Annotated in this window: 42 protein-coding genes (1 of these 42 running past the window's edge); 17 read left to right on the top strand and 25 right to left on the bottom strand. The window is 42.3% G+C overall.

The features are described 5' to 3' along the window. The 3 genes from A4S05_RS18515 to A4S05_RS41750 all read left to right on the top strand — a co-directional run. A protein-coding gene (locus A4S05_RS18515; protein WP_069071269.1) for an inorganic phosphate transporter crosses the window boundary here: on the top strand, positions 1 to 1,149 show its 3' portion. The gene continues 144 nt to the left of window position 1, outside the view; the window shows 1,149 of its 1,293 coding nt (coding positions 145-1,293); its start codon lies off the left edge, out of view; the stop codon is at positions 1,147 to 1,149. A 685-nt stretch (positions 1,150 to 1,834) separates the two neighbouring features. Then, positions 1,835 to 4,153 (top strand): EamA family transporter, encoded by a 2,319-nt coding sequence (locus tag A4S05_RS18510; RefSeq protein ID WP_069071268.1) that lies wholly within the window; start codon positions 1,835 to 1,837, stop codon positions 4,151 to 4,153. Next, positions 4,154 to 4,306, top strand: a complete 153-nt coding sequence (locus tag A4S05_RS41750; protein ID WP_176727041.1) for a hypothetical protein — start codon at positions 4,154 to 4,156, stop codon at positions 4,304 to 4,306. Between the two features lie 1,684 nt (positions 4,307 to 5,990). On the opposite strand, the gene A4S05_RS18505 is transcribed toward A4S05_RS41750, so the two are convergent. Beyond that, positions 5,991 to 6,269, bottom strand: coding sequence for a hypothetical protein (locus A4S05_RS18505; protein WP_069071267.1), 279 nt, complete (start codon positions 6,267 to 6,269; stop codon positions 5,991 to 5,993). 77 nt (positions 6,270 to 6,346) lie between these two features. On the opposite strand from A4S05_RS18505, the gene hetR reads away from it, so the two are divergent. Together hetR and A4S05_RS18495 are read left to right on the top strand one after the other, a co-directional pair. Further along, positions 6,347 to 7,246: a heterocyst differentiation master regulator HetR gene (gene hetR, locus A4S05_RS18500; RefSeq protein ID WP_069071266.1), complete on the top strand. Its 900-nt coding sequence runs from the start codon at positions 6,347 to 6,349 to the stop codon at positions 7,244 to 7,246. 722 nt (positions 7,247 to 7,968) lie between these two features. Continuing rightward, positions 7,969 to 9,066, top strand: coding sequence for a TIGR03032 family protein (locus A4S05_RS18495; RefSeq protein WP_069071265.1), 1,098 nt, complete (start codon positions 7,969 to 7,971; stop codon positions 9,064 to 9,066). A 392-nt stretch (positions 9,067 to 9,458) separates the two neighbouring features. Here A4S05_RS18495 and A4S05_RS18490 read toward each other — a convergent pair whose 3' ends face one another. Beyond that, complete coding sequence (locus A4S05_RS18490) at positions 9,459 to 10,097, bottom strand: hypothetical protein (protein WP_370684465.1); 639 nt, start codon at positions 10,095 to 10,097, stop codon at positions 9,459 to 9,461. A 464-nt stretch (positions 10,098 to 10,561) separates the two neighbouring features. On the opposite strand from A4S05_RS18490, the gene rpsD reads away from it, so the two are divergent. Then, the gene (gene rpsD / locus A4S05_RS18485; protein WP_069071263.1) at positions 10,562 to 11,170 is read left to right on the top strand and encodes a 30S ribosomal protein S4; all 609 of its coding nucleotides are present in this window, start codon (positions 10,562 to 10,564) and stop codon (positions 11,168 to 11,170) included. A gap of 119 nt (positions 11,171 to 11,289) precedes the next feature. On the opposite strand, the gene moaA is transcribed toward rpsD, so the two are convergent. Further along, the gene (gene moaA / locus A4S05_RS18480; RefSeq protein ID WP_069071262.1) at positions 11,290 to 12,276 is read right to left on the bottom strand and encodes a GTP 3',8-cyclase MoaA; all 987 of its coding nucleotides are present in this window, start codon (positions 12,274 to 12,276) and stop codon (positions 11,290 to 11,292) included. Between the two features lie 162 nt (positions 12,277 to 12,438). On the opposite strand from moaA, the gene A4S05_RS18475 reads away from it, so the two are divergent. Continuing rightward, complete coding sequence (locus A4S05_RS18475; RefSeq protein ID WP_069071261.1) at positions 12,439 to 13,470, top strand: hypothetical protein; 1,032 nt, start codon at positions 12,439 to 12,441, stop codon at positions 13,468 to 13,470. Between the two features lie 602 nt (positions 13,471 to 14,072). Here the strand turns inward: A4S05_RS18475 and A4S05_RS18470 are convergent. From A4S05_RS18470 to A4S05_RS18460, 3 genes are all read right to left on the bottom strand, one after another. Continuing rightward, the gene (locus A4S05_RS18470; protein WP_069071260.1) at positions 14,073 to 16,544 is read right to left on the bottom strand and encodes a two-partner secretion domain-containing protein; all 2,472 of its coding nucleotides are present in this window, start codon (positions 16,542 to 16,544) and stop codon (positions 14,073 to 14,075) included. A gap of 411 nt (positions 16,545 to 16,955) precedes the next feature. Next, complete coding sequence (locus A4S05_RS18465) at positions 16,956 to 17,291, bottom strand: hypothetical protein (protein ID WP_069071259.1); 336 nt, start codon at positions 17,289 to 17,291, stop codon at positions 16,956 to 16,958. Positions 17,292 to 17,798: 507 nt separating this feature from the next. Further along, the gene (locus A4S05_RS18460; RefSeq protein WP_069071258.1) at positions 17,799 to 19,568 is read right to left on the bottom strand and encodes a hypothetical protein; all 1,770 of its coding nucleotides are present in this window, start codon (positions 19,566 to 19,568) and stop codon (positions 17,799 to 17,801) included. Positions 19,569 to 20,218: 650 nt separating this feature from the next. Here A4S05_RS18460 and A4S05_RS18455 point away from each other — a divergent pair. After that, entirely contained in the window at positions 20,219 to 21,445 is a 1,227-nt protein-coding gene (locus A4S05_RS18455; RefSeq protein ID WP_069071257.1) for a succinate--CoA ligase subunit beta, read from the top strand. A gap of 437 nt (positions 21,446 to 21,882) precedes the next feature. Then, positions 21,883 to 22,764 carry a succinate--CoA ligase subunit alpha gene (locus tag A4S05_RS18450; protein ID WP_069071256.1) on the top strand — a complete coding sequence of 294 codons (882 nt, stop codon included), beginning with the start codon at positions 21,883 to 21,885 and terminating at the stop codon, positions 22,762 to 22,764. Positions 22,765 to 23,271: 507 nt separating this feature from the next. Here A4S05_RS18450 and A4S05_RS18445 read toward each other — a convergent pair. The 6 genes from A4S05_RS18445 to A4S05_RS18420 all read right to left on the bottom strand — a co-directional run bounded on the left by A4S05_RS18445 (position 23,272) and on the right by A4S05_RS18420 (position 29,887). After that, the gene (locus A4S05_RS18445; protein ID WP_069071255.1) at positions 23,272 to 24,360 is read right to left on the bottom strand and encodes a sensor histidine kinase; all 1,089 of its coding nucleotides are present in this window, start codon (positions 24,358 to 24,360) and stop codon (positions 23,272 to 23,274) included. A 5-nt stretch (positions 24,361 to 24,365) separates the two neighbouring features. Continuing rightward, a complete protein-coding gene (locus A4S05_RS18440) occupies positions 24,366 to 25,076 on the bottom strand; it encodes a response regulator transcription factor (protein ID WP_069071254.1) in 711 nt (236 codons plus the stop codon). Positions 25,077 to 25,171: 95 nt separating this feature from the next. Further along, positions 25,172 to 25,867: a LabA-like NYN domain-containing protein gene (locus tag A4S05_RS18435; RefSeq protein WP_069071253.1), complete on the bottom strand. Its 696-nt coding sequence runs from the start codon at positions 25,865 to 25,867 to the stop codon at positions 25,172 to 25,174. Positions 25,868 to 26,406: 539 nt separating this feature from the next. Next, entirely contained in the window at positions 26,407 to 27,486 is a 1,080-nt protein-coding gene (locus A4S05_RS18430) for a fatty acid desaturase (RefSeq protein ID WP_069071252.1), read from the bottom strand. A 218-nt stretch (positions 27,487 to 27,704) separates the two neighbouring features. Further along, the gene (locus A4S05_RS18425; RefSeq protein WP_069071251.1) at positions 27,705 to 28,757 is read right to left on the bottom strand and encodes a fatty acid desaturase; all 1,053 of its coding nucleotides are present in this window, start codon (positions 28,755 to 28,757) and stop codon (positions 27,705 to 27,707) included. A gap of 308 nt (positions 28,758 to 29,065) precedes the next feature. After that, positions 29,066 to 29,887: an acyl-CoA desaturase gene (locus A4S05_RS18420; protein ID WP_069071250.1), complete on the bottom strand. Its 822-nt coding sequence runs from the start codon at positions 29,885 to 29,887 to the stop codon at positions 29,066 to 29,068. A 90-nt stretch (positions 29,888 to 29,977) separates the two neighbouring features. Here A4S05_RS18420 and A4S05_RS18415 point away from each other — a divergent pair, with 90 nt between their 5' ends. Both A4S05_RS18415 and A4S05_RS18410 read left to right on the top strand, forming a co-directional pair. Next, on the top strand, positions 29,978 to 31,231 hold the full coding sequence (locus tag A4S05_RS18415; protein WP_069071249.1) for a methionine gamma-lyase family protein: 1,254 nt from the start codon (positions 29,978 to 29,980) through the stop codon (positions 31,229 to 31,231). Next, positions 31,228 to 32,079, top strand: a complete 852-nt coding sequence (locus A4S05_RS18410; protein ID WP_069071248.1) for an alpha/beta fold hydrolase — start codon at positions 31,228 to 31,230, stop codon at positions 32,077 to 32,079. Before A4S05_RS18415 ends, A4S05_RS18410 begins: the two co-directional genes overlap by 4 nt. 300 nt (positions 32,080 to 32,379) lie before the next feature. Here the strand turns inward: A4S05_RS18410 and A4S05_RS18405 are convergent, their stop codons facing one another. The 5 genes from A4S05_RS18405 to carA all read right to left on the bottom strand — a co-directional run bounded on the left by A4S05_RS18405 (position 32,380) and on the right by carA (position 36,770). Then, positions 32,380 to 32,682 carry a DUF1816 domain-containing protein gene (locus tag A4S05_RS18405; RefSeq protein ID WP_069071247.1) on the bottom strand — a complete coding sequence of 101 codons (303 nt, stop codon included), beginning with the start codon at positions 32,680 to 32,682 and terminating at the stop codon, positions 32,380 to 32,382. A gap of 87 nt (positions 32,683 to 32,769) precedes the next feature. Beyond that, the gene (gene rlmB, locus A4S05_RS18400) at positions 32,770 to 33,897 is read right to left on the bottom strand and encodes a 23S rRNA (guanosine(2251)-2'-O)-methyltransferase RlmB (RefSeq protein WP_176727040.1); all 1,128 of its coding nucleotides are present in this window, start codon (positions 33,895 to 33,897) and stop codon (positions 32,770 to 32,772) included. Between the two features lie 92 nt (positions 33,898 to 33,989). Then, positions 33,990 to 34,469: a Mini-ribonuclease 3 gene (locus A4S05_RS18395; protein ID WP_069071246.1), complete on the bottom strand. Its 480-nt coding sequence runs from the start codon at positions 34,467 to 34,469 to the stop codon at positions 33,990 to 33,992. A 579-nt stretch (positions 34,470 to 35,048) separates the two neighbouring features. Further along, positions 35,049 to 35,414 (bottom strand): STAS domain-containing protein, encoded by a 366-nt coding sequence (locus A4S05_RS18390; protein WP_084227153.1) that lies wholly within the window; start codon positions 35,412 to 35,414, stop codon positions 35,049 to 35,051. Between the two features lie 192 nt (positions 35,415 to 35,606). Next, positions 35,607 to 36,770 (bottom strand): glutamine-hydrolyzing carbamoyl-phosphate synthase small subunit, encoded by a 1,164-nt coding sequence (carA, locus tag A4S05_RS18385; protein ID WP_069071244.1) that lies wholly within the window; start codon positions 36,768 to 36,770, stop codon positions 35,607 to 35,609. 682 nt (positions 36,771 to 37,452) lie between these two features. Between carA and A4S05_RS18380 the strand changes: the two genes are divergently transcribed. Next, positions 37,453 to 38,499: a retropepsin-like aspartic protease family protein gene (locus A4S05_RS18380; RefSeq protein ID WP_069071318.1), complete on the top strand. Its 1,047-nt coding sequence runs from the start codon at positions 37,453 to 37,455 to the stop codon at positions 38,497 to 38,499. On the opposite strand, the gene trpD is transcribed toward A4S05_RS18380, so the two are convergent. From trpD to A4S05_RS18365, 3 genes are all read right to left on the bottom strand, one after another. Then, entirely contained in the window at positions 38,429 to 39,544 is a 1,116-nt protein-coding gene (gene trpD / locus A4S05_RS18375; RefSeq protein ID WP_069071243.1) for an anthranilate phosphoribosyltransferase, read from the bottom strand. The genes A4S05_RS18380 and trpD overlap by 71 nt on opposite strands. An 80-nt stretch (positions 39,545 to 39,624) precedes the next feature. Next, on the bottom strand, positions 39,625 to 40,506 hold the full coding sequence (locus A4S05_RS18370; RefSeq protein WP_069071242.1) for a DNA adenine methylase: 882 nt from the start codon (positions 40,504 to 40,506) through the stop codon (positions 39,625 to 39,627). Further along, positions 40,449 to 40,805, bottom strand: a complete 357-nt coding sequence (locus A4S05_RS18365; RefSeq protein ID WP_069071241.1) for a hypothetical protein — start codon at positions 40,803 to 40,805, stop codon at positions 40,449 to 40,451. The genes A4S05_RS18370 and A4S05_RS18365 overlap by 58 nt, the downstream gene beginning before the upstream one ends. A gap of 365 nt (positions 40,806 to 41,170) precedes the next feature. Between A4S05_RS18365 and A4S05_RS18360 the strand changes: the two genes are divergently transcribed. Next, complete coding sequence (locus A4S05_RS18360; RefSeq protein WP_069071240.1) at positions 41,171 to 41,899, top strand: cytochrome b/b6 domain-containing protein; 729 nt, start codon at positions 41,171 to 41,173, stop codon at positions 41,897 to 41,899. Between the two features lie 329 nt (positions 41,900 to 42,228). Next, positions 42,229 to 42,408 (top strand): high light inducible protein, encoded by a 180-nt coding sequence (locus A4S05_RS18355; RefSeq protein ID WP_069071239.1) that lies wholly within the window; start codon positions 42,229 to 42,231, stop codon positions 42,406 to 42,408. Positions 42,409 to 42,494: 86 nt separating this feature from the next. Here the strand turns inward: A4S05_RS18355 and A4S05_RS18350 are convergent, their stop codons facing one another. From A4S05_RS18350 to A4S05_RS18330, 5 genes are all read right to left on the bottom strand, one after another. Then, entirely contained in the window at positions 42,495 to 43,586 is a 1,092-nt protein-coding gene (locus A4S05_RS18350) for a hypothetical protein (RefSeq protein ID WP_069071238.1), read from the bottom strand. A 127-nt stretch (positions 43,587 to 43,713) separates the two neighbouring features. Beyond that, positions 43,714 to 46,689 carry a molecular chaperone gene (locus A4S05_RS18345; protein WP_256091028.1) on the bottom strand — a complete coding sequence of 992 codons (2,976 nt, stop codon included), beginning with the start codon at positions 46,687 to 46,689 and terminating at the stop codon, positions 43,714 to 43,716. Positions 46,690 to 46,928: 239 nt separating this feature from the next. Beyond that, positions 46,929 to 47,123 (bottom strand): hypothetical protein, encoded by a 195-nt coding sequence (locus tag A4S05_RS18340; RefSeq protein WP_069071236.1) that lies wholly within the window; start codon positions 47,121 to 47,123, stop codon positions 46,929 to 46,931. A gap of 56 nt (positions 47,124 to 47,179) precedes the next feature. Then, positions 47,180 to 48,016, bottom strand: a complete 837-nt coding sequence (locus A4S05_RS18335) for an Rpn family recombination-promoting nuclease/putative transposase (protein ID WP_069071235.1) — start codon at positions 48,014 to 48,016, stop codon at positions 47,180 to 47,182. A gap of 53 nt (positions 48,017 to 48,069) precedes the next feature. Continuing rightward, the gene (locus A4S05_RS18330) at positions 48,070 to 50,610 is read right to left on the bottom strand and encodes a P-loop NTPase family protein (protein WP_069071317.1); all 2,541 of its coding nucleotides are present in this window, start codon (positions 50,608 to 50,610) and stop codon (positions 48,070 to 48,072) included. Positions 50,611 to 51,739: 1,129 nt separating this feature from the next. On the opposite strand from A4S05_RS18330, the gene A4S05_RS18325 reads away from it, so the two are divergent. From A4S05_RS18325 to A4S05_RS18315, 3 genes are all read left to right on the top strand, one after another. Next, the gene (locus tag A4S05_RS18325; RefSeq protein WP_256091027.1) at positions 51,740 to 54,577 is read left to right on the top strand and encodes a PAS domain S-box protein; all 2,838 of its coding nucleotides are present in this window, start codon (positions 51,740 to 51,742) and stop codon (positions 54,575 to 54,577) included. A 583-nt stretch (positions 54,578 to 55,160) separates the two neighbouring features. Further along, positions 55,161 to 55,883, top strand: a complete 723-nt coding sequence (locus tag A4S05_RS18320) for a cyclase family protein (protein ID WP_069071234.1) — start codon at positions 55,161 to 55,163, stop codon at positions 55,881 to 55,883. A 113-nt stretch (positions 55,884 to 55,996) separates the two neighbouring features. Then, positions 55,997 to 57,493 (top strand): aldehyde dehydrogenase family protein, encoded by a 1,497-nt coding sequence (locus A4S05_RS18315; RefSeq protein ID WP_069071233.1) that lies wholly within the window; start codon positions 55,997 to 55,999, stop codon positions 57,491 to 57,493. Positions 57,494 to 57,671: the final 178 nt, after the last annotated feature.

Raw genomic sequence — 57,671 nt, 5'->3', positions numbered from 1 at the left:
TTAGAGTTTACGGGTGCTGTGTTGTTTGGACATGAGGTAACGGAAACTCTCGCAACGAAAATTGCTAATCCCGCCTTATTCGCAGCTACACCCCAAATATTCGTTACTGGGATGGTAACGGTACTAATTTCTTGTGGTGTGTGGTTGCAAATTGCTACATCACGCGGTTTACCAGTCTCATCTTCTCATGCCGTTGTTGGTGCGATCGCTGGATTTAGTTGGGTAGCTTTGGGAGCAGGTGCAATTGATTGGTCATCAATTGGCTTCATCACCATTGGCTGGATTTTGACACCATTAATTAGTGGTGCGATCGCTGCTTTATTTTACAGTCAAATCAAGCACTGGATTTTGGATCAACCCAATCAAGTAGTGCAGCTACAAGAATGGATTCCCTGGTTGAGTACTTTGCTGCTAGGTGTATTCGGCGTGATTGTATTACCATCCCTGACTGAACCGCTCACCAATTTTGTAATTGAGCAAGTTGGTTTCAACATTCCTGCTTACGACATTCCACTGTTAATCGGTTCAGCAACAGCAGTTGGACTCACAATCATTAGTTGGCGACAGTTAAAAGAGACGGAAGAAGTGTTTCTCACTTCCCAATCCCCAGAGGGGGCCCCACCATCCCCAATCCCCAATCCCGTAGAAAAATTATTCGGACGATTCCAACTGCTAAGTGCTTGCTTCGTAGCCTTTGCTCATGGTTCTAATGATGTGGGAAATGCGATCGCTCCTTTAGCTGCGATCGTTTATATTAATCGCACTGGTAGTGTACCTACTGATGGTATTACTATCCCTCTTTGGATTTTAATTCTTGGTGGTGCTGGTATTGTTGGTGGTTTAGCTGTCTGGGGTAAAAAAGTCATCGCCACCATTGGTGAAAACATCATTGCCTTGCAACCTAGTAGTGGATTTTGTGCCGAACTTGCGACTGCTACCACCATCCTCATCGCCTCCCGGCTAGGTTTACCAGTCTCCACCTCCCACGCTCTCGTCGGTGGTGTAGTTGGTATTGGAATAGTGCAAAATATCAAGTCGATTAAGTTTCAAACACTAAAAGGCATTGCCGCCGCATGGCTAATTACAATCCCCGTGAGTGCTGTTCTTAGCGCTGCCATTTTTAGCATCGCCCGGATTTTATTCTTCTAAGAATTATTAATATTTTCCTAACTTTTTCCTCTACTGCATTTACTCAAAGTAAAACCTAGACTGCAACAACGCCAAAAAAGCGTGTTTTTGCAGAATTGCTGCTCATTCATTTAGAATGTTGTGCAGGGGATAGCGTAACTTTGAATTTCCACAGAAAGATACTTTAATCTCCATTTAGAGATATAAACTGTCACACAAGTTACATTCCACACAAATTTACAGCTAGTTTCGCAAGTCAGACAATTTTGTGGCGATAGGGTACGCATCTGCAAGTCTTTGACAATTATTATTGGCAGTAAAACAATAAATATTTATTTGGAGTGAGATTTATTTCAAAGTAAAAATCTCATTGGCAAATATATTGATGAAAATTAAGCTGGCCAAAAATAAAAAAAGTCTTAGTTCAAGGGACTTCCAGTGGTGGTGATAATTCCAAAATCTAAAACCTAAAATCCCAAATCGAATGGATAAATACTTGTAAATGCTGAAGAGAATACGGTGTACTAAGCCGTGGAGCAAACTTGATACTTTGCCAACCTGTGTCTAGTATGACAGAATTACGTTGAAATGCGGAAGTGCTGTTAAAATTTTTAATTTATCTGACAAAATACAGGAAATTAGGATGACCGCCAATAAAGTGTACCGGAAGCAGCTTTATCGTCAAGGTGTTAGAGGTTAGAAGCTAATGGGGCGATTCGAGAAGCAACCAGAAAATCCGAGAGTCAGAGGCGAACTATCCAGAGCAGCGGAAAATGCTCTTTGGGCTGTAGTTGAAGACTTAGAAAATCTTCAGCAGAATGTTCTCAGAGCCTTGCAGGAAGACGTAAAGCGGCTTCAGTCAGAAAAAAATCGGTTATCTGATGAGATTCAAAGCTTGGTAGAGGAAAAAGAGCATTTACAACAAGTGCGCCAAATAACTGAGCAGCAAGTGTTAATTCGTCAGCTAGCAGAAGTTCTGGCGAAGCATATATCTTCACAACTTCAATCCTCTCTGGCAACTTTAGCTAACCAAAACATAGAGGGCAAATCTTACGAACAAGCTGCGCTGAAGTCTGCTGAAGTGAGCAGCAATGTAGTAGGTGAAATCAATGAAAAAGTCGAACATATGTTTGACAGTCTGGATGATACCGTTACTGTTACCTTTAACTCGCTGCAACAAGAGCTAAAAAACTATCAAAGTAATCTTTCTCAACAGCTGTCACGGATGTACAGCCAGCAGCAGCAAGGCGAAACGATTTTGACGGAATTTGTTAATCGCCTGCATGGAGAACTAGAAAAAACTATAGAAGAAACTTCACGCAAACCAGCAACATCAGGTATACCTACTGTTTTGCAGTTTACGGAGCCAGAAAAAAACAGTTCTTTTCAGACATCCCCCCCACCGTCTAGCGAAGTAGTAAGAAATTCCCCTGAGCCAATTTCCCCAATCCAGAATAAATTTTTAGAAAGGGAAACGACATCAGAGCCGACAGTTGTTAGAGAAACCGCCGCGAACCCAATTTCTATTCCCAGCAAGGATTTGTCGCAAAGGGAAACACCACCAGAGGCGACAGTTGTTAGAGAAACCGCCGCGAACCCAATTTCTGTCCCCATCAAAGATTTGTCGCAAAGGGAAACAACACCAGAGCCGACGGTTGTTAGAGAAAACGCCGCGAACCCAATTTCTGTCCCCATCAAAGATTTGTCGCAAAGGGAAACGACATCAGAACCTCCTGCTGCTGTAGTTCCGCCACCAAAGGATAATGTCACAGAACCAACTTCTGTCTTAAATCAGGACTTACCGGAAAACGCAACGACATCAGATTCTCCGACTGCACCTGTGTCACAGCCGAGAATAAAGCGCCCTTCTCTAAAGCTCAATACTACTGAACCAATTTCTGTCCTTCGCAAGGATGTATCACAGAACAAAGCTCAATCTCCATCAACCACTGCGCTAGAACCACAGCCGCAAGCAAAACCCCCACAATCGCGTAATTCCTCCGGCTTATCCACACTTCAAATCGGTTTCTTGTTGATTGTCTTATCGGCAGTGATATCGTCGCTTTATAACGTAGCCATCAAGATAATTTTCCACGAAGGTTCCCAGATTTTTGGAGTATTAGAAGTAGAGCAGTTGCTACCACCGACTTTGGGCAATACTCTGTTAATTTTGACGTTACGGTTTATGGTAGTGGTACCACTGATGGTACTGTTGTCTCCTATATTGCATCCAAGACTGTGGCAAGACTTGGAAAACTTGGCTGCTTCAGTCCGAGGAAATCCCACACCTACTAATGCAGCTACCAAGCAGATTTTGGTGTTATCGATTGTGAGTGGCTGCTTTTTGTTTTTGTCTCAGGTGCTAATTTACATTGCGATCGCTCAAGTCACAACTGGAATGGCGATCGCACTGTTCTTTATCTATCCAATGGTTAGTGGTCTATTGTCGTGGTTTCTGTTTCGCGATCGCCCTACAATATTCCGCATCGGTGCGATCGCCGCGATTTGCTGCGGTGAATTGCTGGTTTTGGGAGGCTCTCCCGCCATAGCTATGGGTAATACTTCAACGGGAAGTAGCACCGCCCTGCTTTCGGGCGTTGCTTTTGCGGCTTACATAATTTTGACAAGGGTTTGTGCTAGCAAACTGCATCCCGTAACTTTTACTTTAATTAACTTCGCTACCATGTTGTTGTTGAGCTTTATCTGCTTGATGCTACCTTTTTGGAACTTGGTAGTTGACAGTTCTAAGATGCTAGAACTGGTTTTAAGCGCGTTTATTTTGGGTGTGCTGACTCTTGGCGGCTATTTGCTCAACAATGTTGGTATTAGTAAACTAGGTGGCTCGCGAGCGGCGCTCATTGGTGGTACTATCCCAGTTTTAACGGTGATTTTCGCTGGGTTAATCATTCAAGAGAATTTGGAGATTGTGCAAATTCTGGGAGTGTTGTTAGTAACCTTTGGTGCGGCTGCTTTTAGCTTTGAAACAATGCGAAATCAGGTTAAACCCTCTAATCCGACGAATTAAATGGCGAGTTCAATCAGTTTAGGTGTGATGGGAGCTACTTTACCTCCCATCACTCTCAGCATAAATCCTGACGCTAATACGCCCACTCCTAACTTCTCTAAATCATCTGTGACAAACAAGATCCCCGACTTCTTTGAGAAGTTGGGGATTTAAGTTTTCACGAATCATTTAGGACTGTTGTACAGGTGGACATATAGCCGTAGCCACATAGGTTAGGACATTTTGAAAACCCCAAGGCTAGGAATAGTAATACTTTTACCTCCTGCCTCCTGCCTCCTACCTTCTGCCTCCTGCCTCCTGCCATAACACTTCAGAGACGAGCTAGCAGTAATCAGAATAACTTGACTTGTAATATATTTTTAAGGATTTAGCCTGATACAGGTAGGGAAAACACGTATATATAAGCAGCATGAGTAGTACTGACTCCAGCAATTGAGTACGAGTACTGGCTCAGAGAGGAGACTGACAAAGATTTAAGACTATTGCAGTACGTTTTGGAACTAGGAGATAAAGAAATAGCAGAAGTGTTTAGAGTAATACCAATTTGAAAAAAGAATGCGACAAATAGACCATTTGTAGAGACGCGATTCATCGCGTCTTTATCCAAGGATGTGTTGCAATCATTAATTGAATTGGTATAATCCGTTTTTTAAACGTGGGAGACTATTCTAGCGACATGAATATATGGAGATGGAGCGATCGCCAGTGAAACAGCGTCAGAATTTAGCACCCAGGAGTCAGGAGTCAGAATTTATAAGGAATCTAGAATAATTAGTATATTTATTCATCAAATGTTTCTCTGATTCTTTAACTATTCTGAATTCTTACGAAACAGCTAATACCTTTATTCTACGAAAACCTCTGCGAGTAACGCTAAATTCAAAATTCCTCATTTCTATGCTCTTGTGTTTGATCAGATGATATCTTTATTTCTGGCAATCTGGAAAACGTCAATTTAGTCTGCGTAGGCGTAGCCCGCCGCAGGTATCGCCCAGATACCCAGATAAAGAAGCTTAGATCATAACCTGCTACGGAGTATCCTCATTTTATAGCAACAAAGTATCTACGTAATTCAAGTCTCTCAAATACATAAAACGGCGAGTTAAAAACATACTTGAAACTAGCCAATGAATTAGTTAAATCATGAAATTTTAAAATTATTTCATGAAAAAAATATAAATTCATTGAAAAAAAATCTCTAAATAATTATCAGATGGTATCCACTATGTTTTATTATATGTATGACTAGTCACTAATTTTTTGGTTATTAGCAAACTCAACAAAGCCTTATGGCTACGCGATTGTCTCAGTCTAAATCGCGGCTTTCAGTGTCTAATCATCAATACAAAAAGATAAATAAGACTTGAATTTAGTAGTCAAAATACAAATATCATCAAACCTTGATTTAAGCAGATATAAATTATTTAAATACGCATCATTTATAAACTTTAAAATACATATTTTTATTCCAAAACCAAAAAACAATGATATGATGAGGAACAATATTTGAAAACACAACAGGCATTTTGAAATTGGAATTATTTGCTCTACTTAATGTCTACTATCTTTCCTCAAGCCAACGGCTGATACTGCCAAGACATCACTGGAGGTTGTGAACGCGATAATAGTTCACAACGAGCCGTATAGCTCAACCTCTAAATGTGGCTACCTACACCTGGTAAGCGATTTCTTTTTAGACCACTCCCAATTATTTTTAGTCACCTTGTGTACTACAAAATAATTCGCCAAAGCTGAAAAAATCATCTTTTTCGAGTAACAGATATCCCAGATGAACCGCGCAAACTAGTTTTTACTCCGAGTCGGCATAATGCCATAATTAGGTGTAAGCAGCTTGACGTTGTTGCTCTTGAAAGATGAGAAAAACTTCAGAGAACTGAAAAGCTTTGTAGATTACTTGCAACACATTTGACTTTTGGGATCTAACCGCCGTCAAGCTGAACTTGGTGATGTATGTAATTTTCCGGTCAGATGCAGGGACAGTTATAGTAACAACGACTAAATCTTCCTGTGTACCAGAAAATATGCGAAAATGGTAGTTTGGACTACTACTGATCTCATAGTTATCGCATACTAATATAGTCTGAAGTGAAGACATCGCCTTCAGCCAGGTGTATACTACCTATTTTCATTCGATTAAAAATTCTGTAAACGTGCTATTCAATTGTCTGTAATATGAGTAACGACATAGATCTGATCAAACGTCTTGACCCCAGTGCGATGGATCAGATCATGCTTTATCTGGCTTTTAGTGCCATGCGGACGAGTGGGCACAGGCATGGGGCATTTTTAGACGCAGCCGCAACAGCAGCAAAGTGTGCAATTTACATGACCTATCTAGAGCAGGGACAAAACCTGCGAATGACAGGGCATTTGCACCACTTGGAGCCGAAACGGGTAAAAATTATTGTAGAAGAAGTCAGACAGGCGTTAACAGAAGGCAAACTGTTAAAAATGTTGGGTTCTCAAGAACCTCGCTATTTGATTCAATTGCCTTATGTCTGGCTAGAAAAATATCCTTGGCAACCGGGGCGATCGCGCGTTCCTGGTAGCAGTCTGACAAGTGAAGAAAAAAGACAAATTGAGCAAAAGCTGCCCAGTAATCTACCTGATGCCCAGTTAGTTAGCTCTTTTGAGTTTCTGGATTTGATTGAGTTTTTGCACAGGCGATCGCAAGAAGACTTGCCACCCGAACACCAAATGCCTTTGAGTGAAGCTTTGGGTGAGCATATCAAGCGCCGTCTCCTCTATTCAGGAACAGTAACCCGCATTGATTCTCCTTGGGGAATGCCCTTCTACGCTCTTACCCGTCCTTTTTATGCCCCAGCAGACGACCAAGAACGTACTTACATCATGGTAGAAGATACCGCTCGGTATTTCCGCATGATGAAAAATTGGGCAGAACGACGACGAAATGCCATGCGCTTGTTGGAAGAACTTGATATTCTTCCAGAAAAAATGGAGCAAGCTATGGAAGAATTGGATGAAGTTATTCGTGCCTGGGCAGATAAATATCACCAAGATGGAGGAATTGCAGTGGTTTTACAGACAGCTTTTGGCGAAAGAGAAGATTAGTACAATTGTGCAAAATTCCAAATTACCAAAGGCGATCAATTAACGTGACTTCGACCAAACTCTCTCCAACTCCTCTCCGTGTTGGAGAAGAGTATTATAGAATTTTTTATTTATTTGAATCAGAATCACCAATAGGGGCGCACACCTGTCATTGGTATCAACTTAACGCGAAACCTCGCGTCCGCCTGGGATTGTAAATCCCTGTCTCATAGCTAAAGTCATCTGAAGAGGACTTTAGAGCGCGAAGATTTTCAGTCTACTGAAGTAGACTTGAGTAATTAGTCTCTTAATTATATTCCCTGGCGGGTGAACAACACTTAATCAGTACGTTATTTTTGGCTTAAGTTGACACTAATGCACACCTGTGCGCTCCTACAATATTGTTTATTGCAAATAATTCAAGTTTTGACTAAGCTTATCTTCAATATATATACTGATTTGTTTTAAATCAAAAGTTAATATCATACATTAGTCACCCAAACAATACTTACCAGTAAAACATTCTAAAAACAACTAAGCTCAAAATGTCTGCAAGGTTCGATACATTGCAGCTTGATGCAGCGCGACCTGTTATCAGCGGGCGATTCCTTTTGGTGTTGTTCCTGGTACAGGTTTTTTATTGGTAACTAATTTTACTTTTTAATGGATTTAGTTTTGTTTAACCGTTTTTATACTTGGCTAAGTCCAAACCATAACATTATTGCCCCAACAAAATTTGATTTATGTTAACCACCTCCACCACTACTGTCCCAGAAGAGAATAACTTAATTCAGTGTGATGCTGATCCCGGATTTATCTCTTGGCTGAGTCAAGCCGGAGGTTCAGTTGCCATCACCACCTACCAAGCCGGGAAACTAGCAATAGTAGGCTGGAATGGACAACAGATTACCATGCTGTTACGCCAATTTTCCAAACCAATGGGATTGGCAGTGAATGGTTCACGTTTAGCACTGGCTAGTCATCACGAAGTCTGTTTATTAGCCAATGCCCCCGCCTTAGCTTATGAGTTTTTAGAAGACCAGCCCGGACGGTACGATGCCCTTTATCTGCCACGGATGACATATTTTACAGGCGACCTGAACATTCACGACCTGGAATTTGGCAGAGAAGGGCTGTGGATTGTCAACACCCGTTTTTCCTGTCTTTCTACCTTGAGTCCAGACTTTAGTTTTGTACCGCGCTGGCATCCCAAATTTATTTCCGAAGTAGTGCCAGAAGACCGTTGTCACCTGAATGGTTTAGCGATGGTGGATGGCAAACCCAAGTATGTGACTGCCCTCGGTACGACAGATACCGTCGGGGGATGGCGGCCGGGTAAAGCCAACGGTGGGGTGGTAGTGGAAGTAGAGAGTAATGAAATTATTGTAGATGGATTATCAATGCCCCATTCCCCAATTTGGCATGACGGGTTTTTGTGGTTACTCAACTCTGGTGCTGGGGAAGTATGGCGCATTCATCCAGAATCAGGAGACAAACAGGTAGTCTGTGTACTCCCTGGATTTCTGCGGGGATTATGCTGCGTCGGGTATTACGCCCTAGTGGGACTATGCCAGATTCGGGAACGGCATATTTTTGGAGGGTTGCCCATTACCCAACGGTTTGAGCAGTTGCTTTGTGGTGTGGCAATTGTAGATTTGCGAAATGGGCAGCATGTAGGGATGCTGAAATTCACCACAGGCTGCCAAGAACTTTATGATGTGCAGTTTCTTGCTGGTGTACAGCGTCCGATGGTTTTGAATTCGGAACGAAAAGAAATCCGCCAAGCATTTACAGCACCAGAGTTGAACTACTGGTTGCGACCGAGTGCGGTGATACTGTAATCAATAACTTGTCGGGTTTTGGGGGAAAGGGGAATGGGAAAGGGGAATGGGAAAGGGAAAAGAAAAAACCTTTACCCCTTAACCTTTAACCTTTTCCCCAAACCAGATTCCGAGTTAAAAGTGATTAACCGAGAAGTATTGATACTGTAATTGCCTAATCTTTGCTATATGGTCAGCAAAGTTAAATTACCCAGTCAGTTGGAAGCTTTTTAATATTATGTAGAGTTGTAATATATAAGGTTGGGTTTCGCTGTTGCTCAACCCAACCTTGTATCTGAGAAATAGTAGTAGATCAGATGATTTATGTTTTGGTAGTGCCTGAATTGGGTTGGCAAATAGCCAACTCTATATTCAACCTGTATTTTCAATCAATTACACAAAGCACTGTCAATTTAATTAGTGCCGGGTTGTGCTGGAACAAGCGGTTGCGTTGGAAATGGGGTATTCTCGATACTGGGATTTGATCCCGCAGGAATTACGGTAGGCGGTGTAGATGAAGATGAAGCGCCAACAACACTATCATCAGCACTGATACAGGTATCTAACGCTTGAGTAGCGGGAAAGTCTATTTGACTACGCAAGCCAACCACACACTGGCCAAAACGCACGGGTAACAAACTACGTCCACAGTACTCTAAAACTGCCGGATTAGCTTCTTCCTTTGTATTTAAGCTGACGCCAACTACACAGGTAGCTAACTCTTCAGGACGCCGGGCCTTCCCACAAGAAGAAAGCGCATCTGTGGCAGCAATTTCGGTTTCCTTATCAATTTTAACCACGCAAGCAGCCAAATCCCTGGGACGCAGTGCTGCTGCACAACCTTCTGATGCCGCTTCTGCCGTTACACCCACGCTCAAAAGGCGACCCGCACAGACACTATAATCATTGCTGTAGGAAGCTGCGATCGCTGTATTGGGTAAGATCGTTGTCAACCATCCAGCTATAGCCAAAACTGGTATTGTTAAATTCCTTGAGGTCGAACTGGCTTGTTTGTTCTTCCCTCTGTTAACCACTTTTTTGCTCATTGACATTGCCATTCTCCAAACACCCAAAGTTATGCTAACTTAAATATTTTAAAAATCCTCTGCAATTAAAGAATTTCAGGGGGAGCAAGGTATAGACATAAATTAATTATGGCGGAAATTGTGTTACTATAACTGTTTGAAAGATAAGTAGGCAACGTAAAAAGTATTTCAAAGTTAAGAATACTACGTAAACCAATCTGATGATTGAGTAGCCTACGAAACTAAATAAACACAAAAAAGTTATGGGCAGGAGTACGGCGTGACAGGTCGGAATTCAGGCTTGGAGGCTAGTTTGTCGGGTTGACCGATTAAAAGCAACTGGCGCAAAAATCGATGCGTCTACCTTGGTGAGATACGTCTTACCTCGGTAAGCAGCTTCAAAAAACCAAGAATCCCCTGATTAAAAATTAGGGGAGTGTCAAAATTGAATGTTTCGGTAAAGTTTAAACAGGATTAGATTAAGGAAACTCATGTCCCGATATAGAGGGCCCCGCCTCAGAATTGTCCGTCGCTTAGGCGACCTACCAGGATTGACTCGTAAAAGCGCTAGACGCGCTTACCCACCTGGTCAGCATGGTCAGAACCGTAAGAAGCGCTCTGAGTATGCTATCCGTCTAGAGGAAAAGCAAAAACTCCGCTTCAATTACGGTTTGACTGAAAAGCAATTGCTCCGCTATGTGCGGAAAGCTAGACGTGTTACTGGTTCTACCGGACAAGTGTTGCTGCAATTGCTAGAAATGCGTTTGGATAATACCGTTTTCCGCTTGGGTATAGCTCCGACTATCCCAGCGGCTCGCCAACTGGTGAATCACGGTCACGTAACTGTTAACGGTCGTGTGGTGAATATTGCCAGCTACCAATGCCGTCCTGGTGAAACAATTGCAGTCAGAGATCGGGCACAATCACGCAAATTGGTAGAAGCTAACTTGCAATATCCCGGTTTGGCAAACCTTCCCAGTCATTTGGAGTTTGACAAAAATAAGTTGGTTGGTAAAGTCAACAGCGTTATTGAGCGCGAATGGGTGGCATTACAAGTTAATGAACTACTTGTGGTTGAGTACTACTCACGACAAGCGTAATATTCATTTGTCCCTAGTCATTAGTCATTGGTCATTTGTCATTAGTTTAGGACTTACGCACAATCCACTAGTCTAAGCAAATGACGAAGGACAAATGACAAAGGACGAAGGACAAATGACTAACCGCCAATTTGCGACATGGTGCGTGTATATGTACCTAAAATGCCAGAATCGCGCCCCTTAAAGTTAATTTCTGGCTTGATTCCGAGTAAATGCCTCACCTGCTCTTGTAATTGAGCGGTGCTAGTGCCAGAACGCAGAGCAGTTTTTAAATCTATTTGACCAGTTTCATTTAATAAACAGGGACGCAGCCAGCCATCCGCACTCAGGCGCATCCGGTTACAGCGATCGCAAAAACATTCTGACATTTGACTAATAAATCCCAGTGTCCCCTTCGCACCGGGAATTTTAAATACATCAGCAGGGCCAAAACCACGAACTTGTGATTCTGTCAAGCCCCAGCGATCGCGGATTTGTTGCCGTAAATCGGCTGAAGATACCCAACCGCGATCGCCAAATAAATGCACATTGCCAATGGGCATAAATTCGATAAATCGAACGTGCCACTGTTTTTCAATCGTTAAGGCGGCTAAATCTAGAATTTCGTGGTCATTCACACCTGGAATCACCACCACATTCAGCTTCAGTGGGTCGAATCCAACTTGATGAGCAGCTTGAATTCCCTGCCAAACTTGTTGCCAACGAGAACGTCCCTGATTACCAATAATTTGATCAAAAATGTCAGGATCAAGAGAGTCCAGACTAATATTAATTCTTCGCAGACCAGCATTGTAGAGGTTTTTCGCCATCGGAGCCAGTAAAAAACCGTTGGTGGTCATTGAAAGGTCTTCAGTTTGGGGAAAAGAAGCGATCGCTCTTACCAAATCCACCACACGGGGACGCAATAATGGTTCACCCCCAGTCAAACGAAACCGATTAAAACCTACTGGAATAAATACCTCTTGAATTAAGGTGAGCAACTCCTCATCAGTCAACAGCTGTTGCTTGAGAATATAGTCCAGTTCTACTCCCTCTGGCATACAGTATTGACAACGAAAGTTACAGCGATCGATTAAACTAATGCGGAGGTAGTCTACCTGGTTCATCGTTTTATTTTTATTCTCTCTGATCAATGAAAGACCTCACTGAGGTGGTTTACCCCTTCATACTATATTTGTTGTAATTCAAAATACCGCACTCCCCCTTAAGTGATAGTCCGCAGATTGTGGCATAATAAGCCGATCGCATCCACTAGTTAGTCATCAATCGTGCAAGATACCGACTCCATCAACGACCTTGCTGCTGCGTTACTACAGCCAGCAGATATTAGCTTTGAACTGCCCGATCCAGAAGATGAACAGATTTTAGAGTCAGATTTTCAACAGCAGCTCGAAATAGCTTGGCAGGTATGCGATCGCTTTGATTTGCAAACTGAAATCTGGCGGGGGCGAATTTTACGGGCTATCCGCGACAGAGAGAAAGTTGGTGGCGACGGACGCGGTACTGGTTTTCTGCGATGGCTAAAAGAGCGGGAAATCAGCAAAAGTCAAGCATACTCCTGGATTCAACTGGCGAATAGTGCTGATAGTCTGATCGAAGACGGTAAACTTGACCCCGGTTCTGTGAACAATTTCAGTAAACGGGCATTTGTGGAAACCTCCAAAGCATCGCCAGAAGTGCAACAGATGGTGAGTGAAGCCGCCCAAAAAGGCGATCGCATCACCAGGCGAGAAGTGCGACAACTCAGCGATGAATGGACAGCCATGTCCTCAGATTTATTACCTGAAGCAGTTAAAGAAAAAGCAGCAGATAACACCCTTCCCCCGCGCTACATCGCCCCACTGGTGAAGGAAATGGAAAAACTGCCAGAATCGCATCAAAAGTTTATCCAGAAAGAAATAGCTGCCAATCCTGATGTGGATACGCTGAAACAGGTAACTACCGAAGCGCGTAACTTGGCGAAATATCTCAAAGGGGCGGCTCAAGTTCAGGCGCTAACGCAGGAAAATGTTGATATTGAAACAGCCTTAGAAGAAGCGCAAAGAGTTGGCTGTTTGAGCATTGCTGCTGATTTGGTAAATCAGGCATCGCAGATTGAACAAACGATCGCTAAATTGTACATGACTTGGAAACGGATCGGTAATTTAGCAGATCGATTATATGTAGATACTGGTGCAAGTACACCCAACTTGCGATCGCTCCTCACTTGCTTGGAACCTCTGGGTGGTGAAATCATGGAATTGCAACTTAGTGGTGCGACTGAACACACTGTTCGTCTGCAAATTCAGGAGACGAGTTAGGGAATAGGCATCGCGCATGGCCGCGAAGTCAAAAGGGCGGTTAGAAACCCCGTCTACACCGACAAAACCCACCTCCGTGGGTTTCAAACCCTCAATTTCCCCTTAGTCCGCGGATACAGACTTCGTTTGTGTAGCCGCGAATTGAAATTCGCCTTGGCTATAATACCAATTCTCCAAAATGAGGAAACAAATGTAAATCAGGAAAATTCACCCGCCAGGGATTGTAAATCCCTGACTAATTGCTCAAGTCTACTGAAGTAGACTGAAAATTTTTGCGCTATGAAGTCCTCTTCAGAGGACTTTAGCTATGAGACAGGGATTTACAATCCCTGGCGGACGTGCGGTTTCGCGTTAAGTTGACACCAGTGACAAGATGCCCATCCTACAAGAAAATTTGGGATGTTTTTTTATTTGGAAGTCCCTAATACCAATTTGAAAAAAGAATGCGACAAATAGACCATCTGTAGAGACGCGATGAATCGCGTCTTTAGCCAAGGATGTGTTGCAATCATTAATTAAATTGGTATAAGTTTCTTAATTGCGAATTGTGTTAGCGACGCAGGAGCGTAATTGCGAATTGGTATAAGTTGACTGTTCATCTTCTAATTAGCAGCGCAAGATGTAGCGGTGAGCGAGGAGTTATGGGGCGATGCAGTGGGTACTTGAGCAACCAGAACGACATTACCATTGGCATCTGTAACCCACCCTTGGGCTTCTACAATTTGAGTAGGTTCATTGACAGAATTAGCTTTCTGTGATTTTTCTTCTGTGTTTCGCTGCGCCTGAACAACCGCTTTTTTCTGAATACCGCTAGCACGTTTCTGACTCTCTGGAGAGAGTGTGATCCAATCTGCCAGCACTGCATCCTCAGCTATCAATGGCTGCGTGGGATCGGCTACTAATCCTCCACGCCCAGTAGCAATAAATGAACTTCTGGCTATTTTTCCACCAGAATCACAATCAGCAGCAATTTGCTGCGAACCATCAACCAGATTTACGGGTAATTCCACTAATCCCTTACTGGGGTCAACATCTGGTGAGTTGATTTGTACAGTGCCATTTAATGAAGGGTTTTGCTGAGAAAATGCGGTGATGTCACTTGTTCGCAGGTTATTGGGGTTTATTTCCTTTGGATCAAGCCTTTCTACATTTGCACGAGTGCGGGGCACAAATCCAAAGATGTTTTTCGCGGTGATTGTGATTTTACCACCAGAGCCAGAGACGGCGTTGGCAGTGATATCGCTATTTCCAAAGGGAGCGGCGACAAGGAAGCCATTAGGTGCTTTGATGGTGATATTACCGCCATTTCCATCACCCCCTGCATTAGTGGATATTTGGCTGTTGCGGCGCATCAGTAATAAGTCGCGCAGCTGTAGCTCAATGTCCCCGCCCCTACCTGACTCACTATTAGATGTGAGTTTTCCTTTATTGTCAAGCAGGATGGAGTGAGCGGTTATATTAAGTGCCCCTGCTTTCCCTAAATTTGGTACACCCCCTTGATAGTTGACACCCTTTCGAGCTTCACTACTTACATTTATTGCAGCCCCATTGCGGACAATTAATAGCCCCGTTGTGATATCTAAATTGCCAGCAGATCCAGTACCTGTAGTTGAAGCAGACAAGCTACTGGGTTTAGAACCATTTGGAGAGGTTCCGGTTAATTCTATATACTCGGAGGCGTTCACAGTCAAATTTCCTCCTTGTCCCGTAGCGGGTTTAAATTGGTTCTCAGCAAATAGAAATTGTCCGTCAGACCGTGTTGACAACTCTGCCCCTTCCTGAATACTTAGCCTCCGAGTATTAATCGTGATGTTACCAGCATTTCCCACATCATAAGTTGCGCTAGACAATCCGCTAAATATAAAATTACCAACTGGTGAAGCAGAACTTGGAAAAGAGAAACCACCGATTAGTTCGACCGAATCTGAAGCGTTTACGGTCAATTGTGCCACTGAATCGGAGACAGAATTATCAAGAAACACTTGTGCTCCATTGCTGACAATCAACTTCCTAGTGTTGATCGTTAAGTTTCCAGCGCTTCCTCCACTAAAAGTCCCAACGATCAAAGGTGTACCAGGGCCGATTAACTCTACAGTATCTGAGGCAGTAACTGTCAAGTTTGTTGCTAGTTGCCCGCTCAGGCTATTAGCTAAAATCTGTGAAGAACCAGTTAACAGGATACGTCTACCTTGCAACAGAATATTTCCTCCACCCTCGCCACTGACATCTACATAAGAAGGAATTTCAGTTCGCGAAATTAGTTGGATGTCCTGAAAATTTTTTACACTTTCGTATCCCAAGTCCCAACCTTGATCTGTTTGCTTTATTTGAACCAGACTATTAAGAGCAACACTTCCTAGCTCTATTCGTCCTCCTTTTGCTGTTAAATTTCCTCCCTCCAGCACTAGATTACTGCCTACAAGTGCTAAGGTTTTACCTGGCTGCACCTGTAGACCAACAGGCGCTTCCAAGTAATTGATTGTCCCACCTGGACTTGCTTGGGATTGATTGCGAATGGTTCCTGATGTATCTCCAAATTGTAAGCCAACGGGAACACTGACTGTCAAAAGAGGTGTGGTTTGGGGATCTGTAGCGCTAAATTTAGTACCATCGGTAAAGCTCAGACTACTCGCCGTACTTGCCACGAATGAACCGCCGATGTTTAAAGAAGCATTGGGCCCAAAAATAATCCCGTTGGGATTAATTAGAAAGAGGTTGGCTGTACCATTAGCTCGAAGTATGCCATCAATATTAGAAATAGACTTGCCCGTTACACGAGTAATGACGTTATCAATATTTGCCGCATTGTTAAAATAGGCTGTATTGCCAGTAAGAACAGAAAACTGTTCAAAACTGTGGAACAAGTTTGTACCAAGAGTTGCTCCACCATCAATCTGATCAGTCTGTTGACCATTAATCAGGATAGGTGTAACGATTGAATTGTTAGTTCCAAGAGTGCTATCCTCTTTAATCTGTGCCACAGCACAGTACTCAGATAAAGCGAATGTTCCAGTAACTGCTAAAGAACTTATTAGACTTAACTGCCAGCACCAAAGGCTGCTGTTTTGAGTCATAACAAAATTTGCACCTTCTAAATAATGGTTTATTAGTAAAGTATTGCCGATTACTTATTAAAACTAATAATCAGGCAAAATGAACTCTGTACTTAGCTAATAAGTCAATAAATCAGTAATTTCATATAACTGGATAAGCTCTTGCTAGCTGGATGAGTAATATTAGTAGTTAGTATTTAGCAGTAGAAATCTTGAAATAGCCAAGTATTAGGTAAGAGTTCCACTGTCACAATTAGATTAGTATTCTTTACTAAAGATGTTTCATTCTTCTTAACGCCTGACAGACTTAAAGAGAGTTAGGCTTTGAAAGAATGAAACACCCCTGCATTATTTACTGTTGCAAAACTGGTTGTGACAATTCTCTTATTTCCTTAGAATGACCAGTATGACTAGATGATAGTTTACTTGTATTTAATTTACCCAACAGCCACTAGGATAGCCGGGGACTGGGCAAGGTTTACAAAATCCGCCTATAGAAAGTGTTTGAACCGTTGGTTTTTGTTCTTTAATTGTTTGCAAAAAACTCTTGGCTTGCTGATTATCATCAGCATCACTAACCTCGATTTGAGTGAAATCGAGTAAGCACTGAACTTTTAAAATATTTTGTCCTGATATGCCATATTTTTCGAGTACTTCGCCAAAATTAGAGTTCTTTAGAATATTACTCAATTCGTTTTTAATCTCGTCTTCTAATTGCTGTAATGTTTGAGCATTTATAACTATTGGCTGTACTGTTTGAGAATCCATAAATTTTGCTCTCCTTGCAGAGTGGTAAATGTGTAAACTTATTTTGTGATGTACTAAATTAACGTGAATTTGATTAGTACAGTTTGGCAACGAAAGAATTAAGGATACAGAGTCTAGAGTGGCACGAAAGCATTCGGTTTCTAAAGCTCTTGCGAACTCCCATAATTATTACTTCAGCTTGGCTAGTTATAATTACGCATTACGTAACAAAACTTCATATATTTCTGCCGGATTTCTTTAAAGCGTTGATGAATCTGGCTACTGACCGATGTTCACTCAAGAGGATTGAGTAGGCGAACACTACGCGAACGGTGGGCTACGTCAATGTACGGACATCTGAGTTGAGTACAAGAAGCGATCGCTTCTTGTGAAATTCATAGCAAAAAAGCGATGTCTACGACGGGCTACGCCAACGCACTACACCTGATTTGAGCAGAAGGAGCGATCGCTTATATCAAGGTCATAATCTATTCCTAACTCCTCACTCCTAATTCCTAATTTTTTTACTTACCCGCCTAAAGTCCGTGTATAGATTACCTGACCTTGAGAATCATAGAGAAAAAGGGACACATTAGCATTGTCACTAATTACAGCTAAGGCTTCCCGTAAGATTTGCAAGTGATTGGTAACGTCAACAGCAGTATCCGAGTTCTCAGAATAAGGATTAGCCAAGTTATTTTGCCTGATTTGGTCATATTCAGGGGTTAGCCGGACAATAATTCCTGCATTGTCCATGCTAAAAGTGCAAATCCGAATTCCATTAATACAGGTTTTATCTAAATCAGTGCGGGTTTGTTGCAAACTACTAACAACTTGTACTTTTTCTTGTGCTTGTTTGAGGGCTGCTGAGTAGGGTTCGATGAGAGACTGAGCCTGAGTGTAGTACAAGCTATCTTCCGAAATCTGTTTAGCAGTTTGCAAAGCCTGATCCCAGTATGTCGCCGCAGCTTGCCATTGGTTTTGTTGCTGATATACTTTGGCTTGGTTGGCGGTGCTAAGGGCTTGTTGGTAGCTTTTAACAGCTAATCGTTCTTTAGTAGCGCGATCGCGTGCTACTACTAACTTAGGTTTATAATCTACCATCAGCTTTTGGGCATCTTGGTATCCAGCACTAGTCCGGGGAATGGTATTCAAGGTATTAACTACCACCAGCCAAGTAGACTGCACCTTTTGCCAATCATTCAAAGATTTAGCAGTAGCTTCCCGCCTTTCGGCTGCAACAGCAACAGCTTTTGCTGCTGTTATTTTTTTCAGCCATTTTTCCTCAGTAGCTATTTGCTGATTTACAGCGTGCAAACGGACACGATAATTAAGTAATTTACCCTGCACCAATCCATAGAGTTCACTACTGGAACTTATAGCTTCTAGTGGCGCTATAGCCTGTCGCCATAAGTGTTGCCTAGCTTGTAATTCCTCTAGACTAGATGCAGGAGTTTGAACTTTTTGTATCGCCAAAGATGCTGTCTGCAAAGCCTTGACCACCTGGTTGATTTTTTCTGACCGCCCAGAAAAACTTACTTTTAGTTCTTCTGACATCTGGTGACGGGGCGACCAACTAGGAATTACATTCAGGGCTGTACTGGCTGCTGCAAGTTGCTGTTGTATAACTACTAATTCTTTTTCAGACTTGGCGCGGCGCATCAGTTGCGGAGATTTTGTTTTTAATTGTGCAGCATTTTGTATTTCTTTACACTCAGACATCACACAAGGGCGAGTCAACAAGTAAGTACCACTACCTAAAACGACAATTCCCACCAACACTGCACCCAGTAGTACAGGTTTGACTTGGAATCCTGGCTTTGAAGCCGACAAATTCGGCACATCTGCAAACGGATCAAACAGTTCTTCTTCATCAGTCTCATCAATTGATGGAAAATATGTCAGAGCCGATGAGGATGAATAAGATATTGCTTCCTCATCTTCTCCTGCTCCCCCATCTCCCCATCTCCCCATCTCCCTATCCCCCCATTCCTCCGTCTGCTTCAGAGCCACGAAACATTTGGCATAAGGGAGTTGTTCACCAAAAACTCTGAGGAAACATTGCACTCGCTGCTCTTTGCGGGGTGCTAAAGACTGAAGTACTTCTTCAATGACTGCAAAAATTAGTTGAGCATCAACTATTACATCTGATGCATGTTGCGTTAAAATCATTAACTCGTCTTTATTGACGGCACACTTAACCTCGAAGACTTCAGCCGTTGAGACTTCTACAAGTAATTGTTCCTGCAAAGTTTTGGCTAAAAGCTGTAAATCTTCCTGCTGGACTGCTACTTTCATAGAGCTTTCCCGCTGAATTTCTATATTGTTTTGATTATTTTTAAGAGGATGAAACGAACTTTCTCGGTTTGTTGAATGCAAATGCACAGTTTAACCAACCACAGCCTGAAAATCTGAACGACCAACTTTCTAACACAAATTCTGACTTTTCACCAAAAATAAAAAAAGCAGTTATTGTTTGCGTCGCTACATTTTCATAGCGCTAGATGCAAAATTAAATAATCTGTCTTCAGATATAAATTACAAATAAAAAATGGGAATAATAGAATTTTTGAGTATTCTCACTGCATTATTTCGCGATAATAAAATTCACAGAAGCTACTGCTTTGCAAAATTCTAGTTGCAGAGCAGTTGTGACCAAATTATCCAGAGGTTAAGGAAATGATGCTATGTCAGAGGGTTTTGACAGAAATGCTAGTTATCTTCTATGCTGGGAAACCTACTGAAGAGATTAATTAAGTGTTGTGGCTCTGGCACAAACAGGTTAGCTATCGAAATTAATGTATCTAATTTGCTGAATTCGATAAAGTTGATCCGTGAAAAATAAGTTTTTATAGCTGCCAAAAGCTTAATTATGTAATAAAGGTGCTGCAAAATATTAAGACAGCAATAACCAAAAGCTTGGAAAGTGTCAATACTAAGGTGTATCAATGGATTTATTAGAGTACCAAGTTAAAGAATGGTTTGGGAAAATAGGCATTCCGGTATTGCCTTCGCAACGAATTGATCATCCTACAGATTTGAAACGTTTAAAAATTCGCTTCCCAATTGTACTGAAATCTCAAGTACACGGTGCAGAACGGGCAAAAGCAGGTGGAGTCAGGTTTGCCCAAACGACTATCGATGCGATCGCAGCTGCTCAAAATATCTTTAGTTTACCAATATGGGGCGAATTGCCGGAAGTTGTGCTGGCAGAATCTAAATACGACGCCAACCAAGAATTTTATCTCGCAGTAGTTTTAGATACCGCTGTCTGCCGACCAGTACTTTTAGGTTGCAAAGAAGCAGATATTGATTGGGAATCCGCTGGGGAAAGAATGCAGCATGTTGTCGTGGAACAGGAATTCTCGCCATTTTATGCGCGACGATTGGCTTTAAAAATGGGTTTGCAAGGAACGCTAATGCAGTCGGTAAGCAGCGTTGTGGAGAAGATGTACCACTTATTTGTGCAAAAAGACCTGGATTTAGTCGAAATTAATCCCTTGGCAGTCAGTGCTACTAGTCAAGTTATGGCTCTTAATGGTAAAGTCAGGGTCAACGAACGGGCGATCAAGCGTCATCCCGATCTCGCCGAGATGGCAGCAAAAATTATCAGTCGTCATAGCAGTACTGAAATCAACAGTATTTTAGGCAGCTGGAATGGTGTAAAGATGCACGGAAAAATCGGTATTTTAGGTAATGGTACTGGTTCAGTGATGGCAACTTTAGATTTAGTGGCTAATGCTGGTGGCAATCCAGGCGTTTGTTTGAATCTACGTCATGCTTTCCTTACAGATACTACACCAACTACCTTCCGCGATCGCTTGGAGACAAGTCTAAAAATCCTGGAGGCTGACAAAAGTATTCCAGTAATACTAATTAACTTTCTAGGTAGCATTCCTCAAATTGAACAAGTAACTGAAGTTATAGGCAGATTTGTGCAGCAGGAAAATAGCGAACTTCAATCACAGGTTGTACATTCTAATGGCAGTAAAAATAGCCGAGAGCGAAATTTTACACCCTTGGTTGTCCGTCTTGCTGGTTCTGAATTTAAGGCTGCTAGAAAATATTTAGCAACACTAAAAACCCACACTGATGCGCTCCTCGTGGTAGAAAATTTAGATGAGGCAGTAGCGGCAGCGGTTCTTCTTGCTAAACCAACGGTTAATAAGAAGTAGTAACTGTCATTTTTTCCAATTCAAAAATCAAAAATTAATAATTTTTACCGCAGGGCATAAATTTTTGAATTTGATGCTGAAACCAAGTACAGCTTTGCTTCCTGGGACTAAATTATATAGTACATTGAAACTGAATATTCCTAAGACATCTTGCAAAAGTAACTTTTGCAAGATGTTGGGGAAAGGTTAAAGGGAAAGGGAAAATTCCATCCTTTCCCCTCTACCCCTTATCCCAAGAGGGGGCCCCACCTTCCCCTTTACCCACTTCTGCAAGAAGTCTCTAGTTAGAGGCGGATTTTGCCACTTTTGGAACACTCAACCTCAAGAATAGTTTTTGGAATTTCAGTAAAAATTGAATCAATACGACAATGTAAAAGTGTCGTTTCTATTCCCAGTGCTTTTAGGCACTGGGTTGCCAAAATCTAGGGTAATTTTTTATGAATCTAACGCCAGAAAGTAAAGTCTTAATTCAAGGCTTTTGTGAATTTATATCAAGCACTCATGTTGCTCAAATGAAAGCTTATGGCACAAATTTAGTAGCTGGTGTCAATCCTGGATGCGGTGGACAGGAATTGCATGGACTGCCAGTATTTGATTTAGTAGAGGAAGTAATAGGACAATTTGGGGCAATTGACACGACGATTATTTGTGTAGATCCTTACGATGTTTTAGATGCGGCATTAGAAGCGATCGCATCTAATATTCGCCAGATCATTATTATCACCGCTGGCGTGCCGCCTTTGGATATGGTGCAATTACTCCGCAAAGCCGAAGCCTGTGAAACTTTGGTAGTCGGGCCAAATAGTCCGGGGATCATTGTACCCGGAAAAATTCTCTTAGGGACTCAACCTAGTGAATTTTATACCCCTGGTTCTGTGGGGATCGTTAGTCGTAGCAGTACTCTTACTTACGAAATCGCCTACGAATTAACAAAAGCAGGTTTAGGACAATCGATTAGTGTCAGTATTGGTAGTGATGCGATCGTTGGTTCCTCATTTCTGCAATGGCTGCAAATTCTCGATGAGGATGAAACCACACAAGCGATCGTTTTAGTCGGTCAACCTGGTGGTGGTAGTGAAGAAGCAGCAGCCCGATACATTACTGAAGCAATTGATAAACCAGTAATTGCCTACATTGCCGGCCGACAAGCACCACCAGGAAAAACTTGGCGTCAAACCGGGACTTTAGCAACGGTTATCGGACGCGATTCTAACTTTGGCACAGCCCAAAGTAAATTAGCTGCTTTAAAAGAAGCGGAAGTTCCGGTAGCTGAACGCCCTTCTCAGATTCCAGAATTATTGAGAAAAGAGATTAACTAATTACTAATACAACTCTTGGAGAGGCTGCGCCAACGGCTACGCTCAGTACAAGTTCGTAATTCAATTCTTAACTACGAATTACGAATTACGTTAGCGAAGCGGTAGCGACTCAGGAGCGTCATTACGAATTATTTTAATGAGCGGTTTTGAGGGAACAAGTAGGCGATCGCAGCGTAACCCGAAACACTGAGTAAACTAACCAAAAAAGCAGCCAGAACAAAAGTAGACATAATTATTACACTCTATGCGCTTCCAAAATCTCGGCATTCATCAACAAACCAAGATTTTGGATAGTTTCAAATTAGCAATTGGGTATGACACAGCCATGACTACCTTATGTCAATCCCTTGTATCTCAAGGCTTTAAGTCAAGAGCAGCAAAATCTCTAATTTGGTGGCTTGGAATTAAATGGATTTGAGAGACAACAGATAAATTTCAACCCCTACCTCCTGCCTTCTGCCTCCTGCCTCCTACCTCCTGCCTCCTGCCTCCTGCCTCCTGCCTTCTTCAAGCCAAAGGCAGAAAAAACCGAAACGTACTGCCAACTCCCAATTCGCTTTCTACCTGAATTTGACCGCCTTGTAGTTCAATCAAACGACGGGAAATAGTTAAACCAATACCAGTACCTCCCGAATGGCGATCGCGCGATTGGTCGGCTCGCCAGAAGCGTTCAAACACATGAGGCAAATTTTCTGGAGCAATACCAATGCCTGTATCCACAACCGCAATCCAGAGTTGAGATGCTTCAGTCCCAACACTAATGGTAATTGAACCTTCGTTAGTGTAACGCACTGCATTACCTAGCAGATTAACCAACACCTGTTCTGTACGGTCAATATCTGCCAATACGAAAGGTAGGATAGATGGACATTTTAAGAGCAGAACTGGCCCATCTTCCAGCAGTTGGTCGGTAAATTTCTTCACTAATGACTCTAACAACGGACGCAGATTTACCCGTTGGATATTAATTGGCAAATAACCCGCTTCTGCCTTAGATAGTTCTTGTAAATCGTTCACCAACCGCTCTAAGCGCCTAGTCTCTTTAGCTAAACGCCGATAGATTTCAGGAGACGCTTCAATTTCCCCATCAGCCAGTTCTTCCAAGTAACCGCGCACCACGGTTAACGGTGTTCGTAATTCATGGGTCATATCTCCAATCACTTCTCGCCGCCGCGCTTCAACCCCTTCTAAACTGGCTGCCATCCGATTGAAACTAGCACTCAGTCCACTGAGTTCGGGAATGTCAGACACAGGTAGCCGTGCATCCATCTGACCAGCAGCAAATTTTTGGGTAATTTGTTCCATCTCGGTCAACCGCTGCATAATCCGTTTGGATACCCAGTAACTCAATCCTCCAGCGGCGGTGGTTCCCACTAAGACTGACCAAATAGTGCTTCGTCGCCAAGCAAATTCAAATCCTGTAACTAATTCAGTGCGGATATTGATTAAGTCGAACCCCCGGTTTTCTAATCGTTCTAAATGCAAGACAAACAAGTGGGGGGAAGAGATTTTGCTGATGCTCACCAGACTCGCTACTCCCACGATCATTACTACTAAGTGGGAGAAAAATAGGCGTCCTCTCAGCCCCATCTTCATAATATTTACGCCACCAGAGGATCTTCAAATTTATAGCCCACACCAACAACAGTTTTAATAAAAGTGGGATTTGCCGGATCAGGTTCAATCTTTTTTCGCAACCGAGCTACATGAGTATCCACCACTCGTTCATCGCCAAAAAAGTTATCTCCCCAAAGTTTATCAATTAGTTGGGTGCGATTCCAAACTCGACCAGGATTGCTGACAAAGGTAGTTAGCAAATTAAATTCTAGGGTAGTTAAGTCCAAAATTTCAACGTCCTGAGAATTCATCTGGCGACTGGCAGTGCGCTGGTCTACATCGACAATAAAATGTTGGGTACGATTGATTTGATGTTGTCCCCCTTGGCGGAGGCTACGCCGTAATAGTGCCCGCACCCTAGCTACCAATTCTCTGGGGCTAAAGGGTTTTACCATGTAATCATCAGCACCAGTAGATAGTCCAATGACGCGATCAATTTCTTCACCCTTAGCCGTGAGCATCAAAATGTAAGGATCTTTTGTGCCTGGTTTCTGGCGAATTCTGGCGCAAACTTCCAACCCATCCAAACCAGGAATCATTAAATCTAGAATGATTAAATCCGGTGGTTGCTCCTGAAACATCCGCAAAGCATTCAGACCATCGCGGCTAATGCGACAAAAAAATCCTTCCTTTTGTAAAGAGAGTTCGATTAAATGAGCAATTTCTGGTTCATCTTCAACTATTAAAATATCCATTTAAATTAAGGTCGAGCAAAATGCAAAGATTAAAGAAGACACAAAGACGCATCTTCTTTGTCTGCATCTTTGTATCACTACATCTTCTTTATTAATTAAAGGTTTGAATTTGACGCTGTTCGATAACTATAGCCAAGATTAGAATCTTTTTGAATGTGTGTTTTAATACTATCGAGGTCAATAAAGCAGTCGGCAACATCAATCAAACTTTCACTCGTCGTTGTTTGCAGACTCACCACTTCCACTCGAACACCCATTCTGCTGACAGCATTTACAGCATAAGCTAAATCTCCATCCCCACTCACCAAAACCGCAGTATCATAATAAGGAGCTAAAGTTATCATATCTACAGCAATTTCTACGTTCAGATTTGATTTTTTGAAATTTTCTGCTGCCAAAACAAGCTCTTTTGCTACTACACGATAGCCATTACGACGCATCCACAACAAAAAACCCTGTTGCTTTTCATTGCTGAGATCAACCCCAGTATAGAAGAAAGCACGCAACAGTCTTGAACCGTTAGTTAAATGACAAAGCAATTTAACATAGTCAATTTCTATGCCCAGTTGCAAAGCTGTATGAAACAGACTTAAGCCATCAATAAAAATAGCAACTCGACCACGATTTAAGCTATTAAAAATCGAACTATCAGGTGCAGAATCTCGCATCTTAGTATCTTTAGCTTTGATAGGAGTATCGCTCAAATTCTGCCCTTGCCAATGGGGTTTAGCTTTGAGTACTTTAGATTCCTTAAATTCATTTCTTTGTTTGCTAAAATTAGTTATAATCATTGATACCTCTGATTTTAAAGTTAGAAAAATTTTTCGGTAAATTCTCTATAGTATAGTCTGTGCTGATTTACAAACCCAGCAGGTAATGGTCTTAAGTCACTACATGCAGATAAACTTAACTGGCGCTCAATAAAATTCAAAGTAGACAGCCCAAGAGTTTGTCAATTTTCCCAGGAACGGTTTAACGATATGTTGCCTCTGTCCACAAATATGTTAATCTTTACCCACCAAGACAGCAAGAGTCTGGAAAAAATAAATCTTTTTGTCAGGATAGGGGAAAGCTTCGCGAACGTCATCTATCTATATTTTATTTTACCTCTGCATTTTAATAACCTTGCAGTCAGTAAGTTGAGATTTAAGACAGGCTAAAGACGCTCAAATACTGGCAAAGAATGTAATATGCGATGCTTGCGGCGGGCTACGCCAACGCACTTTCAAAAGTTAGGTTGTACTCAGGTATTTAAGTAATCTTTAATGTGATCAGCACTGACGACAATACCAGAATCCCGACTTCTTTAAAGAAGTCGGGATTCTAAATCTTAGTCTTTAGCTAACTTGTTGTTAGATGTGTAGTAAACCTTACTACCAGTGTCAGGTACAAAATGGCAGCTGACACATGAATGCCATAATGACTTCCAAATGGGTTCTTCAGATTTGTGGAAATACTCACCCATCACCGGTTTTATTGCCTCAGTTGCCTTCAGCAAATTGTAGTGAGGGATATTAAGGAATATGTGGTGAGCGACATGAGTACCAATATCGTGATGGATATGATTAACCAAACCATAATCACGGTCAATACTAGAAATCGCGCCTTTCAGGAAAGTCCAATCTTCTCCACGATACCAGGGAAGCTCTGGCTCAGTGTGGTGCAAGAATGTCACCAAATCGAGCCAAATTATAAACACAAGGTAGGGTACTGCATAATATTTCAGCAACCACATCCAACCCCATTGGTAGGTGAGGAAACCGAGCAAACCTACCATACCAATCAAAAGTACAGTACTAGTGATGACATCCCATTTTTCCGATGGCTTGAAAAGCGAACTGCCGGGCATAAAGTGGGAGCCTTCCTTGTTAGGAGAACGCTTAAACAAATACACAGGATAAGCCAATAGAAAAACATAATATCTGCCGATCTTTTGGGCTAAAGGCATCTCCTTGTATTGTGATTCGGTCACAGGATACCAGCTTTCATCATTATCGATATTGCCAGTATTTTTGTGATGGGTTCTATGGCTGATCCGCCAACCATGATAAGGAACAAGTATTGGTGTGTGCGAAAGATGTCCAATCAAATCATTGAGCCATTTATGCTTAGAAAAAGATTGGTGTCCGCAGTCATGCCCAACTACAAACAAAGCCCAAAACATCGTTCCTTGCATTAGCCAGAAAATCGGGAAGAAAAGCCAAGAATCCAGGTAAGAAGCAACTGCATAAAGCAGACCAATAATCAGGATGTCACGAAAGAAGTAAAAAAGTGATTTTGTCACATTGGGCTGAAAGCATTCAGCAGGAATTGCAGCTTTTAAATCCCCAAGTGTGAAAGGTAATTTAGTCGTATCCTCAGACGTTTCACCGCCAGGAGGATTATTGAAACTGATGGTATCTAATTGCACTGGATTCTTTTGTTAGATATAAATCGGAACTTGATTTGAGACCAAATAATCTCACCTCTAGGATGCCCACGAAACTAGCGATCGCTAACACAAAAGAGGATAATTTCTGGCAATTTACCTAACAATTTTAGTCATTAAAAAATTGCCAGATTCTATTTAAACACAGCATGATAAACGCTCTCGTTAATTCAAGAGCGTGAGTGTAATCACAGCGCTATTTATTGCTCTGTATAATGCTCGTCAAAAGTCTTATAGCCAACATCAGTTGTGTACAGTTGACACTGGTCTGTAATCTGCTTCATTAAAGGCCAAGAAAACTGACACTCATCATGGAGATAAGGCTGCCAATTCTCTTTGATGCTGCTGTAAGCTAACCGCAAATTATAAGAAGGAATAGCTGTGGAAATATGATGAGGGACATGAACATTGATATCGTGACACAAAACTTCTACCCAACGCGGATAATCGCAATGAATAGTGCCAGATAGTTGTGCTAGAGCTTCGTTCCACTTGTTCGCTGTCGCAAAAGGAACATCTACGGCAGTATGGTGAACAATGGTAAAAGTACTCATCCAAAAATGGTAAACCATCCAGGGCACTAGCCAAAACTTGACAAATCCCCAGATACCAGTTGTGGCGATAAGAAGGGGAAAAGCGATCGCAGCAAACACAACTACTACACCCACAGAAAGCTTGATACTCGATTTGTCTTTAGTTTTGAAGTTCCGCCAATCAAAATGCACCACAGCCCAATGTCCAATGGAACCTACCCACCAGAAGCGTTTACGCATGAACAGCTTAAAAGCAGACTGCCGGGTTTTATCCCAATTTTCAAACACTTCTGGTCTGATTGGATGCCAAGCATTGTCCTCATCCAGCTTGTTGGTATGAGTATGGTGATAATTATGCTTAATGCGCCAACTGTGAAAGGGGTAAATCAACGGCATCATGAAGAAATGCCCCACTAAATCATTTACCCAACGACGTTTGGCAAAAGACCTGTGTCCACAATCATGGCCAATTACAAAAAATCCTGTTAAAGCAGTGCCCGTAAAAATCCAAGCTAGGGGCAAAAGAAACCAAGGAGTGATAATCAAGCTGTAGTAACCCAAGGCAACTGCCAAAACACTCAGAATTACTTGTGTCCAGGCTTTGCGACGGTTCTGCTGAAAACATTCCCGTGGCAGGGTTTTAACAATATCTTTGAGCCGGAAGTCGGAATTACTAGGCTCGTCACTTAGTTTCTGGCTATTAATTATTGATGTAGTCATGAACACCTGAAAAACAACAAACTCCTCCACCAAGTCACTAAAAAAGTGGCTTGCCGCAAAATTTCTTAATATTAGCGCTTCGGATTATAGCAACCTAACCGACACAAGCGCACCCGTAAATAAACTTTTGAAAAGTGGGGAGTTAGGAGTTAGGAGTGATGAGTGAGGAGTGATGAGTTTAGATTCTTAACTCAAGCCTAATTGTGAATTAGAAACGCTCCTTGTTCTCATAAAAATCGACGGGAACATAAACATTTCAACGCCTGATTCACACCCTCACGTAACTCCAAACTCCTAACTCCAAACTCCTAACTAGTTTTTGTTGGGGCCAACTTCACATTAGTAGCTAAACCAACTGCTTGTAGCAATTGAACTGTCATCCAGGTTAAATCGATTTCCCACCATTCCAGCCCATGACGAGCTGAGTATTGAAAAGCATGATGGTTATTATGCCAGCCTTCACCGAAAACTAGTACGGCTACCCACCAGCAATTAGTCGATTTATCACCAGAATCATAGCTCTGATAGCCAAATTTGTGAGTGGCGCTGTTCACCAACCAAGTGCAGTGGTAAACCCAGACAATGCGAACAAAAATACCCCAAATAACAAACGGCCAGCCACCCAGAAGTAAAAGCAATACTCCCAGAGCAACCTGGATCAAAATGAAATATTTTTCTAAAAACTGATAAACTGGGTCTTCGGCAATGTCTTTGGTGAAACGAGGAACATCAGCGTGAGCGGGACAATAATGAGTCAGCCAACCCATGTGGCTCCACCAGAAGCCTTTATTGGAATCATGGGGATCTGTGTCAGTATCAGAGTTTAAATGATGAATGCGATGTGTCCCAACCCACTCAATTGGGCCTCCTTGACACGAGAGTGTGCCGAAGAAAACCAGGAGATACTCTAGCCACTTGGGAGTTTGAAAACTGCGGTGGGTGACAAGGCGGTGAAATCCTAGAGTAACTCCTAAACCACCTGTTACCCAGTACAGCAATAAACCCACACCAACTGCCGTCCAGCTAAAGTTACCAGGAACAAAGGCAAATAAAGCGCCGATGTGCAGTCCAATGAAAAACAGGGTATTAACCCAGTTAATTTGAGGTTTGGTTGAAGTAGCAATTGTCATGCAGTAACCTGAATTTGAATTTTCCAGCCTAGTATGTGGGATCTTAAAATCCGCATATCTATAATTTAATTTTTTTTGAACGAGGAACTGATGAACAGCTTAGAACAGCTGCGGCAAGCAGAACAGGCACTATTAGAAATTTTTTCTGGAATTGACACTCAGGTCAAGCATAATCTAAAACGAGTGCTGGATGCTTTTCGTAATCACCGTGTAGGCGCACACCACTTTGCTGGTGTAAGTGGCTATGGTCACGATGATTTAGGACGAGAAACTTTAGATAAAGTTTTTGCCGAAGTTATGGGTGCTGAAGCTGCGGCCGTGCGAGTTCAGTTCGTTTCGGGAACTCATGCGATCGCCTGTGCTTTGTTTGGTGTTCTCCGTCCTGGAGATGAAATGTTAGCAGTGGTCGGTTCTCCCTACGATACGCTTGAAGAAGTCATTGGTTTACGGGGTCAAGGTCAAGGCTCACTTATCGAGTTTGGCATAAATTACCGCCAATTGGAGCTAACCTCAGAAGGAACTATAGATTGGCAAGCAATAAGAACTAGTGTGGGTGAAAACACTCGTTTAGTGTTAATTCAGCGCTCTTGTGGCTATTCTTGGCGTCCTAGTTTATCAATTGCTGATATTGAAAAAATCGTCCATTTGGTAAAGCAGCAAAACCCGAACACCGTTTGCTTTGTGGATAACTGCTACGGTGAATTTATTGAAACAAAGGAACCTACAGCCGTAGGTGCTGATTTAATGGCGGGTTCATTGATTAAAAATCCTGGTGGTACTATTGTCAGCGCTGGCGGTTATGTCGCCGGTCGCGCCGACTTAGTAGAAGCATCTGCCTGTCGCCTCACTGCTCCTGGTATCGGGAGTTATGGCGGTGCTACTTTTGACCAAAATCGCCTGTTGTTTCAAGGCTTATTTCTGGCTCCGCAAATGGTGGGAGAGGCGATGAAAGGAACTTATCTGACCGGTTATGTATTTGATAAACTCGGTTATCCAGTAAATCCTGCACCCCTGGCTCCCCGTGGAGATGTAATTCAGGCAATTAAACTTGGTTCTGCCGAAAAGCTAATTGCTTTCTGTAAAGCAATACAACAGCATTCTCCCATCGGTTCTTACTTAGATCCTGTTCCAGATGAAATGCCGGGGTATGAGAGCAAGGTGGTCATGGCTGGGGGGACATTTATTGAAGGGAGTACTTTGGAGTTATCAGCCGATGGGCCTTTGCGTGAACCGTATGTGGTTTATTGTCAGGGGGGGACTCATTGGACTCATGTAGCGATCGCACTCGAAGCTGCGATCGATGCAGTTGGCAGTATCGACAAACAGGAGAATCGTAAGGAATGAGCGATCGCTATAATCCTACTACTGCTACACGCCTCAATGTCTACATCCAAGGTCAAGGATTCCCCATTTTGGTCTTACACGGTCATCCTGGTTCTGGTCGTAGTCTTTCTGTCTTTACCAATCATTTATCAAAACGCTACAAAACTTTTGCCCCTGATTTACGTGGATACGGCAAAAGTCGCTGCAATAGCAATTTTGAGATGAATGATCATTTGACTGATTTAGAAGCGCTGCTAGACCGCTTGAAGATTGAAAAGTGCCTCGTATTGGGATGGTCACTTGGGGGCATTCTCGCAATGGAGTTGGCATTACGTTTACCAGAGCGGATTACCGGGCTGATTTTGGTGGCGACAGCCGCAAAACCCCGTGGTAGTCATCCTCCTATAACTTGGCAGGATAATTTATATACTGGCGTTGCTGCCTTATTGAACTATATAAAACCAAGTTGGCAATGGAATATTGAAACTTTTGGTAAGCGATCGCTTTTTCGCTACCTAATCCAACAACATACATCTACCAGTTACAACTACATTGCTAAGGAAGCAGTACCAGCTTATTTGCAAACCTCTCCTGCTGCTACTCGCGCCCTCTATACTGCAATTCAATCGGGATACAACCGACTTCTAGATTTGCAACAAATTCAATGTCCTAGTTTAGTACTTGCTGGTGAACAAGACCGCCACATCACATCTGATTCCAGCTTACAAACTGCTCAACACCTCCAAAATTCTCAGTGGCAGTGCTATCCCAACACTGCCCATCTTTTCCCGTGGGAAGTTCCCCAACTGATGCTCAGAGACATTGACCATTGGCTGGAAGAACATCCGCAGGTAATTGGTAGTCAATAATAATTACTAATTCGTAATTACGCTCCTACAGACGCTCTTTCCTCGCTACCGCTAACGTAATTAAGTTTACGTAACGGTCATTTAGAAAGATTCACAAAACTTGCCGATGAAGAAGCAGGGGACTTAAACCCCCAGAATTAGTTAAAAATTTTGACTATTGACGAAGAAGAAACGGAGAGAGAAGATGTGGTGACGCGGTGAGTGAAAAAGAAAGACTTGGTAACGCAGTCAAAGAATTATCTGTGTATCCATGTCTTTGCATCTCCACATCCCCGCGTCCTATTCATTTTCTGGCCTAAATTAAATCTGACCGCCAAAGGCAGGCTGTACTTTGCGGTCAAATCTTTCCCCCAAGTCTTCAGCGATGGTTAAGGTATTAGGTTTGCAGCGTTTGATATGGACAACAATTCCTTGCGCCCCTTCGATCTCCAAATCTTCTATATATCCAATGCTTGACAATTTGGCATCAGAAGAATTCAGAAATGGCCCGAAGTAGTACGTGCAGCGGGGATTCTGCGTCACAATCTCTACCCACCAAGCCAAGCCGATGTAGTCGAATGTGTTAATCAACACTTCCTTGAGGTTATGCCAAATGGTTTTCATGATTTTCGCCAATTTGTAAACGTGCTACAGGGTGTTAAACGATATGGTGCTTTATTATCTTTTACATTTCTTTATACTCTGTTACCGTTATTTTTTCAAAGAGATTTTTTGTAATCTATCTAAGTGCAGCGTATTTTGCGATCGCTGACGATAAATTTCATAAAGCGCCATACCCGCTGCTACCGAGGCATTGAGGCTAGGAGTCTTACCTTGTAGAGGAATCGATACTAAGAAATCACAAGAACGTTGAGTCAACATACCCAGACCTTCGCCTTCTGAGCCGATTACCAAAACGATTGGGCCAGTAAAATTGACTGTATGCAAGGGTTCGCTCCCACTTGCAGCGGTGCCATAAATCCAAAAGCCAGCTTCTTTTAATTCTTCTAAGGCGCGGCTGAGGTTGACAACTCTAGCTACAGCAAAATTTTCTAAAGCACCTGCTGCCACTTTCATGACAGTGGAAGTGATCCCAGATGCCCTTCTTTGGGGAATCACCAATCCTTGAGCGCCTATTGCTTCGGCGGTACGAATAATTGCTCCCAAGTTGTGGGGATCTGTAATGCCGTCAGCCACGACAATTACGGGATCGGTTACAGATTTGGCTTGTTCCAGTAGATCCGGTAATTCGATGTAGGCGTAGGGAGCAATTTGTGCTGCCACACCTTGGTGATTAGCGCCGTTGGTGAGATGGTCTAAACGCTTGGGTTCAACCTCATCAATCACTGCGCCATTTTCCTTCGCTTGCAAGAGAAAATGGTGAAAGCTGGGATCATAGCGCAAACGAGTAGTAATCCAGAGACGGTTGAGATTGCGCTGATTTTGCAACGCACTCAATACTGGATGACGACCGTAGATTAGATCGCTATCTTCTGTCGATTCTGTAGATACAGACGCTTGGGAGAAGTTGTTATTTCGTTGTCGGGAGTTGCCATAACTAGGGTTGCTATCTATTTTCCGAGGATTGCGATTCGGATTAACAACAGAGATGGTGTTGCCATCTACTTTCCTGGGATTATGAGTCGGATTAGCAGCAGAGGTGGGTTTGCTATCTATTTTTCTAGGATTATGAGTCGGATTAGCAACAGAGGTGGGTTTGCTATCTATTTTCCGAGGATTACGAGTCGGATTAGTAACAACACGCTTACCTTTAAGTTTTACGGGTTGTCCACGATTTGGTTCGCTAGAAGTATTAACTTTTCTTGGTTTATTCTGCATTTTAGTTATGGATATAGCGTATGGTTGACAATCTCGATTACCTCAATTTCTTGAACCTAATCTACTGCTGTGGCTACTATGAAATTGAGTTTTCACTCTTTTTCTATATGAAGTATTTGCAACAGTTCGGTTAGACGCTGGTAATCGGTGAGATATAAGTAGCCAACTAAGGTTTCTAAACTAGTTGCCTGTTGATAAATTTCGGGATTAAGTCGCTTAGGGCGTCCTGTAGCGGCGTTTCTACCCCGTCGGACAATTTCTAATTCGGTATCCCTGAGATGAGGAATCAGCGATCGCAAATGTAGCGCTTGTGTTTCCGCTCTTACCTGCTCCACTACCAGACGATGGTAAATTCCTGACCGCTGCAATGGCAGCAGATAGAAGATTCTAACATACAACTCATAAATTGCGTCCCCCAAATATGCTAAAGCACTAGGAGAAATTTGTTGCACTTGTGAGAGGGAAATCTGTTGGAATGGCGCTGTGGTTGCCAAGAGTGCTTGATTCCAAGATAAACTCTGTTTGGGAGTTTTATCTTGTCCATCTAATAGCTCTTCCTCCTGTGACTTCACAAATAAATCATTCCTTCACTGGCTCTATTTGGCAGGCATTCTTCGCAAAGACTGATTTTTCTGAAGTATGCCATGATAGTATACTTAGCATAATCAATACTATCAAAATTACTTCCTAATTTCATCTTTTTGATTGAGAGTTGGCACTTTAAATCACCCTGATGTCAACGCCTATAAACCAAATTTCGCCTACTTCTTGTGGTGTTTGCTTAATATAGGGTAAAATTCTGACATCAAATTCACCCTTCTACTCAATGGCATTGCCATGCTTACTTAGTAAGCGACAATTTTCCACTATACAGTATTAAGTCAAGTCTATCTATAGAAAAATCTGCTGGATTTGTATTTCTTACAGATTTCTCACATTTGATTGCTTATCCAATATTTTAGCCAACGATTACATACCCAATAACCGGGTGTTTATATATTTAGTTATTGCTCAACTTTAAATATAATAGCTCAACTGGCTTTCTCCCTCTCCCACAAGGAGAGAGGTTTTTTGCCAGAAGTTTTAAAAATTAAGCTATCCGATGTTGAATCTAGATAGCTAAATTGAACTCTCAGGTCGAGCAATCAAGACTACTTGACGTTTTCTAGAGCGTCTTCAACTGATTTTTGCAGGGAGAGAAACTTCTCTAGGCGAACAAGCTTGACCGTTTGAGTTACACGGGCATTCGTGACAATTTGCAAAGTGCCATCAGCAGTTTGAGCTTGCTTGGCGAGCTGCACCAAAGCGCCCAAGCCAGAGCTATCAACAAAGTCAATTTGTGAGAGATCCAAAATAATATGCTTAGGGCCCTCGTCAATCTTGCTGCCAAGTGTCTTGCGAAATGTCGGCTCAGAAAAAGCATCTAACAAACCTGTGAGGCGGAATAGCTGACAGTTATCCCGGACTTCGCGAGTGCCTCTCAGGCTAACGGTTAGATTTAGTGGCTCAGCAATAATTCCCTCCTCATGAGTTAAAGTGAACGCTCAAGTATAGATGGTTTTTGAGCAAATTGTCTACAATCTGTTGGAATAGGGGATTGGGGATTGGGCATTGGGCATTGGGCATTGGGCATTAGAAAACTCTTCCCTATTCCCTATTCCCTATTCCCTATTCCCCATTCCCTATTCCCTATTCCCCATTCCCCATTTTTACCTCACCTCAGCCACAGCTTGACGTGCTGTTCGCATGGATTGGACAAATTGCTCAAATAAGTAATCAGCATCGTGGGGGCCAGGACTGGCTTCTGGGTGATACTGTACGGAGAAAACAGGTAGAGATTTGTGACGTACCCCGGCAATGGTGCGATCGTTTAAGTTCAGGTGGCTGATTTCCACAACTGCCGTAGGTAAAGAATCTGGGTCAATAGCAAAACTATGGTTTTGGCTGGTAATTTCTATCCTTTGTTGTAAACCCGCAGGCTGATTCAAACCACGATGACCAAATTTAAGTTTATAGGTTTCTGCCCCTAGTGCATGACCTAAAATTTGGTGTCCCATACAAATACCAAAGATAGGTTTTTGACTTAACAGAAGTGCTTTGGCAGTTGCAATCCCTTCGGTGACGGCAGCAGGGTCACCAGGGCCATTAGAAAGAAACACACCATCTGGATTGTATTTGAGAATTTCCTCTGGTGGTGTATCAGCAGGTACAACAATCACCCGACAACCATAACTTACTAGGCGACGCAAGATATTACGTTTTATGCCAAAGTCAAGGGCAACAACAGTAAAGGGTTCCCCAAGATTTTCCGCAGCCTCAGAGTTAAATTGCCAAGCTGGAATGGTGGGATCTGACCATTCATAAGCCGTTGGGGTGGTGACTTCACGAACCAGATTTAATCCTGCCATGTTGGGAGCCGCTAGTACCTGCTCTAGCAATTCCGCTTCATCAAGAATAGTCGTAGAAATGCCACCATTCATAGCTCCGAACATCCGAATTTTGCGGGTGAGGGCGCGGGTATCGATGCCGTAGATTCCTGGCACTTGGTTTTGTTTGAGGTAGTCAGGTAAAGATTGTGTCGATCGCCAGTTACTCGGTCGTTGACAAATATTGCGTGCGATCGCACCCCGCACTTGTGGGCCATCTGATTCCTCATCTTCAGGATTGACACCTGTATTGCCTAATTCCGGATAGGTAAAAATGACTATTTGACCGCAGTAACTAGGATCAGTCAGGACTTCTTGATAGCCGGTCATACCAGTGTTGAACACCACTTCTCCGATCGCGGTTCCCGTAGCACCGAAAGACCAACCGCGATAAGTGGTTCCATCTGCCAAGACTAGTAAAGCAGGTATTGTGTCAGACAGGGGCATAGTAAATTGGGGAGTGGGGAGTGGGGATTGGGGAGTGGGGACTGGGGATTGGGTACTGGGGATTGGGGATTGGGGATTGGATGGAGAGGTACAGGGCGGGTAAAACTCTACTCCCTTGCTCCCTACTCCTTGCTTCTTCCCCAGTCTCTAATTCCTAGTACCCAATCCCCAGTCACCAGTCACCAGTACCCAATACTGCGATTGCTAATTATCCCATGAGTTGGGCAATTGGGAGTTTTGAAAATGGTTAATTAAAATTAAAAGAGAATTAAAGTAGCGGGAGTGAGTTTGGCAAAGCTTGGACAGGTGAACTACCCCGCCGTCAGACGGACAGGGCTTCTCAATTCATCGGGAACAGCTTCTAGGACTTCGTAGTACTAGAAAGTCTAACATTCCCTCCAAGGGCAGGAGTCCTGGTTCCCAAGACCAAATCTTTCTCTTCTCCCAAGGGGAGACGCCAAGGGCGATGCAACACTTACCTATACAGCTTGGTTTTCGCTTACGGCATTGGTGGTCAAGACCCAGCTATTCTATCAGAGAATTTTGGCGCTTCGTCATGCATAAGCGTATTTTTTTTGCTGATGCAAAAAAATACGCTTATGCCCTACTCAACCCCCGCTCACAATCCCCACCTTATGAGTACATTGAAGATAGGGACTTCCGCAACCCGTTAAAATTAGTTATGCTTCAGTCCTTTTTATCCCGTGCAACCCTAATTTTTGTATCAAGCGCTCTAGCGGTTTTGTGTGTTGCCTGTAGTCAAGACAAACGGAACACCGCAACTGGTGGCAATGAGCAACCCACGCCAATTGGGGATCTGGCATCAGTACAGCCTGCCGTCGAACCAGCAACACCAGCAGCCACCCCAGCACAGCCACTAGAGACTTCTGAAAGTGAACCCAGTGTTTTTGAGATGGGGCTAGATAAAGCCGTTGGCGCTTGGAGTATCAGCCAATCGGCTCAATCTCCAGATGATTGGAAATTGGTGGCGAGTCAATACCAGGATGCGATCGCGCTGATGCAAAAAGTCCAGCGACAAACCCCAGAATTTGCCTTTGCTCAATCCAAAATCACAGAATATCAGCGCCAAATCAAATATGCCAAACAGAAAGCTACTCCTCGCCCTGTAGCGTCGCCAATTGCGGAACCTCAGAAGAGAATAGTTGTTACCGTTCCCCAGATAGCAGCCGCACCAAAGTTTACCTCACCTCCTGTAGCCACAAAACCTTTACCACCAGAGTCAGGTTTGCCTTCATCAGTAATGCTGATTCCAGATCAGGCAGTATTTACAGCCCCAATTAAAAGGCGGGCTGGTGGGACGCCAATTGTGGAAGTTACTTTCAATGGCCAGGAGAAATTTGAGATGATTGTGGATACGGGAGCCAGTGGCACTGTAATCACCCAAGAGATGGCAAATACCTTGAGAATAGTGGCAGTAGGGAAAGCGAAGGCAAATACCGCTAGTGCTAGGGCTGTAGAATTTCCCGTGGGTTATGTTAATTCGATGGCAGTTGGCGGGGTAATAGTGAATAAAGTACCAGTAGCGATCGCAGGTGCGGAACTAGAAATTGGACTTCTAGGACATGACTTTTTTGGCAATTACGATGTCACCATCAAACGTAATATCGTAGAATTTCGTCCGCAATTGCGATCGCAAATTAATTCCCCAGAAACTCAACTAACTGCTCCAACTTCGTCCAAGCAGCCCCACTTTGTAGAATATCCTTAGCGATTTTAATTCCCTCGGCGTGATCTAGGAGTGCGATCGTACCCGCTACTTGCAGCGCTAACGACGCATTCAACGCTACTGCATCCTGTTGTGCCTGAGTTCCCTTACCTTGGAGTACCGCCTTGAGAATCTCCGCATTCTCTTGGACATCGCCACCCCGAAGCATACCGATGGGAGCAGGTGTTAAATCCAAATCTAAGGGATTAATGGTAGTTAACTGCACTTCTCCATCTGATAACACCGCCAAGTCGGTTAAATCTCCTAACCCAGCCTCATCAAGTTTTTCTCGTCCGTGCAGCACAATCGCCTTTTCCTTGCCCAAATTCTGTAAAGCTTTGGCAACTGTTGCCAAAAGTTTGGGAGTAAATAACCCCACCACCTGCCCAGTTGGACGCAAAGGATTTACTAATGGCCCAAGCAAATTGAACACCGTTCGTACCCTGAGAGTTCGCCGTAATGAGGCAACCGCCTTGAGGGCTGGATGCCAACCAGGTGCAAACAAGAAAGTGATCCCGACTTCTTGTAATGCGGCTTGCACTTTTTCACTGGATGCACTCAAGTTTACACCCAAGGCTTCCAATACATCTGCGCTCCCTGTGAGACTTGAGGCTGAACGATTGCCGTGTTTGGCCACAAGTACACCAGATGCAGCGGCGACAAAAGCAACGGCTGTAGAAATATTAAAGGTTGAAGAACCATCTCCACCAGTACCACAGGTATCTATTAGAGGAATTGGTGATTGGGGATTAGGGATTGGGGATTGGGTAGATTCTTGCCCAGTCCCCAGTCCCCAGTCCCCAGTTCCTAGTTTTGATTGAGATTGTAATACTTCAGCCATGCCGGTTAACTCGTCGGCAGAAACGCCTTTAAAGTTCAGCGCTGTTAAAATAGCCCCTGATAACTCTGGGGGAACCGCTTCACTGAGCCACCCTTGCATCAATTCAGCAGCTTGACTACGGGATAAAGATTGGCCATCTATTAACTGTTGCAGCAGGATATACCAGCTAGCAGAGGATTCTTGAGCAGGGATTGGAGAAGTTGTCATAGCTAAGGTTTGTATGTTGTAGCTATATTGAGAGCTATGGGGTTATCCTACCGGAAAATTGAAAGCTATCAAAGTTAGGTTTAAATCTCAAGGCTCAATTGCAAAGCGGGATTAGCAAGATTCTGAACTTGTGATTTTTTCTCCAAATCAAGTTTAACTTCGTAATTAGTAATGAATAATTCTTTACCTTTAGCTGCACCAATTTGTTTATAGTTATTCATGCCATACTGCAATTCCCACTCTGAAATATTAGCCCATTGAAAATTTTCTCGAATTTGCGTTGAGTTGTCGTAGGTAATTAGCCAACGATGATGACATTGTTGCAAAAGTTCAGCAAATCTCTGATGTTCAAAAGAAGTGTGCAAGTCACCGTCTTTACCATATAGCTTTGATTTTGTAGCACTAAAATATGGTGGATCTAAAAATAAAAATACGTCTTTTCCTTGTGTTTTTAATAGGTGGCTGTAATCTAAATTAGTAATTTGGACGTTTTTTGATAGTATATCTTCTAGCTTTCCTAGCCGTTCTATTGAAGAATTAGTAAATCTTTTATGAAAAGCTTCTTGAGAAAAACCACCTGATTCTACAGTTCCAGAAAAAGTAATTCTATTGAGTACGAAAAACCTAACCGCTCTTTCTAAATCAGATAACTTATTTACATCTACACTAGTTAATTCTGTAAAGAGTAATTTACCATCTGTATATTTGACTTTAATATGTCGAATTTCTTTAACTAATTCAGGTAGCTCAGATTGGGCAAATTTCCAAAACAAAAAAAGTTCGCGGTTTAAATCGTTAATCCAGATTTTGATATGAGGAAACTTTTGTCTTAAATAAATAAATACAGAGCCACCACCCACAAAAGGCTCTCGAAATTCTGAAAAGCTCTCTGGTAAATATTCAACTATTTGATTAATTGCTTTTGACTTACCGCCAGGATATCGTAGAGGACTTTTGAGCATAATTTAGAAATCGTCACACTTGGGGTAATAACAAACGCTTTAGCTAAATCAGCATCAATGCTTTCATTGTCTGCTCCTGTAGCGTAACCGAGATTAATGCTTCCAGCATGACTTCGGAAGCGTTGACGAGTTGCTTCTTTCTCTGTTTCAAGTTGCGAATTTTCATGTCTTACAGAAGCATACTGCTGTTCTATAGAAGTAGCTACCAATTCTGCAAGAGATACGCCTGCAACCTCGGCTTGTTGCTGTAATGCCGCGTAAACTTCATCACTTAATTCAAAGCTTAAAACCTGACTCACCGCACTACACCTCAGCTACTATATGTAAGCATGAATGTCATATTAACTTAGTTTATCAACAACAGATAGTTTTTTCTTTATGGTATAAATATTGAGCTACCAGCCAGTAGGGATTAAGCACTCTTATTAGAAATAATTGTAATTATTATGTGAAATATCCAGGGCAATTTTCTTGTCTCACCAAAAGCTTAAATTATCTATTCAAAACTCCTATAGGAATCCGCTTTGATTTCTGAACTAATTTGCGTAGGCAGGCAATAGGCAATAGGCAATCTTGCTACAGTCAAAAAGGCTTCTTAGTTGTACTGAGTTTTTTCAGAAATAAAATATGAGTCCTATACAATCATCTACTCAGGATTATTTTTATGTCCCGTTCTGCACCCTATCAACCTTTGTTATTGCGAATTCTTCACGGCTTAAGTGGAATTTTAGTTATCGCAGCAATTATTACTGGATTTCTAGTTTACAACACTTACGATCGCAGATTTGGCAGAATCCCATTCCCTCAAATTGGTGATATTCAAGGCATTCACGGCACTTTTGCACTATGTTTCTTGCTTCTTCTACCAGCTTTTGCCCTCTATAGCTTTCATGCTGGACAAAAGCGCCTTGTTCAATCTGATTCTTTGCAGCAACTAACTCAGCTTGGCAAGCCAATTTGGTGGGTTAGCTTGCAACGTCTAGCAAATACTCTCATGCTCATCGCCGCTATTTTGGCTGTGAACTCTGGCAGGATGATGAAGGAAGAGTGGCTTCCAGCAGGGCAGCTAGATCATATTTGGTACTCACTCCACCTTTGTGCCTGGGTTGTGATGGTTGGCTGTGTGGCGGTTCATGTTTTGATGTCTACCAAGGTGGGTGGTGCGCCGTTGTTACTCTCTATGTTTTCGTGGAAGTTTCGCCCAGAAGATAGCCCTGCTAAATGGTCTAGTCGTTTTCGTGGTTGGTTGACTAGCTTACAGGCTAACTTTGGTGCGGTAATGAATAATTTTATGCAAAACAATTTTTACCTCAGAATTATTGAGGTGATTGTGTTGGGTGGAATTCTGACGGCGTTTGTCTTACCTGTATTTTTTCCCGGTAGTGAGTCATAGGTCAATATAATTCGTAATTCGTAATGACGCTCGCAGACTCGCTACCGCTACGCTAACGTAATTCGTAATTACAATCAGTGGGGGCTTCAAGGGAAACGCATCTAATTTGTTTTGACAAAATATAATTTATATGCATGAAAAAAAGGGATGTATTAGGAGGTTACTATCAGTGTAGCTGTAGGCATAGGAAACTGTTAAGATTAAACTACGTACCCGTAATATATACTGCTGAATTTTGACTTGATTTAATGTTGCATTTCCGTAAAAATCTGTTACATTACTTTACAGGCAGTTATAACTGTTACAACATAAAGCTCGGAGTATTATTTATGGCAGACGTTAAGAAGACTACGCCTTCGGTTTCAGAAGATCCTAATGCTTTGCGCTGGGGCTTCACTCCTCAGAGCGAAAACTGGAACGGTCGTTTTGCAATGATTGGTTTTTTATCTGCTGTTGCGCTTGAAGTGTTTTCTGGTCAAGGGATTTTACACTTCTGGGGCATCCTTTAGATTTAAACGTTTTTACCTTCATTAGATGATGAGGCAAGGCAGCGATTCACCAAATCGTCTGCCTTTCCTTGTATTAGAGAATTTTCTTAGCGTGATGAGCGAAATATTACACGGCCTGGAGATTCTTCTTGATTAATTCGCGTATATACTCGAAGACAAGTTAAGACTTCACCAGGAATACCACCACAGTCTAGTTGTAAGTCATCCTTGGATGAAGCACAGATATCTGCATAAAGTCCCGATAATTGGCGAATTCGCACTTCATTACCTGCATTAATTGCCTCATCAGCGACTTTCTTCAAAATGCGTCGTGATTCTTGTTGTAGCTTTCCCCACCAAGAATAGCGTTCAGCGGGTGGTACAAATATTAGGGAATGTATAGCCTCGTCCATATCAATCCAAGCACGGAGAATTGACAGGGGATCAGTGTTTTTTTCAGCTTTTTGGGTGCGTTGGAAGCGATCGCTTAAAGCATCAATATATTGATGTCGCTGTTCTGGTTTGGAGTGCAAGGAAACAACATCAAAGCCAAAAACGCTCTTTAAAGCATGATGTAAATCTGGGTCTATTTCGATAAAATTCATATATAAAAATAGGAATGCCGCTGGTAAATCGGATGCATTCCCTTGAGTATTTTGAGAATTTGAAAGTGCTTGTTGATACAAGGCTAAACCCTGACTTTGAACAGTACCAGTAAGTCCAGGGTAGATAATTTCGTCTCGGATAAAGGGAAGTTGAAAGAGGTTAGAATTATCTGCGATCGCACCAACTTCTTGAGCTAAATCCAAGGTGCGCGATCGCCAAGTTGCAGCCAAATCTTCTGGTACTCGCAATAGCTTGCGTTGAATCTCATTCCACAAATCTGAGTCCGTTGTGCTTTGCAGTTGGGAATTACCCAGATAATAATTCAGTTCTGAGTCAGAATTAAAAGCTTCTCGCAGGTGACTGAGTTTTAAATCAGCTGGCGCATCTTCCCAACCAGTATTTTGCTGTGGGGGTTCAGGTTCCAACAGGTTATGAAGTTCTTGCAGCACCTCATCACATATTTTAGATCCTGGATCTAGGGGTAATTCTGTGCGAGCCTGATTTAAAGTAGCCTCTAGTCCATACAAACTAAACCGCAGTAACCGGGCTAACTCTGAGTTTTCTACCTCTAATAATTGACGCAAGTGCTGCATGAATATCACCTCCAAATATTTTCGTAGCGAATAAAACTTGGCAAACCTCTGCGCCCCTTAGCGTTTACTTTGCGCCCCTCTGCGTTTAAAAATATTAATTGTTTTCAATGCAGAGGAACACAGAGGTTTAATGTATGCCGCAAAATGGATCGCGTTCTTTATCAACTTCATTGGGCTGCAATTCTAATTCAGCAAGATAAACGCATCCCTCTTCTTTTAGACATTCCTGATTGTTTGATGTCCAGTAAGGCACTTCACCAGCGTGCATCCGCAGAATGCCTTGATCATCGAGAGTTACCCGATATTGGCAAGGATAATCTGTTGTTACATCTGGTTTGGCAAGTGCGCCAATTCGTATCCATTTTTTGCTGTTAGTTTCTGAATCTGTTTGATAAACATAGAAAGTGTGTTGGCCAGTTTGCGGGAAAGGAGGTAAGGGATTACTAATTAACCCAATTCCTGGTTCCGTCACACCATCACGCAGATAGTGAAATTTTTGGAACAATTTACTCCCATCATTTCCTACTTCAAATACAAGATGATAAGCATCTGGTTGATCAACAGTTGCGGACTCAATAACATTGACGGCAATATCACCATCATTCAAGTCTTTATTAAAGCCTTCCACAGCAATATTCCAGTTCAATTTACCATCAGCAAATAGCGCTGAAGTTTCTGAAACTACCGATTCTAAATCAATGCCAGGAATATCAATTAAATAATGGGGATTTCCTTGACAAAGCAACACATTAAACTCAAGGGTTTGGTCAATCTCAAACTGGATTTTAATTTTTTTCAGAAACTCTGCTTCTTGCATTCCCAGTTTATTCATGAGGTTTTTGCCGTCAAAGCTACCCCATAGTCGTAAATCTCCATCCTCGTAGTCTTGACGGTAAATAATATTAGTTAATTGGATTCCTTGCCATGCAGTACGAACTTTGGCGACAGTTTCCCAAGGTGCGAGTTGGTAGAGTTCTTGTCCAGCTTTAAATATGGTGAGTAAATCGTTACTTTGGGTCTTGCGTTTGAAGTTGCAAGGTAAATAATAAAACAGGTTTTTGACATCAATTTCTAGCTGGTTAGCTCCCTTACGCAGCAAGCTTTTAGACTCTTCTGGATCGAACCTTAATCTTCGCAACTTCTCGGCATAGCAAGCACCGGCTGAAGTGGCTAATTTAGTAAATTCCAACACAAAGGTAATTCGTTCTGGATTCCAGACAAAATATGGAGACTTACTAAATTCTTGGTAGATTTGGCGCTGCACTATGTCTAAATTACAAGTTTTTCCAGATAAAATTAACCAATCAACTTTTTGGGAATTCCAAGAATCTTTGGTGAGATCATCGGGACGCAATCGACTTTCCATCAATCCTTTGGCAATACCGATCGCTTCTTTAATTCCTGCAACGGCGGCTCGTTCAAATTGATGGTTATCTAGGGTGACGCAAATGTGATTTGGATCTTGAACTTGCAATTTAACGGTACTTTGAGTAAGTAGTTCGGAAATTTGCTGTTCAGTAAGTGTGAAGGTTAATAGAGAATTATCTGCTGGTGCTTTTTGCCCAAGTTTAAGTTTAGCGGCTTCTGCATAATCCCAAAGGATATAAAATGATTGCAGACGTTGGGGTGCTTGTTGCCAACGGGTAGGTAATACTTTCTCGGCGGTATCTAAGGCATCTTTGTAAGCGATATCACCTTCTGGATTTTCTTTATCTAGACATTTTAAAAGACTACCAGTTTTGAATTTGCCTTGTTCTAAAAAGCGCTCGTTTAACTCAGAGCTAATTAAATCTTCTAGCTTTTCGCTTTCGATATCACCTATTGTCACTGCTGTCAATAAAAAGTCTGCGATCGCAACTTTTAATAATCTAAAAATCCGCAGTGTAATTAACTCACCACCTAATTGCAAATGACCAGATGAACCTAATAGTTTGGGGGTGAGTTTATAGTAACGTCCTCCTAAACCTCGGTCTTCATAATCGGCAAAGGTAGGAGTTTTATCTTCTAAAGTTAGTTCAATTAAAGCTAAGTCTGTGGTTCCGCCGCCGATATCCAAAACGAGGACATTTTGTGACCATTTATTTCCTACTTGACGGCAACGAGTTTTGAATGACTCGATGCCAATATTCAGATTACCGCCAAATTCTCGCCACAAAAAGAATATTGCCACAGAAACGGCTTCATCATAAGCAGTTTGGACATCATCGATCCCCAATTGCTCAACAAATTCCTTAACTTCCTTGCGAACAACTGGTGGGGCGACAGTTGGGTAAGTGACAACTGCTGTTAAAAAAGTCCCTTCTGAAAATCTGCGTTGGGCGCGTTGGCGGTAATCTTCAGTTAACTCGATTAAATGCGCCCAAGCAGATTGGATTAGTTGATTAGCAGTAATTATTTCTTCTTCACCATCCAAAATAACTGAAAACAACCGATCCTGACCAAAATAGCGTTTGGGTGAATGGTGAAATCTGCTGATAATTTCCTTTAAAGAACTGCTTGTACCTTGAGCGATCGCTTTTTTGCGGTTATCTCTAGCTTCCCTACCCATCCGCAGTTTTAAGTCCCCTAACTGCGAAATTTCCAACTCGCTAGGAATTTCCGTATCGCGGCGATCGATATCGAGGACAACTGGGATCAGATTTTGCGACTCTAGGGTAGGGACGCGGAATACCTCATGATAGATTTGGTAAAGTTTTTTGCTGACAGCACGGCGAAACCTCTCGCTGTTTCCTAAAGAAAGCTCAATTTGACGAATTGCTTCCAAAAATCGCTCTTTATTGTCACTTTCAAATACTTCACTTAATCGGCTGGGTTCTATCTCCAGATTTTTGCTAATTTCGATGATAAACTTTGCCCAATCATCATCGCTGACATCTGGTAAAGCCACGGAGGCGGGAGAACTCAGCCATTGTGATAAGCGATCGCGCAACCGCATTTCTTGTTCTTTGGGGAGAATTTCTGCGATCGGTACTTCAATGGGATCGAAGAGTGTAACTGTGGAATTTGACGTACCAAAATCTAAAGCAAACCATCCCGGAAATCTTTTTTGTGGTTTCTCACTTGGTTCTTGATCACTATATTTGTTGAGTTGAAAAGGGTTCATTATAGTATCACTTTCTGTTGTTTGTTTTATAGCTGGCTAAAACTGTAATGTTGTATCATAAAATTACAAATTTAGAGAATTCTTTGGTCTTGTACCACTGATTCTCTTTAGCACTGGCTTTTTTATTTGGCGCGATATTTAGATTGGGCTACGCTTTTATATAGAAAGGCCGTAGGCGTAGCCCAAATTAGGCATCGCTATGAAAATTTCAGCAGTTATTAAGTTGATGTTGAAGATTCTTACTCAGTTGCAAGTCTTACTTGTTCGACTTGTTCGATAGTTAAATCAAGTAACTGGGCAACCTCTTCTATAGAAATACCATAAGCTAAGAACCGAGGTATAAGTTCAAGTTTTGCTTCTTCTCGCCCTTGTTTTAGTCCTTCTTCTTTAGCTTCTCGATAAACCCTAGTTTCTTGTAACTTAATTTCAAACATCGCCTCTACCTCTTCAGTACTTAAGTTTGCAAATTTATAACCAGTAATTGTTGTGATTATTCAGATGCAAGTCTTACTTGTTCGATGGTTAAATTAAGTGATTGGGCAACCTCTTCCATCGACATACCAAGGGCTAAGAACTGAGGTACAACTTCAAGTTTTGCTTGTTCTCTTCCTCGTTGTAGTCCTAGTTCTAGTCCTTGTTCTCGTCCTAGTTCTAGTCCTAGTTCTATCCCCTCTTGTTTAGCTTCTTGATAAACTCTAGTTTCTTCTAACTTAACTCCTAACATTGCCTCTACCTCTTCACGACTTAAGTTGGCAAATTTATAAACAGCGATAGTTGTGATTACATCTATTATCTCCTTCTTAGCTAAAACAGTTATCTGTTCTTGCTGCACCCGCTCAATTAAACGTTTCGCTTCTTGCACCATTTGATTGTCTGAAGCAATAGTCAACTGCATCAAACTGATACCTACTTTTTGCTCATCAGGGCTACCTAGCTCATCCAAATAAATTCGTTGTACTTGGGAACTGTTCAGTAACGATCTGTGAATAGTAGTGTTTTCCGGTTCCAAGTTGCGAGACTGTAAAATAATTACCCCATACCAGTCATCGTAAAGCGACGGGTTGCGATACATATACAGCATGGATTCGGTGAAAAAGCGATGATACAGTAACTCATCCTTTTGGAATTGCACCTCAGCAAAAAAGATCATTTGAGATGTTGCATCTGGTGGAGGTAAAAATACCCCATCAATCCGAAATGTTGGTTCTTTAACTTCAACTGATTCAAAGCGATAGCTACTAGCTTCGGCTGGTGGCTGTTCTATTAACTCGAAAAACAATCCTGGGACACGCTTGAAAATTGTATAAAAAATTGCATCACGTCTCACAAATACATCCTCATCTCCGTAGCCGATCGCAATCAGTCATTTTTTCAGTTAGCTCATCTCAAATCATCTAAATAAGAAACAGCAGCAAGTTCTGAAATAATCTGAAACCAAGTAGGAATTGCGATCTCAGATGGCAATTCCCCAGCCGCTAGATATCTGAGCAAAGTTTCTTTTTTGGAAAGGTTTTGCAAACTAGGAATAATTTGATCCAAAATACCTTCTAATTCGGAATTAATTTGCTGATTAACTTCGCTAACATACTGCACAAGATGAAGGCTAGCGCTAGCGGTGATTTCATCTCGTAGCCGTAGGACTAAAAGTTGATGATTGCTCGATCTGGGTAAACCTTGGCTTTTTTCTGGTGCCCAGTCAAAGATTTGACCAACGTTGTGTTTCTCGTCTTGACGCGCTAGAGGAAAGATGGTTTCAGGTGCAACTGTTTTATCTTTACTACTGATTTCCGAAATGATTGCTTCCTTCCATTCGTTAGGATCGCATCCTAGTAATAACTTGTAAAAGAGATCGGCATCTTCAAAACCAAATTTTTCTTCGATTTCTTGCTCCATTTCTGGATGAAAAAATATCTGCAATTGTTCGCGTTCTGGAGCGACATAATTTGACAGTTGGTTCAACAAATCTACCACTGCTTGATGAATGCGATCGCGGGCAAAATCTTCTACTTCCTTAACGGTTTTCTCAAATACTGGATAAAAATCATCGCTTTTAGTCGGAAGAGAAGTATTTACACGGTTTCCCCGATCAAATAATTTCCCGGCTGCACCTTTAGATTCTGCCAGAGCGATCGCTCCATTGTTGGCTTTGTTGAAGAGTAAAGTCCACTGGTTCCAATTGAGGATTCTAAAAGTGAGTTCGTCTTTAACTACATCGCTGACGACAGCACCGCGCCTGTCTTTCAGTGGTTCTGTCCCTAAATCTTTTTGAAAATTCCTGTAGATTTTATCCAAGCTTTCGACCACAGAGCGCAACTCGATAAATGCGGGACTGTCTCCTGTGGGAATACCTTGCTCGTGAATTTCATCTATGATGTCTTTCAAATGATCTTGTTGCTGACTCACCACATCAGCAGCTCTGCGAGTATCTTCATACAGTTGCTTCAAACCATGAGTCGCTACATGGGTTTGAATTAATTCCCGCAGCTTACTAAGACCTCCATCTTGGCTAAAGTAACCTAGCTGTCTACCCAAATAACTGCGAGTGTTAGATTCTATAAGTCGTTCACTTAAGCGGTGCCATTTTTCTTGTAGCCGTTTAGATCGATCTAGATAATCCGGATAATCCAAGTTAGCCAAAAACTCTGATGAGCCGGCTTTCACGCTACTAGAACGTTTTGCCAATTCAGCTAGTCCCAACAGTGGCGATAGTAAAACGATGCGGTCTTTTTGGGTTGTAAACGCTTCTGCACCGTCAATGGTAGTTTGCAGAACTTTGAGTTTTTGGAAAACCGTTTCCTCTTGTAAATGGCTATCTTCAATCAGCTGATCGAGTTCTCTTTCGCCGCCTTCACTATCTAGGGGTAGTTGATCGAAGCGACCCACACCTACGAGAATTAAATCTTTCAGGTCTTGTCCTGGTCGCTGCTGCTGCATCATGGTGAAAATTTTATTGGCGCGATCGCTCCCCGGCGATTTACCATTTAGCAATACCAAAATTGTCTGCACTTCTGCCAATTCTCGCAGCGACAAAAAGGTATCCCTAGCCCCTGAATTAGCAGCCCCCAATCCCGGAAAGTCGATGAGAATAAATTTAGCTGCACCTGCAAAATCCCAAATTTCCCGTGAGATTTTCACATCAATATCTACGCGGCGGATGAGGGGGAAACTGTTTTGCAATAACTTTGTTGGTAGCCTCTGGGGTGGACTTGGTAATCGGATATGTGCTGGGGGTAGATCCTCAAATTTCAGAGTTTGGATTGCCATTGGCTGTTCGACTAGCTGTAGCCCCTCGCGGGCGGTGATAGCATCAATCTGGTAGTGCCCACCACACATAACTTCCCCATAAGCTTGATAAGCCCGCAGGAATAATACCAACTCCCGGAGCAAATAACGTAGCTCTAAATTGTTACTGCTATTCCATGCTTCTTCACACCAGCCAATAATATCTGTGCCAGAGTTGAGTTTCGATACTGGTATCGGAGGAAGCCCCGCTGCTGTTGTTCGTTTATTGGCTTCCCCTAGCATGAAGCGCAGACACTCATGTACTCCTTCATGAGAAAGATACTCTACCGTAAAGTTACTTAATTGTGTCGTTGCGAAATCGTCTTGTGGGATAATATGTATGGCGGTAACATTACCTGTAGTGGGATTTTCACTGACTGGCAAAGCATCAGCATATCCAATTAGACTGCCTAAAAGTAGGGTTTTTCCACTACTGAATTCCCCCATCACACCAATTTTCACAGGCGAAGTTGCCAGGTCTACAGTTTTCTGGGCAGCTGACCGCAGACGCAGGAGACACTCATCAAGACTAGCTGGAACCCAATCTTCTTGTTTAGAAGGGTACTGGGGCACAGAATCTATCTTTCGGAGGATGAATTCGCCGTACTCCTTAAAACGGCCCAGTTTATCTGGTTCCATAGAGTAGTTTCCGCCTAACATTAATTTCTGTGAGCTTTATAACATAAAAAATGCGATTTCTAGTCATTGTTGCAATGTGTTGATATTACATTTAGCATTTCTCTCATTTAACTTGCGATTGTGGGATGAAGCATTTTCAACGGTCAAGACAATTTTGAAACATTGGGTTTTGTTAGGAAAAATAAAAAAGAATTCAGGAGTCAGAATTCAGAAGTCAGAATCAAGATGCTCTATGACTTGCTAACGCTGCGCTATCAAAATTCATTCTGGCTCCTGACTCCTGAATTATGTTTTACTAAAGTTGAGTTTTATACCACCAAATGATTGAACACTGCCTAGTTAAAGATGTAAGTATTAAACCTTTTTATACAACTGATTTAAGGAATAAGAGTTTGAGACAGTTTTTGCATAAGTCCTTAAGATACAAGGTTTTTGGCACTAACCCAAGGGTATTAGAATATAATTCGCTACTACACAAGCCAAATCCGCCTAAGCAAAAAGTTTTAAACCTACAGAGGTGGGTTTTGCCTGTATAGCCGTGGCTTCTAGTCGCCATGACTCTCATGCTCGGATAAGCATTTTGAACTCGGAATTGGGTTTGGGGAAAAGGTTAAAGGGTAAAGGTTAAAGGTTTTTTCTTACCCCTTACCCCTTACCCTTTTCCCCAAAACCCGACAAGTATTGCCATGACTCTAATTCATGCTGAATTCTTCTTGATAAAAAATCAATATTTATTTTGTATGAAATTCTTGAGTATTGTGAATTTCTTGTGAAGACATAAACACCTGACAGAGAATCATGTAGTTTTAGTGAAGCTAAATTGGGTTTTTCAGCAACGAGATTGCATAGCTAAGATGAATTTATCGGTGATTTTAATAAGAAACAAAGTCAAACAACCTTCCTGACATATAGAGTTTAAATTTCACCAAAAATGCTCAACTTAATCTTAATGATAACTTCAGAATTTTTTAAATTTATTTACAGTAAAAGAGGAATTGCTGCATATATAAAAATAAATAAAGTATTAAGATCGTTAGCAAGTTGGCATGAAAAAGATTATATCCATGTATTAAGAAATCATATTTTCAGACTATTACCTTCATAATTTAGGCAGAGCAGGCAGGCAAAAGTGTTTTCTAAAAAGGTGCAGAGCTACATTAACCAAATCATCATTGCCCCATCAGAAATACAACAGGATGAAAAAGTGTTTTGCCGACAGGTGGATACTGCTCCTCTGATGATTTGGATGTCTGGATATAATGCACTTTACTGTTACTTCAATTCCAATTGGCTAGAATTTACTGGCACAGCAACAGGTACGTCTGCATTTGTGCAAGGAGAGGAGATAGGCAATATCTGGACTTGTAGCGTCCATCCAGAAGATAGACAGCGATGTGAAGATATATACCTAAGAGCCTTTGCTGTACATGATTCCTTCCAGAGGCAATATCGCTTGCGTCGGGCTGATGGCGAATATCACTGGATTTTAGATACAGCCGCGCCAAGATTTGCCGTAGATGGTAGCTTTGTTGGTTATATCGGTTATTGTATTGATCTAACAGAAGTGCCGAGAGTGGTATGCCAACCTTCTCTAACAGAAAGCTACTCGCCATCTACAAATTCCTCTCGCCGTCTACGTAAAATTACAGCAAAGAAACAAGCAGCCGAATTAGCAAAAGCACTAGAACAACTGGAAGCTGAAACTACAAAACGCCAAGCAGTTGAAGCACAGTTAAGCCAAAAAACATCAGAGTTAGCAGCGATTTTGCAAGTGCTTCCTGATTTGTACTTTCGTCTCAATGCTGATGGAACTATCCTGGATTACAAGGCAGGAAAAGTTGAGAGTCTGTATATTTCACCAGAAGATTGTCAGGGCAAGAGTTTGCGAGAATGCTTACCGACTAGTGTAGGCGATCGCTTCCAGCAAGCAATAACTCAAGTACTTCAAACTCAATATGAAGTCAGTTTTGAATATACCTTACCGCTACCAGAAAAAAACAATATTTTTGAAGCTAGGTTATTACCATTACCAGACCAGCAAGTTATAGTTCTTGTCCGCGACATCTGCGACAACATTCAAGAAGCATTGATAGAAAGCGATGCCAAGTTTCGCAGCATTGTGGAAAATGCCAATAACATTATTTTTTCGCTGACACTTGAAGGAATATTTTCCTACGTTTCTCCTAACTGGACTGAAATTTTTGGGCATGAGGTTGCAGAGGTTGAAGGCAAATCATTTATTCCCTTTATACATCCCGACGATGTGCATATCTGTGTCGATTATTTCCAAAGAATTTTGACAACAGGCAAGAAACAAGAGGCAATTGAATATCGAGTAAAACACAAAAATGGTAGTTGGCGATGGCATACAAGCAACTCATCTGCTATTAAAGACGCCAATGGTAATATTATAAACTTCGTTGGTATTTGCCATGACACCACTGACCGCAAACAAGCAGAAATTGCGCTCAAAGAAAGTGCCCAACGAGAAGCACTACTCAATCGTCTTTCTAATCATATTCGAGCTTCCTTGGATCTCAATTACATTGTAGAAACAGCAGTGCAGGAGATTCATCACTTATTCCAGATCGATCGCTGCGCCTTCTTTTGGTATCGCCAAGATGCTGATGTACCATACTGGGATAAAGTATATGAGGTGAAGAGTTCCTTTTTACCCTGTCTGCTTAACGACCAAGAAGCAACTAATGCAGAAATCGAACTAATCGCAGCCAAAACTTTGAACGGAGAAATCATCCGTATTAACGATGTAGAGACTGTGGGCGATTCCATAGCACGGCAGTTTTTGCAGGATTTTGGTTTCACTGCCTTTATGTCACTGCCCGTACACACTCAATCTGGTGAAATTGGCACATTTAGCTGTGGTTATTGCAGCGGCTTCCGGTCTTGGCTGGACAACGAAGTAGAATTATTACAAGCAGTTACAGTTCAACTAGCGATCGCTATTGACCAAGCTAAACTTTACACTCAAAGTCGCATTGCTGCCCAAACTGCCCAAGATAAAGCCCAGCAACTAGAAGCAGCGCTACTAGAACTTCAACAAACTCAAGCGCAACTGATTCAAACTGAAAAAATGTCCAGTTTGGGACAATTGGTTGCAGGTATTGCCCACGAAATCAATAATCCCGTCAATTTTATTTACGGCAATATTAGCCACGCCCGTGAATATACCAAGGATTTGCTGCACTTAGTAGACCTTTATCAACAGAGTTACTGCCCACCAACACCAGAAATTCACCAACAAATCCACACCATTGATTTAGACTTTCTCAAGCAAGATTTGCCCAAAATTCTGGATTCTATGAACATGGGAGCCGAACGCATTCGGCAGATTGTCCTGTCTTTACGCAATTTTTCTCGCCATGATGAAGACGGCACAAAGGCAGTGGATATTCATGAAGGTATTGATAGCACCTTGCTGCTATTGCAAAATCGCCTGAAAGCCAAACCAGGAAATCCCGAAATCCAAGTAATCCGAGAGTATGGCAACCTGCCACCAATAGTCTGTCACGCTGGACAGATGAATCAGGTGTTTATGAATCTGTTGACAAATGCGATCGATGTTTTGGAAGAGGGACTGGGGATTGGGGACTGGGGACTAGGGACTGGGGAATGGGGAAAAGTTTTCCAAATACCCAATGCCCCATGCCCAATGCCCAATGCCCAATGCCCCATTCCCACAATTCGCATTCGCAGCTTTATTCAAGAAGACCGTGTAATCATTAGTATTGCCGACAATGGCCCAGGCATGACTGAGGAAGTACGCAAACGCCTATTTGACCCCTTCTTCACTACAAAACCTGTGGGTAAAGGTACGGGCATGGGTTTGTCAATTAGCTACCAGATTGTTGTCAACAAACATGGTGGTCAAATCCAGTGTATTTCAGCACCAGGACAAGGTTCTGAGTTTGTGATTATGATTCCACTACAGGAGCAACCCTCAACGTAGATATCATCAAAACAGGGAGTGGGGAGTGGGGAGTGGGGAGAATATTGAAAATACCCTACTCCCTACTCCCTTGTTAAAAAGCCTTAACTTAGACATAATCAAAAGTTAATCTATTGGTTGTTAACTAGGATTAACTCGCTTTTTGCTGCAACATTTGAACCCTCCAAAAAATCTGAAAATTTCAGGGATTGGGGGGATTATTTCTCTTGAAGAAGAATTCAGAATTCAGAATTCAGAATTCAGGAGTCAGAATTCAGGAGTCAGAATCAAGACGCTCTCTACGAGACGCTAAAAGCGTAGCTTGCAACTCTTACAGAGTAAGCGGACTCGCTTGCCGCCGGCGCTATCCGCCAGTCACTTTAGAATTCATTCTGAATTCTGACTCCTGACTCCTGAATTCTGTTTAGTAAAGTGTTGCAGTGAAATTGATTTAAAAACTTTGTAATGGTAGTAATATAGCCGTAGCCACCTGCCTTCTGCCTCCTGCCTCCTGCCTCCTGCTATATCTTTGCGTAGGCGTAGCCCAACCCAGGCATCGCACCTTTGAAAAAAAATCCGTGAGTACAAATAATAGAAGGCTGGGATGATACAACCCCAAAGTCAAAATAGTATCACCTACACACAGGTTATCCACCTAAGTCATGTCATTGACATAGACATTCCCCAATGGTCTGGAGATCCCATAGTAGAATTTGAAACTGTAGCTGAACTAAATAATGATGGCTATTACCTGCGGCGTTTCTCCTTGGGAGAACATAGTGCTACTCATATCAACGCCCCTAACAGTTTTCATAGTTCTGCCGTGGGAATTGACCAATATCCAGCCCAATCTTTAGTTGTACCTGCGGTGGTCATCAATATTTGCCAAGCCACGGCGATTAATCCTGATTATGCCCTGACTATTGCTGATGTTTTGGCTTGGGAAGAAGAATACGGTGAAATTTCTCCTGGTTGCGTAGTTATACTGAATACTGGTTGGCAAAAAAAGTGGTTTGATAAAAGTGCATTCCTCAATCACGATTCTCAAGGAATTGCCCACTTTCCAGGCTTTGGCAGCGATGCGGCTCAATTTTTACTGGATGAACGGCAAATCGCTGGGGTAGGAATTGATACTCATGGTGTAGACCCTGGACAGGATAACAGTTTTGCGATTAACCGCTTGGTATTGGAAAAACCGCGCATTGTGTTGGAGAATCTAACAAATTTAGATCAACTGCCACCTAAAGGTACTACTCTAGCGATCGCACCTCTAAGATTACGTGGTGGTTCTGGTTCTCCTGTAGGGGTATTGGCGTTCGTCCCTTAATTTTTATATCGATATTTGGTGATCATACCAATTTCCTAAACTTGAGGATAACCTAGAAAGCAAGCAAACTTAATACACAAGTTTCAGTAGATCATCAGCCGGAGATTTTCAAAATGACAACTCCGCTATCTTGCCGCAATTATATAGATGGCCAATGGTTGAGTGCTGGCGAGGAAGCAACCCTAGAAAGTCGCAACCCTGCCGACAAAACCGAAGTGGTTGCCACATTTCCCCGTTCTCAAATTAAAGATGTAGATACAGCAGTAGCCGCCGCCCGCAAAGCCTACCGCAGTTGGCGTACAGTCCCCGCCCCAGCTAGGGCAGAATACATCTTTCGCGTCGGGGAAATATTACTCCAGCATAAAGAAGAACTTGCCCAGTTAATCAGTCGGGAAATGGGTAAACCCTTGACAGAAGCCAGGGGAGATGTCCAAGAAGGTATTGATTGTGCATTTTACAGTGCTGGCGAAGGACGGCGATTATTTGGGCAAACGACACCCTCGGAAATGTCCAATAAATTTGCCATGACTGTGCGGATGCCCATAGGAGTCTGTGCCTTAATTACTCCCTGGAATTTCCCTGTGGCAATTCCTTGCTGGAAAGCTATGCCAGCCTTGGTATGTGGTAATACAGTTATTCTCAAACCTGCTGAAGATACTTCCGCCTGTGCAACTAAATTGATTGAAATTTTTCAACAAGCAGGTTTACCACCAGGAGTAATTAACTTGGTGCATGGTGTGGGAGAAGAGGCGGGGAAAGCTTTAGTTGAGCATCCCAATGTAGATTTGGTATCGTTTACCGGTTCTTCAGAAACGGGTGCTTTTGTTGGCGCTACTTGCGGACGCACTCACAAGCGTGTCTGTTTGGAAATGGGTGGTAAAAACGCTCAAGTGGTGATGGAAGATGCCGATTTGGAACTTGCTCTTGATGGTGCAGTGTGGGGAGCATTTGGGACAACCGGTCAACGATGTACGGCTACAAGTCGCTTGATTTTGCATCGTGATATCAAAGAAAAATTTACCGCCATGCTTTATGAGCGTACCAGTAAATTACGCTTGGGTGCTGGCACTGACCCAAATGCAGATATTGGCCCGATAGTCAATGAAAAACAACTCCAACAAGTGAGCAAGTATTTGGATATTGCTCGTGAGGAAGGAGCAAAAGTTTTAATTGGTGGGGAAATTGCTAGTGAAGGTTCATTAAAAAACGGTTACTTCTTTCAACCAACTATTTTGGATGATGTAACTCCTGATATGCGCGTCGCCCGTGAAGAGATATTTGGGCCAGTAGTGGCATTAATTGAGGTTAGCTCCTTTGAGGATGCGATCGCAATTCTCAACGATAGCAATTATGGTCTTTCTTCTTCAGTTTATACCCGCGATATCAACCGAGCTTTTACTGCCATGCGCGATATCGAAGCAGGTATCACTTATATTAACGGCCCTACTATTGGTGCAGAGGTACATTTGCCCTTTGGTGGTGTGAAACAAACTGGTAACGGACACCGCGAAGCTGGAACTACTGCTTTGGATGTTTTTACAGAGTGGAAAAGTGTTTATGTTGACTTTTCTGGAAGTTTGCAACGCGCTCAGATAGATAACCGCAGCTAGTACCGCAAGGCGTAATTCGTAATTCGTAATGACGCTTGCAGGGCTACCATGTATACACAAGTCTGAAAATAGCTGAAAAACCCAAGGTTTTACCCCACCCTAACCCTCCTTTCAAGGGCTACGGTGTACACACAAGTTCTTCTCACCCCCTCTAACTCCCCTTTCAAGGGTAGGGGTT

The organism is Nostoc sp. KVJ20 (assembly GCF_001712795.1).
GTDB lineage: Bacteria > Cyanobacteriota > Cyanobacteriia > Cyanobacteriales > Nostocaceae > Nostoc.
The sequence above is the reverse complement of the archived record's forward strand: the minus strand, read 5'-3'. Positions and strand labels throughout refer to the sequence as shown.

Coding starts and splice junctions, on each gene's coding strand:
- A4S05_RS18355 (WP_069071239.1), top strand. CDS start 42,229: ATGGCAGACGTTAAGAAGACTACGCCTTCGGTTTCAGAAGATCCTAAT.
- A4S05_RS18490 (WP_370684465.1), bottom strand. CDS start 10,097: ATGTCAATGAGCAAAAAAGTGGTTAACAGAGGGAAGAACAAACAAGCC.
- moaA (WP_069071262.1), bottom strand. CDS start 12,276: ATGAACCAGGTAGACTACCTCCGCATTAGTTTAATCGATCGCTGTAAC.
- A4S05_RS18415 (WP_069071249.1), top strand. CDS start 29,978: ATGAACAGCTTAGAACAGCTGCGGCAAGCAGAACAGGCACTATTAGAA.
- A4S05_RS18455 (WP_069071257.1), top strand. CDS start 20,219: ATGGATTTATTAGAGTACCAAGTTAAAGAATGGTTTGGGAAAATAGGC.
- A4S05_RS18495 (WP_069071265.1), top strand. CDS start 7,969: ATGTTAACCACCTCCACCACTACTGTCCCAGAAGAGAATAACTTAATT.
- A4S05_RS18460 (WP_069071258.1), bottom strand. CDS start 19,568: ATGAAAGTAGCAGTCCAGCAGGAAGATTTACAGCTTTTAGCCAAAACT.
- A4S05_RS18420 (WP_069071250.1), bottom strand. CDS start 29,887: ATGACAATTGCTACTTCAACCAAACCTCAAATTAACTGGGTTAATACC.
- A4S05_RS18410 (WP_069071248.1), top strand. CDS start 31,228: ATGAGCGATCGCTATAATCCTACTACTGCTACACGCCTCAATGTCTAC.
- A4S05_RS18505 (WP_069071267.1), bottom strand. CDS start 6,269: ATGTCTTCACTTCAGACTATATTAGTATGCGATAACTATGAGATCAGT.
- A4S05_RS18380 (WP_069071318.1), top strand. CDS start 37,453: ATGCTTCAGTCCTTTTTATCCCGTGCAACCCTAATTTTTGTATCAAGC.
- A4S05_RS18320 (WP_069071234.1), top strand. CDS start 55,161: ATGATACAACCCCAAAGTCAAAATAGTATCACCTACACACAGGTTATC.
- trpD (WP_069071243.1), bottom strand. CDS start 39,544: ATGACAACTTCTCCAATCCCTGCTCAAGAATCCTCTGCTAGCTGGTAT.
- A4S05_RS18350 (WP_069071238.1), bottom strand. CDS start 43,586: ATGCAGCACTTGCGTCAATTATTAGAGGTAGAAAACTCAGAGTTAGCC.
- A4S05_RS18360 (WP_069071240.1), top strand. CDS start 41,171: ATGTCCCGTTCTGCACCCTATCAACCTTTGTTATTGCGAATTCTTCAC.
- A4S05_RS18510 (WP_069071268.1), top strand. CDS start 1,835: ATGGGGCGATTCGAGAAGCAACCAGAAAATCCGAGAGTCAGAGGCGAA.
- A4S05_RS18330 (WP_069071317.1), bottom strand. CDS start 50,610: ATGGAACCAGATAAACTGGGCCGTTTTAAGGAGTACGGCGAATTCATC.
- A4S05_RS18405 (WP_069071247.1), bottom strand. CDS start 32,682: ATGAAAACCATTTGGCATAACCTCAAGGAAGTGTTGATTAACACATTC.
- rpsD (WP_069071263.1), top strand. CDS start 10,562: ATGTCCCGATATAGAGGGCCCCGCCTCAGAATTGTCCGTCGCTTAGGC.
- A4S05_RS18370 (WP_069071242.1), bottom strand. CDS start 40,506: ATGCTCAAAAGTCCTCTACGATATCCTGGCGGTAAGTCAAAAGCAATT.
- A4S05_RS18470 (WP_069071260.1), bottom strand. CDS start 16,544: ATGACTCAAAACAGCAGCCTTTGGTGCTGGCAGTTAAGTCTAATAAGT.
- A4S05_RS18440 (WP_069071254.1), bottom strand. CDS start 25,076: ATGGATATTTTAATAGTTGAAGATGAACCAGAAATTGCTCATTTAATC.
- A4S05_RS18340 (WP_069071236.1), bottom strand. CDS start 47,123: ATGTTTGAAATTAAGTTACAAGAAACTAGGGTTTATCGAGAAGCTAAA.
- A4S05_RS18435 (WP_069071253.1), bottom strand. CDS start 25,867: ATGATTATAACTAATTTTAGCAAACAAAGAAATGAATTTAAGGAATCT.
- A4S05_RS18425 (WP_069071251.1), bottom strand. CDS start 28,757: ATGACTACATCAATAATTAATAGCCAGAAACTAAGTGACGAGCCTAGT.
- carA (WP_069071244.1), bottom strand. CDS start 36,770: ATGCCCCTGTCTGACACAATACCTGCTTTACTAGTCTTGGCAGATGGA.
- A4S05_RS18450 (WP_069071256.1), top strand. CDS start 21,883: ATGAATCTAACGCCAGAAAGTAAAGTCTTAATTCAAGGCTTTTGTGAA.
- A4S05_RS18465 (WP_069071259.1), bottom strand. CDS start 17,291: ATGGATTCTCAAACAGTACAGCCAATAGTTATAAATGCTCAAACATTA.
- A4S05_RS18445 (WP_069071255.1), bottom strand. CDS start 24,360: ATGAAGATGGGGCTGAGAGGACGCCTATTTTTCTCCCACTTAGTAGTA.
- A4S05_RS41750 (WP_176727041.1), top strand. CDS start 4,154: ATGGCGAGTTCAATCAGTTTAGGTGTGATGGGAGCTACTTTACCTCCC.
- A4S05_RS18315 (WP_069071233.1), top strand. CDS start 55,997: ATGACAACTCCGCTATCTTGCCGCAATTATATAGATGGCCAATGGTTG.
- hetR (WP_069071266.1), top strand. CDS start 6,347: ATGAGTAACGACATAGATCTGATCAAACGTCTTGACCCCAGTGCGATG.
- A4S05_RS18345 (WP_256091028.1), bottom strand. CDS start 46,689: ATGAACCCTTTTCAACTCAACAAATATAGTGATCAAGAACCAAGTGAG.
- rlmB (WP_176727040.1), bottom strand. CDS start 33,897: ATGCAGAATAAACCAAGAAAAGTTAATACTTCTAGCGAACCAAATCGT.